Below are 57671 nucleotides of genomic sequence, written 5' to 3' on the forward strand. Positions count from 1 at the left end.
TTTGTTATTTCGGCGAACCCATTTGTTATTTCGGCGAACCCATTTGTTATTTCGGCGAACCCATTTGTTATTTCGGCGAACCCATTTGTTATTTCAGCGAACCCATTTGTTATTTCAGCGTGTCCATAACCGTTTTTGGGCTTTGATTGATAAATCTGGGAGAAATTGTTTCCAAAATAGCACCTACGACTTTAGAGTGTTGAAATACAGCAGATTGCAACAGGCATGAGGTACAGATCATCGTAGGGGCACTGTTGTGCCCCTACCCGTGTACTTCATTTACCTGCAATACGCTGTAACTCAAATAGGTATTTATCTGAAGGCGAGGTATGACAACAAACTTTAGTCGGCGCGAATTTATCTTGTTTGGTTCAGCAGGGTTTACTGCAAGCTTACTGCTGCAAGCTTGCAGTAATAAGCCGACAACACCAACAGCAATAACAACGGGTGGTGCTGAAGGGTTTAAAATAGCGATCGCTCTCCCTGGAATGATTACCGACAAAGGCTGGAATCAATCTGGTTATGAAGGAATCAATTTAGCAAAACAAAAGCTAGGTACAGAAACCGCCTATGTAGAAAAAGTAGCACAAGCAGATCAAACAGAAGTATTAACAGATTTTGCTCGTAAAGGCTACAATCTCATCTTCGCGCACGGCGGACAATTTGATGCCGCACTTGAACAAGTCGCCTCACAGTTCCCCAACACATTTTTTGTAGGTGTGAATGGTAATCTCAAGGGGGAAAATATTGCTTCTTTACGAATAGATCACCTACAAGCTAGTTATTTGTGTGGGATTATCGGTGCTTCTATCACTAAATCTAATAAATTAGCTTATATTGCTGGAGAGAAGTTTCCCGCTACCGAGGGAGAACTGCGGGGATTTGAATTAGGGGCAAAATCTGTTAAACCAAATATCCAAATTACTTCTACTTTTACGGGCGATTGGAATGATGTTGCCAAAGCCAAGGAAGCGACTCTGGCATTAATTTCTTCTGGTGCTGATGTTATCTATCAATGGTTAGATAATGCCTCAGCCGCAGTTTTACAAACAGCAGGTGAAAAAGGAGTATATGCTTTTGGTAACACAAATGATCAATTAGACGTTGCACCAAAAGCTGTCTTAACTAGCGCTGTCAAACGCTTAGATTTAGCTATAGTTTACATAGCAGAACTAGCTAAACAAAAAGAAATTAAAGGACAAATATATACAATTGGGCTAGAAAGAACAGATATCTTATTTTTAGGAAAATTCGGGGCAATCATACCGGAAGCAGTTAAGCAAAAGGTATTGAATGTAAAACAAGAGATTGTTAATAAAAAAATCGTTTTTGAAGACTGTAAAGAGGCTGGTAAAAATACACGCTGCGCGAAGAAAACGACAACATAGGTTTAGTATACAGATATATAGAACCCCACCCCCAACCCCCTCCCCGCTTGCGAGGAGGGGGCTATGATGTGCATCATGTGATTATGAAACGCTATACACACTCTACGTATACTGTTCCCTGCTGTATCAGTTTTGTGAACATGAACTATTTACGCTTGCAAAATATTACCAAATTCTTTGGTTCTTTTATCGCTAACGACAATATTAATCTCTCTGTTGCATCTGGAAGCATTCATGGAATACTAGGCGAAAATGGTGCAGGTAAGAGTACTTTAATGAATATTATTAGTGGACTCTATCAACCTGATGCTGGTGAGATTTACCTGCAAGAACAACCTATAAAAATTACCTCACCAAAGGAAGCAATTAAATTAGGCATTGGCATGATTTACCAACACTTCATGCTTGTACCAAAATTGACTGTCACAGAAAATATAATCTTAGGAACTGAGAAAACTTGGCGGCTAAATCTACGAGATAAACAGCAAGAAATTGCTGCCTTATCCCAAGCTTATGGATTAGAAATTGACCCCACTGCCAAAGTAGAAAATTTATCTGTTGGGGCACAACAACGGGTAGAAATTCTCAAAGTTCTTTACCGTCGAGCAAAATTGTTGATTCTTGATGAACCTACAGCAGTTTTGACACCGCCAGAAGTAGAATCATTAATTACTATTTTGCGCCAATTGGCAGCCGCAGGCAACACAATTATTTTTATCAGTCATAAATTAGAAGAGGTAATAAATCTCTGTGATTCAGTAACAGTTTTACGCCAGGGAAAGGTAGTAGGAACAACATCAACTGAAGCAGCAACACCTCAGCAATTAGCAACATTAATGGTAGGACGGGAAGTAGCTTTCCAGTTAAATAAGAATCCTATATTACCAGGAAAAATCATCCTGTCGGTGCAAAATTTGCAAGTTGCTGATGAAAGAAATATTCCTGTTGTAAATAATGTATCTTTTGAACTGCGGGCGGGAGAAATTTTAGGAATTGCTGGTGTGGATGGGAATGGACAGCGAGAATTAGCTGATGCCATCGCTCTTTTGCGGACTATTAAGCAGGGTAAAATTGAGTTTACGCCCAAACAAAATTCCTTAGTGGGCTACATCCCAGAAGATAGGCAGACAATGGGATTGGTGTTGCAATTTAGCATCGCCCAAAACTTGATTTTAAAAGCTTTTAAATATTTGCCATTTTGTCGTCGTTTTTTGTTACAACAAGAAGCGATCGCTAATCATGCCCAAACTGCTATGCAAGAGTTTGACATTCGGGCGAATGGGAAAGATATCTTGGTAAGTCAGCTTTCGGGAGGAAATCAACAAAAAGTGGTGTTAGCGCGAGAACTGGCGCAAAAACCAGCTTTAATTATTGCCATGCAACCCACGAGGGGGTTAGATGTAGTGGCGACAGCAGCCGTCCATTCTCGAATATTAACAGAACGCGATCGCGGTGCGGCAATTTTGTATATTTCTACTGAGTTAGAAGAAGTGATGACAATGAGCGATCGCATTGCCGTAATCTATAGAGGTGAGTTTGTGGCTATTTTGGATGCAGCCACGGCGAAGGTGGAAGAAATTGGTTTGTTGATGGCTGTGGGAAGAAATAGAGGATAAAATGCCGAGTCTTTATATCATCGGTGGTGCAAATGGTTCAGGAAAAACTACTGTTTCAATGAGTTTGTTACCGAATTTTTTAGACTGCTTTGAGTACGTAAATGCAGATGCTATTGCTGCTGGACTATCTCCATTGAACCCCGATTCAATGGCTATGGAAGCAGGCAGATTAATGATTATGCGACTGCGGACGTTATCTAATTCAGGTAGTGATTTTGCTTTTGAAACTACGCTAGCAGCTAGAAGTTTTGCATCTTTTATTATTGGTTGTAGAGCAAAAGGCTACACAATTAATTTGATATACTTTTGGTTACAAAGCCTTGACTTAGCAGTAGAACGAGTAGCAGCAAGGGTTGCTAGTGGTGGACACTCGATTCCAAAAGATGTTATTCGTAGACGCTACCAACAGGGGCGAATAAATTTGATTTCTTTATACTTACCTTTGTGCGATGGTTGGATGATCTATGATAACTCTAGATCATCTCCCCTTTTCGTTGCTGAACGCATTATTCATCAACAGCCTATTATTTATATAAATGAGACTTGGAACCAAATTATAGAGGTATTAAATGACTGAAGAAGAGATGAAAAAGTTACATTGTAAAATTGATGCTGGAGTCAAAGCAGCAATTGCAGCAGCAATAGAACGACATCGTAAACTTGGTCAATCGATTAGTATTATGCAAGATGGGAAAATTGTAACTTTAACTGCTGATGAAATTACAGCTATTCAGGCAAAGAACATCTGATGGGAATTACATTAAATCTCAAATAGGTATCTCCCTATGTATTGGAAAAAATCAAAAAACATCCTGACTTGGCAGGATTATTTTTAGATGCAAAATACTTAGAAGATTCACTATTTTGGCAAGAGTTTACAATAATGGAACGTGATGAGATTGATTGGTTCCATGAGGCAATTAATTTTGTACAAGAGAGACTAGATAAATTCCAAAAAGATAAAACTGAAGAATTTGAAAAAATCAAGTACGATATTCCTTTGATTATTAATGAAGGTAAAAGTGAATATTTAGACTTAGATAAAATGTGGCAACCAATAATTTTTTTACTTACGGGATATGACTTTTACGATCAAGCATTATATTTATCTAAATTAGTCGTTAGTCAAAATCCAGAAGATAATCTTCCTTTAATTAGGGCTGTAATAGGCAGTAATGGAATCGAACATGATGAACGTGACTATCCATTGTTATACTTTAGTGATGATGAAGTCAAAAAAATAGCCAATGCTTTATCCAGTTTTTCTATTGAGACTATTAGAAAAAGATTACAATTTAGAGGTTTAGAAGAAGATAGCTATCATCATTTATATGAATACGCATATAATCCACTTGTGAGATATTACCAAGATGCCGCTGAGAAAGGAAATGCAATGTTTCTCCACTTCGGTTAGATAAATATTGGCAATCATCGCATCATGATCGCAACTAATCGCATGAAATTCCTGTTACCAATCCTATCACCGCTAATTGCGATCGTCTCTGCCCTCATCGTCGGTGCTATCCTCATGTTAATTGCTGGGGCAAATCCCATCACCGCATACAGCATCTTATTTCAAGAATCTCTCTCTACCTACTTTGGATTTGGTAACACCCTCACAAAAATGACACCGCTATTATTCACCAGTTTAGGCGTGTTAATGGCGTTGCGGGCTGGGCAATTTAATATCGGTGGGGAAGGACAAATTTATCTGGGTGCGTTGGGAAGTACTTTAATTGGGTTATACGTGCAAGGATTACCTGCGGTGATTCATATCCCCTTAGCACTTTTGGCAGGATTTTTCTTTGGTGCAGTTTGGGGTGGGATTCCTGGTTATCTCAAAGCAATGCGCGGAGTGAATGAGGTAATTACTACCTTGTTGCTAAACTATATCGCCGTGAATTTAATTAGCTACCTCGTCCAAAATCCATTAATGGCAGCAGGTGCGCCTAGTCCTTATTCGCCATTAATTGCCAAAACAGCCCGATTGCCGATTATATTACCACAAAGCCTCGCCCATGCGGGGATTTTATTCGGTTTAATTGCCGCCGGGATTTTATGGGTATTGTTAGTGCGATCGCCTCTAGGTTATCAAATTACCGCAGTAGGATTTAACCCAATTGCCGCCCGTTATGCCCACATATCTGTTGAACGTACCATTATGCTAGTGATGGCTGCTGCGGGTGGTTTAGCTGGGTTAGCTGGGAGTTGTGAAGTGATGGGGTTGAAATATCGGCTATTTGAACAAGTTTCACCAGGTTATGGATTTGATGCCATTGCGATCGCTTTTTTAAGTCGTGGTAGTGTTGTCGGTGTAGTCTTCACCTCTTTGTTTTTTGCAGCGCTTCGCAGTGGTGCGAATGTAATGCAACGTAGTGCAGGTGTGCCGGGAACTGTGGTTTACGCGATTCAGGGTTTTATGGTGTTATTTATTGCTATCAGTTTCGCCGTGGAGAGAGAAATAAGAGTAAAAACGCAAAGAAACGCAAAGGTTTAACGCAGAGAAAACTCTGCGAAACTTTGCGCTTCTCTCTGCGAATCTCTGCGTTTAAAAATTCATTTTGACGGTTAGAGAGACGCGATAAATCGCCGTCTCTACAAGGAATTTATGCATCAATTATTTATTGACAGACTACTATGAATAATCTCAACTTCTTCTCTGACTACTTGGTAGCTACTTTGCGTCTAGCTGTCCCCTTGGGATTTGCTGCCCTTGGAGGATTGTACTCGGAACGATCAGGGGTGTTAAATATCGCCTTAGAAGGGATGTTACTTACTGGCGCTTTTACTAGTGCTGCTGCCACTTTCTCCACTGGTAATCCCTGGCTGGGTATCCTCGCATCCTTGATTGCTGGGGGATTAGTCGGACTACTCCATGCTTTTTTGTGTGTAACTTTACGTGTCGATCAATTGGTGTCTGGGCTAGCAATTAATCTTGTCGCAGCTGGGCTAACATCGTTTTTGGCCCGGTTAGTGTTTAATGGCAGTAGTACACAGCAGTTACCTGGAATCGGGACAATTATTATTCCTGGTTTAGCCAATATTCCCCTGATGGGGGCGCTACTATTTCAGTCAGATATTTTAGTATATTTACTATTTATATTAGTTATCTTAACTACATATATTTTATTTAAAACTAGCTTTGGGCTGACATTGCGGGCTGTGGGAGAATCTCCTAAAGCTGCTGCCACGGCTGGAATATCAGTACCATTTGTCCGTTATATCGCAGTGGTGATTAGTGGTTGTCTTGCGAGTTTAGGAGGTGCTTATTTAACTTTAGTACAGGTAAGATTTTTTGCCGAGGGGATGAGTGCTGGTAAAGGATTTATTGCGATCGCAGCATTAATTTTTGGCAGATGGCATCCTATAGGTAGTGCTTTGGCTTGTTTGCTATTTGGGGCTACAGAAGCTTTACAACTGCGAATTCAGGCATTAGGGGCAAATATCCCTTACCAATTTTTAGTAATGCTACCTTATGCGATCGCTTTATTGGCATTAGTCGGTAAGTTTGGGAAATCTACACCCCCGAAAGCTTTAGGTACTCCCTACTTTGGAGAAAATGAATAAAATTAGGTAAGTAAAAATTTAACTTAATCTTATCCTTTTGTTGATTTGTTCTTAGTTGTGCTGAGACTTTTCATCCAATATATTCTACTTAATCAGTATTAAATCTTCTATAAAAATCCAATTCCATTTTTGAAAAGCTTGACTAATATTAACTTTGAGCGTTCTAAATCAGAACCTCAGTATACTTAACAAGATTCATACCGGATTCTTAAGAATTCTATGTGATATTGTCAAAGTAGATTTCAATATTTCAGCCTGACTGTTTGGTATCGTACTCACTAAAGCAGGATAAACTCTATGTATCGATTCCAGATCAATGCATACACGCAAACTGGTGAATCCATCGGTCTGGTCGGTTCTACTCCAGAGTTGGGACTGTGGGATATCAAAAAATGTGTCCACCTGCGAACAAGTGGCGATCGCTATCCTTCATGGTGGACAGATACAGATATTGAAATTCAAGAGTCAGGCGATGTCTCACGACAAGCCACTTCGTGTCTACGCCAGAGAGTTGAATACAAGTATGTACGTTTCGATGCCAACGGTAACGTCCAATGGGAGAGTTTACTAGATACAAATCGGTGGATACCGATTGATTCTCAGGATGATTCAAACACGATTATTGTGGATGATGGTGCATTCGGTTATTTACAATCTTACCCCTTTGGATACATTGAAAAATCGGCTGTGAAGATGCCCGTGGAACAAGGGGCTGAGAGACTCAAAATCGCCGTCATTGGCAGTTCCGTCGCATTAGGTCATAAAGCCTGGTTTTTGAAAGGTTGGATCTGGTTGTTGGCACAGGCTTTAGAGCAAAAATATGGGCATCAACTAGTGAATGTGTCAGAGGTGGGGGCGAATGTTAGCAAAACGATCGCTAGATTCCCTTCAGTTGTCACCCCAGAACAACCGGATATCGTGATTATTGCTTTATCTCTGGGCAACGAGGGATTAGCCTACTGTTCACCTCACGAACGGCGGGCAGTACAACGGCGGTTTGAAAGTGGCTTGCAGCAGTTAGTAAAAATGACACGGGACATCGGCGCAATTCCGATTCTGGGGGGGGTGTATCCCAATGGCGATTATTCTCTGGAGCATTACCGGCTGCTCCAAGATACACACAAGCGGATGCTAAGTTGGGACGTAACTGTACTAGATTGGTTGGTAGCCGTGGATGATGGACAAGGACGATGGAAAGCGGGGACATCCTTCGATCCGGCTCACCCAAACACTCTCGGTCATCGCCTCATGTATGAGCAGATCGACCAGCACCTATTCGATATCGACAAAAACGAACTGACAAAAGAAAAACACCGTTTCCAGCAACCGAATGAGTTTCCCGTCTACTTTGACAATGCTGGCTTTCATATCTCTGTGTGTATCGAAGAGAAGCGTTTACGGATCGTTAATTCATCACAATATGGTTACACGATCGCTCCTTATTGGCAGGAATTGCAAACTGCATTACAAAGTCGCGCAGGATTGATACCAGGTATTTACGTTGCTAAAAATACTCAGCCTGGAATACTCCCTTTCTTTGCCGTACAAGAAGATGGTGCGATCGCAACCACAGTAAATATCCCCCCTGGTGCTGACTTAGAATATAGCGCTGGCTTCAATCTCTTTTTGCCGAACAACTCACAAGTTTTATTCTATGACGGGCATCTAGGGATTTTGCAAGCAAACGAACGGCAGATATGGGCGATCAACGAATCAGATAACGAGTACAACATCCAGCCAATGTGGACAGAGGTTTGCAACGCACTTAAAGCCATGCCATCAGGTGTTTACGAAGATCCGCTACATCCCGACATTCCCTTTCGGACAATGATGATTGGCAAAGATGGGCTAGAAAGTCGGGTGAAAGCAGCACCTAAGTCTGCAATGTTTTTTCAATACAAATGTAAGTTATCAGATATTAGCCGTGTCGCCATTCTTCCTCTTGGCGATCGCTGTGCCGTCCGCATGATGCTGTATAAAATGGAATACGATGGCCCAGCCTTTCCCTTTGATCTAACACGTACAACTAATATTGCAGATGTTGCGGATGCCATTGAAAATGGTTTTTATGATATGTGGAATCCTGCCTTTCTGCACTATAGCCCCGATGCAGGTAGAATTTACCATAGTAAGTGGTCAGGTTTATCTTTTGCCCATGAAGTCGAGGAGACTGACGATCCGATAAACGATATGTTTCCCGTTCATGAACGGATGCGCGTTCGATATACGGCACGTTCTGAAAGGTTTTGGTACGCATTGCAGCACTGTGACAAAGTGCTTTTTGTTCGTACAGGAATTAGCGATCGCGGTGGCGTAATCGATCTGGTCGAAAAGCTAGAAAAAAAATGTCAGGGGAAGCCATTTCATCTCTTGCTACTTTCTCCCCAAAACGATGATGAGTTTTTAGACCTTCCCAATGTGCTGCACTACAATGTGGAGTTTAACCCCGATCGCATGTATGACGATTTGGGACACTGGATGTATTGCACAGAAGTGATGCGAGGAATTCTAGAATCTCTTGGGGTGTCTAGTAAAAACCTCTTTTGGTGTCCGCCGAAAACACCCAAAGGGGTAAGAAATTAGTTAAGTGTGATGCTGATTCCAAAATCAGTTTTGTTACTACTAAACTCAAATGTCCCTGAATATGAGCATCAGAAAAACATAAATAAATACTAATATCTTTATAGTTATATATAAATTAATAGTTAAATAATCTTAGGAGAAATAAAAATACCTGGATCTAAATCGGCAGTGGTACTTGCTCGATAGACTGATGCAGATCCTCTCTAAACCTAGAAGAAATAGCTGCAGCTAATTAAGTTTGTCATTGGGCATTGGGCATTGGGCATTGGGCATTAGTTATTTATTCTTTCTCCCTCATCTCCCTCATCCCCCTCATTCTCCCTCATCCCCTTCATCCCCCTCATTCTCCCTCATCCCTTCACTCATTCATTGGAAAGCAACTCAATGGTTTTTCTATTACCTGGTGTCAAGTTTGATCTGGATCTGATTCAAAAGTACGACACTCGCGCACCTAGATATACTAGCTACCCGCCTGCTACAGAGTTAAGCGAAACATTTACTGAAACTGATTTTAAGGCCGCGATCGCAGCATCAAATCAACGCCAAACTCCACTTTCTTTGTATTTCCACATTCCCTTTTGCCAAAGTGCTTGCTACTTCTGCGGCTGTAACACAGTAATTTCCAACAACAAAAATATTGCTAAACCTTACGTGGAGTCTTTGGTTCAAGACATCAAAAACACCGCAGCTTTAATCGATTCCAACAGAAAAGTGTTGCAAATCCATTGGGGAGGCGGTACTCCTAATTACTTGGAGCATCACCAAGTAGAATTTTTATGGAAAAACATCAATCGCTATTTCAACATCGATCCAGAGGCAGAAATTTCAATTGAGATTAATCCCCGCTATATCGATAAAAACTACATCTTCTTTTTGAGAGAGATTGGGTTTAATCGCATTAGTTTCGGCATTCAGGATTTTAATCCCCAAGTTCAAGTAGCTGTGAATCGTGTTCAGCCAGAAGAAATGCTCTTTGATGTCATGAGTTGGGTTAAAGAAGCTAAATTTGAAAGTGTGAATGTAGACCTAATTTATGGTTTACCATATCAAACCCGTGAGACATTTCAAGAAACGGTGAAAAAAACAATTGAATTAGATCCTGACCGAATTGTTGTTTTTAACTTTGCCTATGTTCCGTGGCTCAAACCCACACAAAAAAATATTCCTCAAGAGGCGCTACCACCAGCCGAGGAAAAGTTAGATATTCTGAAAATGACCATTGAAGAATTGACCAATAACCAATATTTATTTATTGGGATGGATCACTTTGCTAAAACTAATGACGAACTAGCGATCGCTCAACGCAATGGCACTCTAAAACGCAATTTTCAGGGCTACACTACCCACGCAGAGACAGAGTTATTGGGCTTTGGTTCTACATCCATCAGTATGCTAGAAGATGCTTATGCTCAAAATCACAAGGAATTAAAGGATTATTATCAGACAATTGCATCAGGTAATTTACCTATTAGCAAAGGTGTCAAGCTGACTCAAAATGATATTATCAGGAGGGATGTAATTATGGGGATTATGTCTCACTTTCAATTGCATAAGCAAGATATTGAAAACAAATATCAGATCAAATTTGATGAATATTTTTCTGAGGAACTAGAAGCGTTAAAACCACTAGAAGCTGATGGTCTGGTCAGTTTATCAAAAAATGAGATCCAGATTACAGACATCGGTAGATTACTAGTCAGAAATATTGCGGTTATATTTGATACTCACACTAAAATGCGAGAGACAAAATTCTCCCGTGCTATTTAAAACAGTCGTTGATTCTGCCTAACCCTGTTGAGCTATAAGCTTACTTAATCATACAAGTTACATCATAGCCCCCTCCTCGCTTGCGGGGAGAGGGTTGGGGGTGGGGTTCAGTACCTCACTCAACTGAGAACCGCTATAATTAATTTTTCAGCATTACAGCATTAATTTAATTTTTAAATAAAAAGGATCAAAAATAAATTTTATTAAATCTTGCTCAACTTGATAACTAAATATTTTTCCGACATCTTCAAAAAGTTAGATAGCATAATCACACCTTCAGATAGATATAGCTGAATTAAGATTAAAAACCTCTACCAAAAATCGGAAAATGTGTTAACTTCAAAGTTTCACAAAAACCTAGAGATTAACTAATTTATGATTTATTTTGTTGCCAAAAAATCATTGAGAATTTTTATGCTATAAAGGCTAAATCACTAAATGCAAACTTCCATTCAAATTTTGATGTAAACTCTTTTGTCTAACTTTTGGATTTATCATTTACCCCATCTGGTAGAAAGAATCTGGAATCAGAGTTGATAACTTAGAGACAAGTGAGATTGTTGAAGTAGTTATTCGCAGTAAGCAACACTGAAATGACTACTATATTTTATTGGTCTTGTACTATACCAGGTTGAAAAGCTATCAAATATCAAATTAGCTCTCTCTGAAAAATACTAAAAAGACCAATAATCCACTTTTCTAACATCATAATTTTTGGAAGTGTAAATCTATGTTTTTTCACAAAAAAGAGCCTATTCATGCAGTTAACGTTAGTGAAGCAAACCCTCGTTTTGCTCAGTTACTTCTAGAGCAGTTTGGCGGTGCGACTGGAGAACTTAGTGCTGCATTGCAATATTGGGTTCAATCATTCCATGTAGAAAATGCTGGAATTAAAGACATGCTCCAAGACATTGCAATCGAGGAATTCAGCCATTTAGAAATGGTTGGTAAACTCATTGAAGCTCATACTAAAAATGTGGATCAAACCGAGGCTTATAAGAGTACTCTATTTGCAGTTCGAGGAATTGGGCCTCATTTTCTAGATAGCCAGGGTGTTGCTTGGACTGCAAGCTACTTGAACGAGGGTGGAGATGTCGTGCGCGATTTAAGAGCTAATGTTGCAGCAGAAGCTGGCGCTCGTCAGACTTACGAATCATTGATAAAATTAGCAACTGACAAAGGAACCGAAGAGACTTTAGTCCATCTCTTAACACGAGAAATTTCTCATACCCAGATGTTTATGAAAGCTCTAGATTCGCTGGGTAAATTGACAGATCCATTCTTTGGTAATGTTAAGCCAGATGAAACTGTTGCTCTCTACTACAACCTATCGACAAATGGTGATGGCAAAGATGAGCGTGGCCCTTGGAATTCTGAGCCAGATTTCAAATACATTGCTAATCCCCTAAAAAGTCACTCTTAATTCTATCTAGACTTCCGCAATTCCTTTGTTTGCAACCTGACTTTTCACGGTATCTGGAAAACCTCTCTCTAAATCTCTCTCCTTTTAGGAGAGAGACTTTAAATTTTCCCCCTTCCCTCTCTTCTCTACGAGAGGCTTCGCCAACGAGACGCTACGCGAACGTAGGGAAGGGGGTTAGGGGGTTAGGTTTTTCTACATAATGTGAAAAGTCAGGTTTGCAACAACGAAGTTTGCTAATTAGTGCAAACCACATCTATCGTAGGGGCAATTCATGAATTTCCCCTACGATACATTATTCTGTGTGGCTAGTCTTAACCATCCATAAAATCACGAAATTGTGGGGGGATCGAGTTTTATCCGACTCGTCTTTGGACGACAGGGGCTTCCCCAACAAACCTGTCCAGAAGGCATATTAGTCAAAACAGTACTACGAGCGCCAATCACAGCATTAGCCCCAATTTGCACTCCTGGCCCAACGAAACAATCTGCTGCTATCCATGCACCATTGTTAATGGTGATACTCGCTGTTTTTAACCCAAAAGCAGGATCTTGGATATCGTGACTACCAGTACACAGATAACTTTTTTGAGAAACTACGCAGTGTTCACCGATGTGGATCTGATCGAGGCTGTATAAAACTACGTTATCTCCAATCCAACTGTAGTTGCCAATGGTAACTTTCCAAGGATAGGTAAAGCGGGCGGTGGGTCGAATTAATACACCTTTGCCGATATTAGCGCCAAATAGCCGTAGCAAGGCACAACGCAGAACATTTACCGGTTGAGGAGTGAGGGGAAATGCGATCGCTTGTACAAGCCACCATAACAAAACATACCAGCTTGGCCGCCCCCGATCAAACCAAGATTGGTCATATTTGCGTAAATCTACGAAAGGTTGGTCATTTGTCATTTGTCATTTGTCATTGGGCATTGGGCATTGGGCATTGGGCATTTGTACTGAGCGAAGTTGAAGCATTGGGCATTGGGCATTGTTATTCTGCTCCCTCATCACCCCACCTCCCTCATCTCCCTCATCTCCCTTATCTCCCCATCTCCCTCCTTCGGGATAGTTGCAGTATTTAAGTGACCACCACAGCTGCGTAATTCGTAAAGTTTAACGCCAATTTGATATTCATATTGACTCAGCAAGCGTGCATAAATATATCCAGCTTTGCCATCCAAAAAACCGCGTTGAATTATATAAAATAAAACAAACCGTAAAAAAGGTTTAAATGGCAGGTGTACCCACACTTTTTTCAAAAAGCGCTTGCGTTGCACTGCATCACCAAAGAGATTTGCGCCGATGGTGCCGCTATCATCTTTACCTGTGAGAGTATTAAAATAAACGCTGGCTTCCCAGTTGGAATAACGGTTATGACGTTCTAACCAGTGATAAAGGTCGCGGAAGTCCTCATGGAGCATATCATTTTTGAGATACCCAACTTTGCCCTGCAAAATCACATGTTCGTGAACTTCGTTGTCGCCAGTGTTGGGAATATCTTCTGTATGTAGGTTTTCGTAGCGGCCTTTTTTATGCTGAAATAAACGGAGATTCCAATCGGGATATTTCCCACCATAACGAATCCATTTTCCTAAGAAAAATACGCGGCGGTTGAGATAATAACCTGTATATTCCTCATTTTTAATTGCTTGGTCAATTTCTTCCCACAGTTCTGGGGTAATGCGTTCGTCGCAATCGACAATTAGCACCCATTCGTTACGGAAAGGGAGATTCTCTAAAGACCAATTTTTCTTTTTCGGCCAGCGTCCATTGAAGTTGAATTGCACGACATTTACACCGTGACTTTTGGCAATTTCAATGCTGTTGTCGGTACTTTGAGAGTCTACTACAAATATTTCATCTGCTCTGCTGACGCTAGCGAGGCAGGCTGGCAAGTTTGCTTGTTCGTTTTTTGCTGGAATTAGTACTGAAACTGGTATTTTAGATGACATATCACTATAAATTATGTTATTGGTTATTTCTTATTTGATGTGAATAAAAGACCTTGAATAGCAGCATTTAAATAGCCAATCTGACCGTAAGCATATACAAGTTTGTCAAACCGTTCTGCTGGATCGGAAAAATATTGCAATGCTTTATACAAGCCACGCACAAACCGTTCGCTACCTCGCTGCAATTGAGCGATTCCAGCTTTACCAGCGAGTTGTTCTCGATAACATTCACTGATACCCTGCCACCAGCCTCGGTTTAAAAACCAGGTGCGTTGTAGACGTTCTGGGGCAACATTGTGAGCAACTAGCGCTTCGGGAAGATAAGCGACTTGCCAACCACGCTGTAGGGCAAATTCGGTCATTTGCAGTTCTTCATTAGATAATAGATTTTTCCCCACTCGACCGAGATGAGGATCGAAACCGCCAATTTCTTCTAGGAAACTGCGGCGGATGGAGTAATTTAAGCCTCTGGGTGTTAAGCCAGGTTGCTCGATGTAGATGTTACTATCACCCAAGTCGTATGCACCCAAATTTGCAGCTAGTCCTGGAGATAGCCACCGTGGTTGTTCGATTCCTGGGGGCCATAAGAGAGTGACTTTGCCACCTGCGATCGCTAGTTTAGAATTATTGTCATAGGCAAAATATAAAACTTGTAGCCAACCCTGGCTAGCAACAGCATCGTCATCCAAATAAGCAAGAATGTCACCACTAGCTACTTTTGCGCCTGTGTTTCGGGCGACAGATAAACCGATAGTGGGTTCAAATACATACTTCAGGCGCGGATTGTGGGCCCTTTGTTCTACAACCTCACGGGTGCGATCGCTAGATCCATTATCAACTACCACGATTTCAAAGTCAGCAGCTAAATCCTGCGCTAAAAGACTATCAATTGCAGCCCCTAAATAGGTATCTCGATTGTGGGTACAGATAATGGCAGAGATTTGGATGTCTGGCATAGATTTTATTTTGGATTTGAGATTTGGGATTTTAGATAAAAATCTTAAATCCAACGCATACCTGCTGAGAGTTAATCTAAACCAAAAATTACCGACCCACCAACCGAGTTTCTTCGGAAATAATCTTTAAAACTTTACGTTTGTTGAATATGACTGTGTAAAACTACAAGTGTTTGAGCCAGTTGACTCAGGCGGGTTTCTAAAGATTGCTTGCGCCCCAACAGTTGACGTAACTTTTGGTAACGTGCGATCGCCATACTAACATTAGGAACTTGATCCGCCGGACATGGGCGCGACCAGACTTTACCAGCATCGTCTACACCACAGAGGCGGTAGCCATTAATCGATGATTTATAAGATACTTTCCCACCAGTGGCGCAAATTTCTTCTACGTAGTTCATTAGGCGGTCAACTTCTGCATGGCGCAATGTTGCGGTTCCTCCCGCTTCTGGTTCGCTGGGATTGGATTCTAACCAGCCATTGACAATTGGCCCTTCTAAGTAAATATCCTGAATTTGCTTCAAAATATTTTGCAATTCTATTTGCCAACCGGCGACAGTTTCCTGAATTTCTTGCAATAGATTCATCGCCAATGCTGGATTTGCTCCGTGGCGATGGTTACTAAAGTTCGGAGTTTTCAACTTAGGTAGGCTGGGTGTTTTGCCGCCATCCTCTTGTGTTTGAAAGGTTTGCACAGAGTCATGGTGAGGAAAGAAATTTTGCTCAGGAGGATAATTACTCTCAATATCTACACCCAAATCAACTGTTTGTTCTTCCTGAGAGGATGTAGTTTGTGTATTTTCTGCGGATTCGTTGGCTCCGACACTGATTCTAAAGGAAAAAGGCCGTTTTGTTGTCGAATCTCCTGCTTCTGCGGCAGTGGCAGTGCCGCGATTCCCCAAATCGTGTAGAGTTGCTTCTATGCGTTTTAAGCCTGCGTTCATAAAGACATCCTAAATTTTGCTGTCCCCAATGGTGTTAAGTAATTAAAAATGGGGTTGTTGGGATTTTCGGCTTTTGCCAGTTGTGACACCAATCTAATTCTTAATTCGTAAGGGTTTTTACCTGGTGCATGATGACCGTAGTCCTGTTTGCGGTGGGGTTTCAATCCTAACTGGAAACAGAATTATGAATTATAAATTTTGAATGGTGCTGGTGCTAATTTTATCCCTTAAAAGTTATTTGAAACCAAAAATCTTACCGATAAAGTAAAAACTGTAGTGATAAATTTCAACTAGCTACTTATTTTGGGACTGACGCAAAAAGTCAGTAAAATCCTTGATTTACCGTAGGGGCAATTCATGAATTGCCCCTACGGTGTATAGTTTTGCGTAAGTCCTATTATTGTTAAAATACTCAGGAAACAACTTTGGGTAAAGTCATTTTAGTTACAGGGCCAGCACGATCTGGTAAAAGTGAATGGGCGGAAACTCTGGCTATGCACTCAGGGAAAGCAGTCGTTTACGTAGCAACAGCCACCGATAACCTAGACGATCGAGAATGGCATCAACGCATTTTAGAACACCAACAACGCCGTCCCCAAGACTGGGTAACTCTATCAGTACCTGTAGAACTGTCTGCTACCCTCGCCGATGCCAAACCCTATACCTGCCTTTTAGTTGATTCTTTAGGAACTTGGGTTGCTAATCTCTTAGAGGAGGACGAATCTAGCTGGAAAAATATCGTTGCGGAGTTATTAGAGACGGTGGATCTGGTTGCTGCTGATATCGTGTTTGTAGCAGAAGAGGTGGGTTGGGGTGTAGTACCAGCTTATCCCCTTGGGAGGATGTTCCGCGATCGCTTGGGTTCTTTAGTGCGCCAGCTAGCTGCACTTAGCGAAACTGTTTATTTAGTTACTGCTGGTCATGTTCTCAATCTCAGTGTCCTTGGTTCACCATTACCAAACAGAGATGATCCTGGAGTATTCAGGAATCAAGATTCTTAACTATTAATTTAAATTAATCCAAAATCCAAAATCTAAAATCTAAAATTATCTTATGGCAACCAAACAAGAAGTTAGAGAATACCTTGCCTACTGGTTTCAGTTAGGTAAGAAAGTGATTACGAACAACGGTAAGACAAGCATTTTGCCGCTATCGGTGCTAAATGGCGATCGCTATAGTGAAGAATTTGAGGAGTGCTGGCAAAAAATTATTTCGCCGGAATCAGGTGATTGTTACCTAGAGGGTACGCAAGAAACCATTGCCGAACTGTTGACACCAGCCTGGGATATGATTCCTTGTGGTCGTTGCAGTATGCCAGTAGCCGCGCGAAACATCGGGATGCCAGCATTGTTATGCCCCTGCAATGATTTACCTAACTGGCCTAATACCGAATTACCAGCACCGCGAGAGGCAATTAAAACTCAAGATCAACTCAAAAGAATTTGCGATCGGCTTGTAGATAATATTGCTTAAACAAAGAATCAATTCCCCTAGTAACGTAGATTAAATAAAATGCAAAACTTCATCCTCTCTCTAGCTTCCCTCTCCTTTATAAGGAGAGGGATTGAGGGTGAGGTAAGTGAGTGACATAAACTGTATGTTATTTAATTCTTGTTCATTAGTTCACTTTGCTGGTTGAGAACTTGGTGATGGACAAGTTTTATTAGCAAAATCACACTGATAAATATATGGTTCTTGCCAACTCAAGGGAATTTCTAATAAATCTCGCGTTCCTGTCATACCTTGTCCAATAAATAGCAACAAAGCAATGCAGTTTAAAATTGTATGGACGATCCGCCAACGATTAGATTTATCTTGATAAATATCTTGAACAATCGCTAATGAAAAAATCATTAGCAGTGCTGCCGTAATACCAATATAATAATGTGACCAGTACCACTCATTGGTACGGCGAAATACTCCATCTTGACAGCCTAATATTACTAAACCTGCACCAGCTAAAGTTGCAAAAACTGCCCGCCACACTCGTTGCCTTGCCCGATAAAGAAATACTAAAGAGGCGATGGTAGCAGCCAATATTAATAAGATAAAAACAACTTGAAAAGGTGTTTTATTCAATAATTGATTTTTGATAATATTTTTGCCAATAGGATAGCTTAATCCAATTAAAGTTAACGCAACAACTGCACTTGTTAGCCATTCACCCAATTGCTTATGTTCTCCACCAACCACTGGGGGAATTTTGCTTTTACTCCCGGCTAAGATTTGCAATCGGCGTTGGCGTGTTTGCCAGGCAAAATTAACCACTGTCCCGATAAGCGGAAACACAAATATAATTGCGATCGCTGGATGTAAAAGACCAAGAAAATCTATTATTTGCATACAACACCTTTAAATTAATCTCAAATGACAATTTAAAGCATCCTAGTATCACTTAAATTAATTTTAGATAAGAATCTGTTGAATGTTTATTTTTGTTATTTTTATCTGAGTTTCAGAAAGCTAACAAGGTGTACGACGTATTAAGCGACTTCCAACCTACGACCCTTTTTTTCTAACCTGACATTCAGTTGCTAGATAATTTCGTCTTGCGGAGAATATCACGTTGGCGTACAGTGCGGGGTTTAGCTAGTTTCCAAACCGAATAATATTTGTCACTATAAACAATATCTGTCTTCAAATTATACTTTTTTTCTATTATTTCGCGCCAAGTATCTGAAGGATTGAATAAAAAAACATCAGCAAACCTATCAGGAATTTTGGGGATTTTTTGATTTTGAACCAGCAGAAATTGTACCTTTGGCTTCAAAAGATAGCTCAGAGAAAAAATATTTCCATAATTATTACCCAAAGCATCACTAATCAAAAGTGGGCGAGTAGTTTGATTGATGATTTGGGCAACTTGGGGATTACCATCGCTGATACCCTTATTCCACCAAGTTTCTGCTTGGGAATTAACTTTAGAAGAAATTAAACCACAAATAATTACCAATGCCACGATCGCATACCAAATACTCCGGCGTGACATGCTCCCATTAGATATTTGGGTAGCTAGTAAGTAAGCAACAGCTAATTGAATCCCTAAGTAAGATGGTATTAAATATGGATCGGTAGATGATTCTATACTGCCAGCCATTAAGTCTGGTATTCTTAGAGGCAGTACTGGCACTACAATTAATATAATGATAAACAACCAAACTTTATAGTTAGTTGTTTGGCAAAGGAAATAAATTGAATATGCTATAAAAGTTAAAGAAATTATTTTAATTAAATAGCTAAAACTATTTTCTAATCTAATGTCTATATCAAAAAAAATACGGCTTAATTGCATAAAGAAAAATTCCAATACAGGCATGAAAGATGACTGCGTTGTTGTCTTATCTGCTGAAATCAAAAATTGGAAAAAGTCACCTATTACAGCCGTTAGCCAAGGCATGAAGGCTAAAAAACCTACCAGTGATGCTAGCAAATAAGTTCTGACAGTTTGGGATAACTGGAATCTGGCAGCAGTAATCACGTAAATTCCGTGAGCAACTGCTATAAATCCACTCCAAAGAAATGTATAAAGACTAATTGCCAAAGTTACTGCATAAATGCTCCAGGTAGCGAATAAATCTGGTCTTTGTTGTTTTTTTATTAGCTCATCTTCTAGCCGCATTGCTCGCAACAGAGAGGCGCTAGATAGTAATATGGTGACTAACCAGAGAATATATTCTTGTGCTTCTTGGGCGTATACTAGTTGAATTGGAGAAATTGCCATAAGTGCGATGGCTACGCCCGCCGCAGGCATCGCTACACCAGAAACTGATAGCGGCACATTAAATAATTCTCGGCATAGCCAATAGACGCAAGGAAAAACCAGCAAACTGATTAAAGCAGATAAACTTCTGATTGCTGTCACCGAATTACCGAAAATTTCCAACCACAATCTAGCTATTACATAATAAAGCGGTGGATGCAAAGAATCTTTCTTAGCCAAAGTCATGATTGTATCATTTAAGCTTTTTTGATTTACACCTTGAAACTGAGCAAAACTTTCTTTGCCAATGACACTACCATTAAATAGTTTATTTTGTGCTTCAGTTCTCGTATAACCCGAAATACGTAATAAGGTATAAGTTTCATCATGAGAGAAAATCTTGGTATCAAGGTTAAAAAAGCGAAACAATATACCCATTGTCAATAAGAAAATAATTAAAAATCGCAACCAACTCGGAGCAAGTTTGAGATGGTGCATAAGTATTTTTCCCAATATTTTGTCTGAAATAATCCAGTGCCACAGCTACGCCCATCATGATAATTCGTCATTACGAACTACGTTCGCGGAGCGTGCCGGAGGCTCTATTACGAATTAGTAATTATATCTAAGTCTGTTCATTACACAATCTTAAGAGGCATTAGGATTAAAGATAATTTTTACAATATTTGATAATGCCATCTTGCAAAGTCTTTAGTATTAGATATGGTTAAAAAATCAATAGTCTTGAAGTGTCGGTCGATAGCGGGAATACTGCATATTTTAGCTCCAATATTCAAGTATGCCTGCAAAATTTTAGGAATTTCAACATTATATGAATCTGGACAACTTTGAGGCAGTTCTAGACAAGATTGTGAATTTGGATAAACCAAAATACTTGGATGCATCAAACCATGTTGCTGAAAATAATCATAAGTGCAAGTAGCTTTAGAAGGACATTGTGTTAGTAATGATGCACAGCCAAAAAAATATTGATTTTTACTCCAGATAAGATAATTTGCTAGCCCTTTCCATAATAGTAAAAGTGCCTGACTGTTGCGGTATTCTTTAGCTATACATGCCCGCCCAACTTCAACTGATGCCTGAAGCACAGAATTGGGAATTGCATTAAGATTAAATATATCGGCAGCATCAAAGCCTAATCTTTGAGAAGCCATTGTATAGGTTTGCATCCGATAAGTTCCAATGGTTTTACCCGTTTGTTTGGAAATCATGATTAAATGATGACAAACCGCATCAAACTTATCTATATCCATCTGGGTAAAGTTAGAAGCAGAAAATCCTAAGCCTAGTTCTAAATTAAAAACTTCAAAGCGCAACCGAAAAATTGATTTTAATTCTTCTTCGGTTGAAGCCAGCCATAGGGTATATTTTTCAGTTTGAAGGACGGGAAAATCTTCAATAGAGGGAGGAGGATTCAGTGAGTAATTGATGTTGCGTCCAGAAACTTCCATCTATCTTCCTACTTAGATTTGCGAAAATATCCTACTAGGATTTAGGCACTATACAAATAGCTCACATTATGCATTAATGTGTCGAACTGTGATTGAGACACTTTTTGATAAAATAACCTCTAAAGAACTTTCTTACTCTTTCGGATTAGAGGTAGAATACTTTTATTATGGGCATTAATTCCTAAAAAATCTGACAATAAGATACAAAATTTTCCTTTGATATAGGCTATAGATGCAATTTAAATAGGACTTATGCAGAACTACACGTGATAGGGGTAATTCATGAATTACCCCTACCGGAGAATCTACGTTTGGACTATTTTTTGGGTAAGTCCTGTTAAAGAAGAGGATAAGAGGAAAGCCCCTAGATGAATCCAGGGGCTTGGATAGTTTTGATTGTGATAGCTGCGGTATTCTCGTTGCGATCGCCACTGGAAAGGGCGGGAAGCAATCTGCGGTAGATGCACTCTAAAATACTTAATTAATTACGGTGATTATTGTTGTAGTGAACCCTTGTACCTGCCCACAGCAACTTCTCCCGCAACGTCTGATAGTAAGAATTGTTCTCGCGCAAAATAATAAATTTAGCCCGACACTCTGCCATCCGCACATCAACGCGGTGTCCTGGCCAAATTGAAGTCCCTAACACCCCATCTGTCCACAACTTGGTACTCAAGTCATAATCCCCCAAAGGCCAAATACTCACCACAGAACCAGGGGGTAAAACGAGGGGACGACTAGAAAGGCTCATTGCACAAATGGGAGTGATGGTAAGCGCCTCCATACCATCGTGCATAATCGGCCCATTAGCAGAAACGGTGTAACCAGTAGAACCTGTGGGAGTGGAAATAATCAATCCATCCCCAACATACTGATCGACTACCTCACCGTCAATTTCCATTTCTAGAATTGAGGTAATCATTCGGTCAGCAGAGGCGGGTTTGACACAAAATTCATTCAAAGCCAGGTAACGCTCACTCACTGGTTCCAAATTAGACCCGTGACCCTCATATACCGCAGCTTGTAACATCATCCGTCGTTGGATAGCATAGCGATCCTCAAACAGTCGATCCCAAACTTTCTCTGTATCCTGAAACTCTTCCACCGACTCAGTTAAAAACCCCAGATGGCCTCCCACATTCACTCCCAGAATCGGGATGCCGGCTGGGGCTAAATGTCTGGCACCAGTTAAAACAGTGCCATCGCCACCGAGTACCAAGGCGAGATCGATTGGTTGAGCCGCCGAAGCCAAAAAGACAGGATAGGGGTTGTCTTTCGGCCCACTAGGCCCCATCAACACCTGGCACTCGCGGCTTTCTAGTTGTTTAGCACAGATTTCTGCCCATTCTTTACTTCGGGCATCCCGCGCTTTATAAGCAATGATTACCTGCTTGAGTTGCACGCACAATTACCACTTCAGGAGATTAAACTGCTCCATATCGACGGTATCGCGGTTGCGATAAATGGCCAGCACGATCGCTAAACCCACCGCCGCCTCGGCCGCGGCCACGGTAATCACAAATACTGTGAAAACCTGACCCTTAATTAATGTTGAGTCGAGGAAGTTGGAAAATGCCATTAAATTCAGATTAACAGCGTTGAGAAGTAATTCAATTGACATCAGCACCCGCACGGCGTTACGGCTGGTAATTAAACCGTAGATGCCGATGCAGAATAAAGCTGCTGCTAGTAATAAAAAGTACTGGAGTTGCATGAATCTGAGTATCCCTCCTGAAAAAACTGGCTTTTTGTCTGCGAATGAAGTCGCAAATATTACTCTTTTGTTTCGCTGGTTGTTGATACCAGTTCTCTGGGGCGTTCTTGCAAAGTCAAAACAGTTTGCCCCGATTCGGATGGTGTCAATAGGTCTGGCAAATACTCACGACGTGCCAAAATAATTGCTCCTACCATCGCTATCAGCAGCAAAATGGAAGCCAGTTCAAAAGGTAGTAAAAAGTCAGTGAAAAAATGTTCTCCAATCACAACTATAGAGCTTTCACCACCCACTACGGGAGCAGTTGAGTAAGCCCAAGGAGTAGCCAGCACCATCGTACTTAAAAGACCAAACAATCCTACGCTGACTAGACCTGTTAGTAATTTCCGCACCCAAGAGTTAGGAAATGCGACAAAATCCTCCCGCTTGTTCACCAACATAATGGCAAACAAAATCAGTACGTTAACCGCCCCAACGTAAATTAGTATTTGTGCAGCTGCAACAAAATCACCATTTAGCAATAGGTAGATTCCTGCCATGCTGATGAACACACCCCCCAGCAAAAAGGCAGAATAGACGATGTTGGAGAACAGCACCACACCAATGGCCGACCCAATCATCATCACGCCCAGTATGCCAAGGGATACTAACTGTACTCCTTCTGCTAGATTCACTGTTTTTTGTCCTTAGTCAATCAATTTTGGATTTTAGATTGCCGATTTTAGATTTTTCTTTGAATCCAAAATCTAAAATCTAAAATTTGCATGGTCATTAGTCATTGGTCATTATTAGTCAAATGACAAATGATATTTATTTTTCTGTTTGTTCTACCAAGTCTTCTGGACGCGCACCTGCACGTGGCGCATCTGCGGGTACTCCGTGGGGTTCGAGGACACCTTTGGGTAGATAAACTAGTTCGCGCAGTGGTGTAACCATTGGATCATCTGTTACCTTATAGGGCAGACGACCTAGTGCTACGCTGTCATAATTCAATTCATGGCGATCGTAAGTGGCAAGCTCATACTCTTCTGTCATGGATAGACAGTTAGTGGGGCAAAATTCCACACAATTACCGCAAAAGATACAAACTCCAAAGTCAATGCTGTAGTGGTTGAGTTTTTTCTTTTTGCTGGCTTTGTCGTATTCCCAATCGACTACAGGTAGGTTAATTGGACAAACGCGAACGCAAACTTCGCAGGCGATGCACTTATCAAATTCAAAGTGAATTCTACCGCGAAACCGTTCGCCAGGAATCAGCTTCTCATAAGGGTATTGTACAGTAATCGGTCGCCGCCGCATGTGGTCGAAGGTAACAGAAAGCCCCTGACCAATGTAACGCGCAGCTTGTATCGTTTCTTTGGCGTAATCACCAACTTGTTTTAGGAACTTGAGCATTTTGTGTCTCTCTCTTTTGAATTTTGGATTTTGAATTTTAGATTTTAGATTCAATCCAAAATCTAAAATCTAAAATCTAAAATTGATTTACCCGCCAAAAGCGAAGGGAAAGGCTAGTTTCAGGGCGGCGGTTAATAGAAGATTAACCAAGCCAACTGGTAACAAAAACTTCCATCCTAAATCTAACAGTTGGTCAATCCGTACCCGTGGCACTGTCCAGCGCAACAGGATGGCGACAAACACTAGTAAATAGGCTTTGAAGACGGTCATTGTGATTCCCAAAGAAGCAGTTACTATCTGAAAGACGGGATTTAGTTCACTGACTCCCAGCCAACCAGCGATGAGGTTGAGGGGAATAGGAAAGTCCCAACCGCCCAGGTAAAGAATTGCTACTAGTAAGGAAGAAAGGATCAAGTTAACGTAAGAACCCAGGTAGAACAGACCGAATTTCATGCCTGAATATTCAGTTTGATAACCTGCGACGATTTCTTCTTCCGCTTCGGGTAAGTCAAAGGGTAAGCGTTCGCATTCCGCGAGGGCGGCTATCCAAAAGATTAGAAAACCGATTGGTTGTCGCCAAATGTTCCAGCCTAGAATGCCGTAGCCAGATTGCTGATTGACAATATCAACGGTGTCGAGGCTATTAGACATCATAGCGATCGCTAATACCGCTAAGGACAAAGGAATTTCATAACTAATAGATTGCGCTGCTGCCCGCAAGCCCCCTAAAAGGGAGTATTTGTTATTAGATGCGTAGCCAGCCATCAGCAAGCCAATGGGTTGAATACTTGACAAGGCAATCCACAAGAATACGCCCATGCCGACATTGCTAATAACGATATGCTGCCCAAAGGGAACAATCAGGAACGACAGAAACACCGGAATTACAACAATAATTGGCCCGAGGGTAAACAGCCAGGGGTCAGATTTGGCTGGTACTATATCTTCTTTAAATACCAACTTCAAACCATCAGCTACAGGCACTAGCAACCCAAAAGGCCCCTGGTATTCTGGCCCAATTCGCTGCTGTGCGGAGGCAGAAATTTTCCGTTCTAGCCAAGTAGCAACTAATACCCCCACTGTTGCCCCAATCAGCATCAGTATCATGGGCAGGGGCATCCAAAGCAATTTGGCTGTTCCTGCTGGTAAACCTAAATCCCGGAGGGATTCAATAAAAGTTCCTTGGAGGTCAATTCCTGAGTTCATGTTTCCGCTCTTTAAGACATCGAGTCATGGTGAGTTACAACTATTAGTTAAGTTAATACCTGTAAATTCACGCATTTTTAATTTTTGCCCAGATGATGCTTGATAGAAGATTTGTCGCTAATTCCCATGCCTAGTATATCCTTGGATGGTTTTAGCCCTCTGAAGCGATATGAGAACTTCTACTTATGGTTGGCATTGGGATTGGCAATTGAGGGGATGGGGCAGGGGGAGATGAGGGAGATGAGGGAGTGAGGGAGATGAATTAATAACCAATACCCAATTCCCAATGCCCCATGCCCCATGCCCCATGCCCCATCCCCAATTACCGTTTTTCAATTGGGGTATAAGTAACTTCGTGCAAACCGTTGTAAACCTGGGTAGGGCGGAAAATCCGGTTTTCTGCTAGTTGTTCTTTCCAGTGGGCTAGCCAACCGGCAACGCGAGCGATCGCAAATATTGGCGTAAACAAGTCTGTAGGAATCCCCATCTTCCTGTACACCAAACCAGAGTAAAAGTCAATATTGGGATAAATTCCTTTGCTACCGAGTTTTTCTCCTACCACTCGTTCCATCTCTAGGGCAATGTCATAGAACTTGTCATGCCCAAACTTTTCAAACAGTTGCTCTGCTAAATCTTGTAAAATTATGGCTCGTGGGTCTTTTACTTTATACACACGATGTCCAAAGCCCATAATCTTAGATTTAGTTTCTAGACAATGCTCGATGTAGGGACGGACATTTTCTACAGAGCCAATTTTTTCCAACATCTGAATTACTTCTTCATTGGCTCCACCATGCAGGGGCCCTCCCAAAGTTCCCACAGCGCTAGCAACCACAGCATAAGGATCGGTCAAGGTGGAAGCTGTCACCCTGGCACTGAAGGTAGAAGCATTCATTGTATGCTCAACCTGAAGTATCAAGCAGATATCAAAAATCCGCGCCATTAAAGGATCGGGTTCTCGCTCATCGAGCATGTATAGAAAGTTGGACGAATAATCTAAGTCATCACGGGGACGTACCGGATCATTACCTTTTCGCATCAGTTGGAACGCCGCCACCATCGTCGGAATGGTTGCTATCAGGCGCACTACTGAATCTCGAATGTAGGCAGGATTATGTAAATCCCGGAGTGAATAAAACAAGCCTAAAGCCGCAGCAGAGGCTTGTAAGGCATCCATTGGGTGGCCGCTTTCTGGAAAGCATTTCATCATGTCCCGAATGCGGTATTTTATCCGCCGGTGGTAACGAACTTCATGTTCAAATGCTTCCAGTTCTTCGTTTCTTGGCAGTTCACCCCAAATCAAGAGATAAGCAGTTTCCAGGAATGTACTTTTTTCTGCTAGTTCCTCAATTCGGATGCCACGATATTCTAGTATTCCTTTTTGCCCATCAACATAGCTGATACTTGATTGAGCGGCGGGAATGCCTTCTAAACCAGGCTTGTATTCGCACACCATCATGGCACCACCATTTGCTTTTTGAAATATCTGATCAAGCTAACTTACCAGAAATTTATTGTCGCCATAACAGTAGCCGTTCTAACAACAATCGAAAATGTTGACAAACTGTTATAGCAGGTACTTGGGTGGTGTCAACCAAAACATCTGACTACGACCCAGAGGAGAACCTGTTTCTGGTAGTTTTATCCCAATCATACCTGCTTTTTTCAAGACTAAGCTTGCTTTGACTTCTCCCCACAGAAGAATTTCTGCCCAATTGGTCAAATTAGGTTCGTGTCCAACCAGCGCCAGTTGGGTATTTTCGGAATAATTTCTTGGTTCTAACCAGTCTTTGAGCCAACTAGAGATTTCACCATCGGGGGCGAGGTGGCTAGATTCCTCTAACTTAGGGCTTAGTTTTTCTTCTATAAGGATTTCAGCCGTTTGGCGGGCCCGCACTAAGGGGCTGGTGAGAATTAAATCAAAGCTTAAACTCAATTTAACAAGTTTCTGAGCAACTTTCTCAGTTTTTTGCCTTCCTTCTTTGGTTAGGCTGCGTTCCTCATCCTTGATGTCTAATCCCTGTTCTTCGGCGATGCCATGACGAATTAAGTATAGTTCCATACTTTGTATTATGAGTGAGCGGTTAGGTTACTCTTAGGCAATGTTAGAACGCTATCCACCACTTAGCAATCTGTCATACTCTGGATGTGACCCAATCCAAAACCAGACAAAATTATCATCTTCTTTTACAGCAAGCGCCCGATAATATATACCAATACGCACTGACCAAAACTGACCGACTTTTTTGAAATGCAATGATGGATATTTGGGATCTTTCCGAATAAACTCGTAACATCGATCAGCAAGCTCTTGGATATCAATTGGTAACTGGCGATAGTAATACCAAAAATCTGGGGTTGCTCAATGTTTCACAGATCGGTACAACGCCCTTCTTGGAAATGTTTGAGTGCTTTCTCTGCCAATGCATCTAACCGACCAGCAGAGCTTTAATTGCTCATCTTCTGGTGCTGCAATAACATGACCAGCAGCAATAAAGCCACTAGGTTCATTGCCAATATTTCCGCTTCTCTGAAAGTAAGCTCTATCTCCAACCTGTATAAATCTAGAATTCCAGCAACTCCAAGATGTTTCGTAGTTAGTATTGTCCTGACCAAATTTCTGATTTTATCAAGGCAGGAAGTTCTCTATTTTTAACAATTCCTTTTGCACTGTAATATTCTGCTTCACCGTTGCAAAGAAAAATTATAGTTTCCATCAGAAATAAAATTGACTAATCATGATTATCATGATGCTAGCCATTTATCATACTAAATATAAGCCGTATATTTACTCAATTTATAGGATGGCGTAACGATCGTTATAGGGGAAATAAGCTTACGGTTATTGGTCAGCGTTAGGATAAAAGTCTAAATCTAAAATCTCATCAACAGAAAAGGGAGAGGCGATCGCAAAGTTATCTTCTGATAAACTTGTTTCCACCATTGCCTCGCGCCGCGCTCTTTGATAGGTAGTATTTATCCACTCGGCATCATTTAAAAAACGTCGTAAGCTGGGACTTTCTTGCAGCAATTCGTCTATATTCAGTCGCTCACGGGTAATGGTCACTTGCCAACTGTGACTGCGACGTTCTGGTTGATACTTCCACTTCAGCAAATGCGATAATACCAACCGCAACGCACTTTGCAACGCCCGTTGTTGACTCTTACCCAAGTCCACCACTTCCTCAATTAAGTTTTCTAAATCTAGGGTGTCCCACTGGTGCGATCGCAAAAGCTCTGCTGTCTGCTCTACCCAAGCATAAAAATCTTGCTCATACAGAGTTTGTAACATTTGCAGTTCTATAATTTTCATAGAATTCTTCTTTTACAAATAATATTAGGCACAAACTACATTCTCAATCTGTTCAACCTCTGTGTAAAGATAAAAATTCCCGACTTTTATAAAAAGTCGGGAAATATGTTTATCACGAATGATTTAGGGATGCTATCTAAGCAAATACTTTGACTGCTGCATGAGTTAGGAGTTCTCCCCATCTCCTTAATCTCCCTTTACTCCGACTGAATCGGGTTGTCTCTAGGGTTAACTAACCTCAGCAGTTTTTGCTTAATTTGAGCGTCGAATACTTCCCATTTCATTTTCGCATAAGCGGAATTTTCGTTACTGCCAGATAAGAAGCCCATCGGAATTTCAAAGCCGCCTGCGCTTGTCCTTCCACCACCGAAAAAGCGCCCGGCACTATCTTGTCCAAAGGCTTCTTTGATGAATTCATCAGGATCAAGGGTCAGTTTGCTAGTTCTCAAGGAACCGATGACTATTTCTAGTTCATCGTCTTCATCGTGAACAATACCGTAAACTACTGCGGTGTGGACGTTTTCTTCGGTAACGAGAAAATCAGCCGCTTGGGGGATGGCATCGCGGTCTTCGTAGCGTAAGTAACCGACACCAGCAATGGAAAAGTTATTTTGGACGATGCGATTTTTTAGCGATCGCTCGATCACATCCATTACCCGCTTAGAGCGGTTCGCCTGTAAAATAGCATTCAGCAGTTGAGCGTCATAAAATCGGCTTAAATATGCAGCTGCCATAAAGTCTTCTTCTTGGGCTTGCATTAACCGATTTGTATCCGATCGCAAACCGTGCATCAAGGCAGTAGCACATTTGACGTGTTGATTTATGCTGCTATCTAATGCCAATAACCCTGTTTGCAGGTATTGCGTAAAAATTGTTGCCGTTGCCCTTGCATAAGGGCGGATATCCTCAAACTCTGAATGCAGATCGCCTTGGATACTGTGATGGTCGATAAGTACCACTAAGGGAATTTTAGCCTGCTGCACTGCTGATAGTAGCTGTGATGTGGTTCCCTGGTTATCAATTAATACAAAACCTTGATAAGATGACAAATCTTTGGTCTTCAAGGTTTGCGTTGTCCAGCGTTGAATAGGTAAGTTAGTCAGTCTCACCAAGGCAATATTTTCTTGATGGCTCAATGCGCCAGCATAAATAATTTCGCATTTGATATCATATTGCTGGGCAATCAACTGGTAAGCCCATGCACAAGAAAGGGCATCAGGGTCAGGAAAATCTTGCAGAATTATCAGTTGGCGATCGTGTCGATGTGCCAAAAGGGTTTTTTGCAGTTCTTCTGACTTTTGTTGTGCCAGAGAATTACCACGGTGACTGAGAAATATAGCCCCCTCACCTACCGATGGCGGTAATGATGGACTTTTAAATGCAACTTCCACTGGCGTTTTCTCGATTTCAGGTTCCTCTGGGTTTGGCTCTGCTGTGGTCAATGACAAACTCTCAAACTGAGTAACGGGAGAATTCAAATACATAGGGAACTTTTTTAAAGTGTGAGGCTCCTTTAATTCAGAAATACTAAGATCAGCAATTCACTGAATTTAGCCACATTATTTTGATCTTCGCAAAAATATGAAGACATTGCACTATATATCTAAGTATATTTTTTGTCAGTCACAGGGCTTGACATCAATTAAATACCACTAGAGGGTGGATGAGTGCTAAAAACAAGGAAGTTTTATATATCGGGCTGTATCTGTCAGCATAAATCTATTTGAGGAGCTTTTTTTCTTCCTTAAATTGAATTCACAGTATTTTTATCTGACTTAGGGTATACTTTTTATCTTGGACTTTAGGGTTAGTCTTTGATATTTAAAATATTCTTATGCTCAATAATCTCATTATTGTGACTATTGAGCAATTAACAATTATTTTTCATTAACAACGCCTGTTGATATCCCCTAGTACTTACGCACTATACAAAAGATTTATGTTGTATATTAGTGTAAGTACGTCACTTCAGCTTCTTATTAATCATTTTTTAATAGGAACTAGACCTGCGCGGTAGGGGCAATTCATGAATTGCCCCTATGACAGATGTGGTTTTTTAAATCACTCATATTTACGTTAATCAATTGCACCTGTCTACGAGACGCGATCGCTTCGTAGCAAATCATATAGCCGCCAATTTCTCAGCACTCCGTGACTAAAGTTATTGGCTCTGTCACAAAGCAAGAAGGCATTTCTTCTTTATCCTGCGATCCTCTATAATTTTTGCTCAAAGACCTATGACATACTTTTGCCATTCTGTATGCAGTCCACTCTTAAGATGTTTGCTGACCTCGAAATAGAGGCTGCTATAAGGTTGGCGGGGAGGATGACGTAAAGGCATGTGAGCTTCATGGGGAGTTCGACTACCTTTTTTAACGTTGCAACGGACACAAGCTGTCACAATGTTCTCCCAGGTATCACCCCCGCTGCGCGATCGCGGCATTACATGGTCTAGAGTCAACTCATCTCCTGTGTAACCACAGTATTGACAGGCATGACCATCACGGTGCAAGATATTTCGGCGAGTCAGAGGAATTTCTTTATAAGGAACACGCACGTAATGACGCAACCGAATTACAGTCGGCAATGGAAAATCCGAGTACAAGAATTTACCGTTGTGTTCTACGCGTTCTGCTTTGCCTTTAATTAACAGAACCACAGCACGCCGCCAACTCGTTATATTGAGAGGTTCGTAAGATGCGTTTAAGACTAAAACCTTCCCCATTTATCTGCGCTCAGGGTGTTAGCTTTACATAAATGTTAACACAAATACACCCTGCTAGGGAGATGAGAATAAATTATACTTTCGACAGAATTCGGCAATTAAGTTATGAGTTAGGAGTTAGGAGTGAATATTTAGGAGTTTGGAAGTAAAACTTCTCACCTGATGCAAAGAGTTTTACGTAGACTAATACAAATAACACAGCAAAAAGCCGAGCTATAAGATTTACTTCTAGCTCCTAACTCATAAATAAATATTAACTTTTAATTTACTCCTGTAATATCTTGTATCAATTTTAATATGAAGGTTAAACTTCCTATTTAATCTGATCTCGCTTTTAGGAGCGTGTATAGATAGATAGCTTGAAAGTTTAGCCGTGGTGGGATAGGAGTCAATATAAATGTTAAGTCGCAAACAAATCCCTGGTGTAGTTCCTAATCAGCAGTGCGATACCTACGCGTGGTTTTCGCAACGAGCTTGGGTAGAAATTGATTTAGGGGCGTTGTCGCATAACGTACAGCAATTGGTGCAGTTTTTATCGCCGCGTACCCAGTTGATGGCAGTAGTAAAAGCTGATGCCTATGGACATGGAGCGGTAACAGTGGCCCAAACTGTAATTCAATCGGGAGCTAGTTGGCTGGGAGTCGCTACAGTTCCTGAAGCTATTCAATTGCGAGAAGGCGGGATTGAAGCACCCATTTTGATTTTAGGAGCAACTCATACATCAGAGCAGATTCATGCGATCGCACATTGGAATCTTCAACCCACACTCTGTAGTCCTAAACAAGCTTTGGTGTTTTCTGATACTCTAGAATCCATGAATCATGGTTCCCCAGTGCCCGTACACATCAAATTAGATACGGGAATGTCTAGGTTAGGAACTAATTGGCAGCAAGCTGGTGAATTTGTGCAATTAGTGCAGCGCTTACCACATCTATCTATTGCCAGTATTTATTCTCATTTGGCAACAGCAGATGATCCTGATACTACGGTCATGGAAGAACAGCATAGACGATTTGAGGAAGCGATCGCTCAAATTAAAGCAATGGGAATCGAAGTGCCTTGCTTGCACTTGGCAAATTCTGCGGCTGCACTCACAAATCCGGCATTGCACTACGACATTGTGCGAGTCGGGTTAGCTGTTTACGGACTCTACCCAGCAACCCATTTACAAAATGCGATCGATCTCAAGCCCGTTTTGCAACTTAAAGCACGAGTTACCCAAGTTAAAACAATTGCCAAAGGAACTGCCGTTAGCTACGGGCATAAATTTATTGCCCCGCGTGAACTTCGCCTCGCTGTCGTAGGAATTGGTTATGCTGACGGCGTTCCTCGTAGTCTTTCTAACAAAATGCAGGTGTTAATTCGCGGTCAGAGGGTATCGCAAATTGGGACAATTACAATGGATCAGTTGATGCTGGATGTGAGTGCCATACCCAATATTCAAGAAGGAGAAGTAGTCACTTTGCTAGGGGAAGAGGGAAAAGAACAGATTTCAGCAGACGATTGGGCAGAACAATTAAATACTATCTCCTGGGAAATTCTCTGTGGCTTTAAGCATCGTCTACCTCGTGTTGCAGTTATTTAATGGGGAATGGGGCATTGGGCATTGGGCATTGGGCATTGGGCATTGGGCATTGGGCATTATTATTCTGCTGGTTTGCCCTATTCCCAAAAATAATTTCTTATGGTAAGATATTAAACTGATGCGGATATGGCGAAATTGGCAGACGCGCTAGATTTAGGTTCTAGTTCCGAAAGGAGTGAAGGTTCAAGTCCTTTTATCCGCACTTTTGATTTTGCGATCGCCCATTTATTGGGTGATATAAAACCTGAAGACAATCATCTCTCATGGGAATTGCTGCGATGTCTACTCATTGACGTTTTTTCTTATGAGTGATGTAAAAATAACTTAAACAATAATTAAGCAGGAATTCTGGGCTTAATTAGGTAGTTCCATTCACCACGAAAAGAGTTCGGCATTCGCTCTTTTTCTTCAATCTGTGGTGCTATATTTAGTCATTGTAGTGTACCCTGTGAATTGGCTGCTGCACTTAGATGGATCTTGAAGCGGGACATTATGTAAAACCGTGTCCTATTTGTGGTAATAAGACACGGTTTCATAAAAGTATTTAATTATAATATTACGAAAATCAAAGTAAGATTTGATTTATACCAAATTAATCCATTTACTGAGATTTGTTTCCTGGTTGATTAACTTTCTCTGTTGTCGGAAAGATTTGGCGATCGCAGTTTGTCTTTTCTTGAGTTAGTGCGATCGCACTAAAGAAAATGGCACTTCCCACAGCCAAGGCTACCATAGGACGTTTGAGCAAGACAAAATCTCTGATAATCCTGGCTAAAGGTCGGCTTTGACGACGTAGCGAGGAAGCAATCATTAATTGTCTCCAAGTAAACGGATCCCGCACATAATGACCGCTTTGGCAAACTACTAGCCTTTCCTGGCAATAGGGACAGCAAAATAAGCCCATGCGCGTTTTAATTGGTTTGGGTGTGGCATTTCTTTGGCAAATTGGGCAAGTAACATAATGATTATCAAAGGTGTGTATATTCATTTACCTCGTCCGCCTAGTCCATTTACTCGCTCTATAAGAATAGCTATATTGAATTGAGATCAATACTTAGCAGACTTCCAAGTATGGTCTGAGAACAGCCATAAATCATATATATATTGTATTACTACCAAAGATGGATCAATGGTCGCAACACGAGTATAGCTAGATTTAGGCAAGGATGACTCCTAGTTAATGCTTGCAGGTGCGTCCACCTAGCCGACAAAAACTTGGTTGTCTCTGTCAAAAATAGTGTTAGCCCTAACTTGCACTCCACTAACGATCTTTAAACCCTCAGATAACAATTGTCTCCTATTTAACCATTCTCCCCACAAAAATTTTGCACAATGACATCTTTTGCTAAAGCTTTGTAAATCAAGCAAATAAAGTCTACTTGTCTCGTTGCTAAATAATGGCTCACAATGATAAGTAACAGATAAAAATTTAAATTTTTTCTTACATTTACCCCGCCTCTCAATGACTCTCCTGCCTCCCACTCAACTGAGGAAGGTAACGGAACAACCTGCATTTCCTACACCTTCTACTCATTTAACTGACCTAATTAATCGTTTTCAACCATCCCCAGAAACACTTGTCCTGTTTTTAGCCATGCTCATTGGCGGTGGTACGGGTATGGGTGTAGTCACCTTTCACTATTTAATCCAGTTGATTCACAAATTGATGCTGGAAAATTTAATGGGTCAAATTGGTGTCTGGGGTGCTTGGACTTTAGCCTGCGTTCCCACTCTTGGCGGGTTAATCGTTGGCTTGATGCGCTGGCGCACTCAAGACTTTGGCCCTGGACTTTCATCTCTCATCGCCGCCTCTCAGGGAACAGAGATTAAGCGTCCACTACGACCGGTAACGAAAATGCTGGCTGCATCTGTTTCTTTGGGGAGTGGTGCTTCCTTGGGGCCAGAGGGGCCAAGTGTGGAAATTGGCGCAAATTTTGGGATGTTGTTTTCTGAAATCCTGAATGTATCTCAAGAACGACAACGTTTGCTTTTAGGTGCTGGCGCGGCGGCTGGACTTGCGGCTGGATTTAATGCTCCCATTGCTGGAGTATTTTTTGCCCTAGAGGTGGTTATGGGAGCGACATCTTTCGCTACTTCTGGTGTGAGTGTGGTGCTGTTAGCGGCGGTGGTAGCAGCATTAATTGCCCAAATTGGTTTGGGCGCACAACCTGCTTTTGATTTACCCGCTTACCAAGTCCGCAGTCCTTTAGAATTACCTCTTTATCTGGGTTTGGGTTTAGGGGCAAGCCTTGTTTCTCTGGCTTATACGCAATCAATTCGTTTAGCAAAAGCCTGCTTTGCTGGAAAGGTTCCAGGTTTTGCCTTTTTGGGACGCATTCCTGAGCCGATTCATCCAATTATTGGCGGTGTGATAATTGGCGCAGTTGCTTTGCATTTCCCGCAAATCTTGGGCGTGGGTTATGAAACTGTAGAAGCGATGCTTCAGGATGTGGAGTTTCCCCTTTCCCTGTTGGTGGTGCTGTTGGTGGTGAAGCTACTGATGACTGCAATTAGCGCGGGTAGTGGTTTCATTGGTGGTTTGTTTGCACCAGCTATGTTTTTAGGTGCTTCTTTTGGTTCAGCTTACGCCAAAATTTTGGCCGTGACATTCCCAGCTATTTGCGATCAAATGGCGGCTCCCCCAGCTTACGCAATGGTGGGAATGGCAGCAGTACTAGCTGCTAGTGTCAGAGCGCCGTTAACGGCTATTTTAATGCTGTTTGAATTAACCCGCGACTATCGGATTGTTTTACCGTTGATGGCAGCTGTGGGTTTGAGTGTTTGGTTAGTGGAAAGGATTAAACCGACTTTTAACTCTAACTCTAATTTACAACAAATTGGTCTTTCAGAATTGAAAGATGAACAAGCGGAAATTGTGCAGCACATTTTGGTAGAAGATGCCATGCACCCTTATCCAAAAAAGTTATCTGCAACTCTTGGAGTTTTAGATGCAGCTGTGGAAATGATCCGCGATCGCTCGCGGAGTGCTTTAGTAATTGATGCAGCCGAGCAATTAGTTGGTATACTTTCTCTGGAAGATATTAACCGTGCCCTTGCTCTTTGGCAAACTTACCCAAGTTCGGTAACTGAAATTCCAGATAATTTATCCAGTCAAACCCTGATAGATATTTGTACCACTGAAATCCTCTATGCATGGCAGGATGAACTATTATCTGAAGCTTTAGACCGGATGAGTCTTAGAGGTTTAAATCAATTACCAGTGGTAGCACGAGATAAACCCGATTGCATTTTGGGTTTACTAGAAAGAGAGCAAATTGCCTTAACCTGCAATTTAGCCGTTACGCGCAAAGCGCTTCGTCACTATTTACCAGTACTACCCACCACAGATATAGTTATTAGTCATTAGTCATTGGTTTTCACAAAGGACAAATGACAATTGACTAATGACCATCTATATTTATTAAGCTGTGGCTTCTATAGTTTCATCACCTTCCCGATCTTCTGGATCTACCTGTCTCAGACGAATGTGCTTTTTGCCTAAAGTGATGATGAACTCATCTCCTGGTTGCAGATTCATCTGTTTTGTATAAGCTGAACCTATAAGTAAGTTACCATTCGATTGCACACTAATTCTATAGCTAGCACTACGTCCACCACGCCCATTAGCGCTGGGTGTACTGTCCAACTGAATGCCTTCAGCATCAATTAGGGCATTTAAGAACTTCATCATATTGACGCGCTCTATACCGTTTTTGGTAACGGTATAGTAGCCGCACTTCTTGGCTTTGTCTTCTTTGCTCTCGCTCTCTAGCTCTTTGACTTTTTTGAGCAGTTCATCACCGAGTAGGGGTTCAATTTTTTTCAGTTTAGGCATCAACTTAGGTCGAAAATGAATGTTTGAAGTGTTGGAATCGATTTTATTTTAGCTGAGGTTGAGCTAATAGGAACATAATCCTTTAGTTTTTATCTCAACCTAGCCAAGTATATTACACTCAGATGCACAATTGTTATGCCATTAACAATATTGTCAAGACAATCTATTTTAGAAAATGCTGGCAATGCTGATAACTATATATATAGTTTGTAAATCACTGCTAAGATACATGTTTAAGTTTTCTAAACTAACGCTCAAAAGCTTATTTATTTGCTGAGGATGATAACTGAGTTACAGAATGATAAGTAAAACTGATCCTTAGTTATTGGTCATTAGTTATTTACAAAGGAAAAATGACAAAAGACAAACAACAAAACTTGCCAAAATGAAACTAACTACCAAAGGACACTATAGTGTCAAGGCGTTGCTAGATTTAAGTTTACAGCCAAAATATGGGCCTGTATCTGTGAGAGCGATCGCTAAACGCCAAGATATCCCTGCTCCTTACCTCGAAAAATTACTAATAGAAATGCGTCGTGCGTCAATAGTTAAATCAATTCGAGGTAGCATTGGCGGATACCAATTGGCAAGAGAGCCTGCACAAATATCTATAGGACAAATTTTAGAAGCAGTTGGCGAGACTAGCCATTTACCCCATCACACCCCAGCGCCTACACAAGCTGAAGATTGGGTAACATTTAGCCTTTGGCAGAGACTCAACCAAAAGCTCAAGGAAGCTTTGTACAGTATTACTCTGGCAGACCTTTATTACGATGCTCGTAGCTGGCAAGCTTCCCTTGGGGAAGAAGCTAGTTTTGTGGTTTAGTCAAGAGTGGAGCCGGAGACGCTCCGCCTCCGGTCAATAGTCTAAATATTGCTCCTTAACTCTTGACTCGTGATTCATGACCAATAGCATCTATATCTTAATAATTGCTGCATTTTTAGATTACTTAATTGGCGATCCTTGGGATTGGCCTCATCCAGTGCAGATTATGGGTTGGGTAATTTCTCGCCTAAGCAAATTTTTTCTCCAAGTGTGTAAAAATCCTCTCACACAACGCCTAGCCGGAATTGTACTAGGTATTATCCTAATAATTGGTAGCGGTCTTGTTGGTTTTTTGATTATTCAAAGTGCTAAATTGATTCATCCTTTGTTGGGAATTGCAATAGATACTATTCTTTTAGCTAGTTGCTTTGCTGGTAGAAGTTTACGAGCAGCAGCAGTGGCTGTTTTACAACCTTTAACAACCGGAGATTTAGAGAAAACTCGGAAGATTTTAAGTAATTACGTTGGTCGAGATACCCAAAACCTCTCACAAGCAGAAATTTTACGAGCCGTTTTAGAAACGGTTGCAGAAAATGCCACCGATGGAGTGATGGCTCCACTTTTTTTTGCAATTGTTGGTGTCTTTGTGCCAATTGTGGGGCCAACTCCCTTAGCTTTAGCATACAAAGCCAGCAGTACCCTTGATTCGATGGTGGGATACCGAGAAGCACCCTATACTTATTTGGGATGGTTCTGTGCGCGGTTGGAAGATTATTTGACTTGGCTTCCTTGTCGGTTAACAGTTGTAACTCTGGCGCTGTTATCAGGTAAACCGAAAGATGTTTGGCGAATTTGTCGTCGAGATGCAATTAACGATCCTAGTCCCAACTCTGGCTGGAGTGAGTGCGTCTATGCTGCTTTTTTGGGCGTACAGATGGGGGGTACAAATTGGTATCGTGGGGTAGCTAAGTACAAACCACTGCTAGGAGATGCAATTTATCCCATTACTGTAACTTCTATTCACAATGCTTTGCAGCTAACTCGATCTTGTTTTTTGCTATGGTTAGGCATAGCGATCGCAATATTCTTAATACTCCCAAACAATTAATGATAAATGTAGAGTTAGCAATTAAGAATCGCGTCTCCCACTTTTTGTACAGACAAAGATTTTTCGCGTCTCTCCTAACTCCTATCGGATAATTCCCTATGTCTGCCAAAGTAGTTGAAATTCTCTCATCCGAAGAAATCCGTCGTACCTTAACTCGCCTAGCTTCTCAAATTGTGGAAAGGACACGTGATTTGTCTCAACTCGTGCTTCTTGGTATTTATACCAGGGGTGCATTACTCGCCGAATTGTTGGCGCGTCAGATTGAGACGTTGGAAGGTGTTGCTGTGTCAGTTGGCGCTTTAGACATTACATTTTATAGAGATGACCTTGACAAAATTGGATTGCGGACTCCAACAAAAAGCGAAATTCCTTTTGATCTGACAGGGAAAACGGTTGTACTCGTGGATGATGTGATTTTCAAAGGACGGACAATTCGTGCTGCTTTGAACGCTGTCAATGACTACGGTAGACCAGAAGTGATTCGTTTAGCTGTATTAGTAGATAGAGGCCATCGAGAATTACCAATCCACCCAGATTTTACTGGCAAAAAGTTGCCTACTGCTAAAGAAGAAGTTGTGAAAGTTTATCTACAAAATTCCGATGGACGAGATGCAGTAGAGTTGATTGGAGATTAAGAGACGCGATTAATCGCGTCTTTTTGATGAGAGAATTATTGCAGTAGCGATCGCCATCTAAAAAAGATCGCAGAAGAACAGGGTATAGCGGTTCTCAGTTGAGTGAGGTACAAGAACCCCACCCCCAACCCCCTCCCCGCCAGCGAGGAGGGGGCTATGACGTACCTTCATGTGATTAGGAAAAGCTATAAATGCCTTTCCTCTAATACTTAATAAGCAGACTCACAGAAAATTATGAATGTGAGACTCAAATATCGGATTATGTATTCCTAACTAATTACCGATATCTTCATTCCAAAGTTCCGGGTTAGTTTCAATAAACTCACTCATCATTTGTTCGCATTCATCAAGATTAAGATCGATTACTTCCACACCGTGAGATACCATAAATTCTTTAGCACCAGGAAAAGTTTTGGATTCTCCGACGATGACCTTTTTAATGCCAAATTGTACCACTGCCCCAGCGCACAGGTAACACGGCATTAAGGTTGAATAGAGTATAGTACCTCTGTAGCTGCCAACTCTCCCAGCATTCCGAAGACAATCGATTTCGGCATGAGTGATAGGATCGCCGTCTTGCACACGTTTATTGTGTCCTCTGCCGAGAACTTTACCATCCTTGACGAGAACCGAACCAATGGGAATTCCACCTTCTTGTCTGCCTTGTTTTGCTTCTTGAATTGCAGTTTCCATAAACTTATCCATATTAATTATCCTTTTATGTCAAAACAACTTGTATTAATGGATCACGATGGTGGTGTAGATGATTATCTAGCAACTATGCTGCTGTTGACGATGGATAATATTGAACTCCTCGGTGTTGTTGTCACACCAGCAGATTGTTATGTCCAACCAGCTGTTAGCGCCACACGTAAAATTATAGATTTGATGGGATTTTCTCATATCTCGGTTGCAGAAAGTACTGTACGGGGTATCAATCCATTTCCTACTCTCTATCGCCGTGATTCGTTTATTGTTGACCATCTTCCCATTCTCAATCAAAGGGAAACCATAACTACGCCTCTGGTTGAAAAAACAGGTCAAGATTTCACGATCGAGGTGTTACGTAACGCATCAAGCCCGGTAACATTGATGGTAACTGGGCCGTTGACCACTGTAGCAGCAGCTTTGGATAAAGCACCTGATATTGAAGCCAAGATTCACAAAATTGTTTGGATGGGAGGTGCTTTGAATGTCCCCGGCAATGTGGAAAAAAGTTTAGAACCTGGACAAGATGGTTCCGCCGAATGGAATGTTTATTGGGACTCGGTTTCGGCGGCGCGGGTGTGGAAAACGAAAATTGAAATTATTATGTGTCCTTTGGATTTAACTAACAATGTTCCAGTTACATCAGAGTTAGTGCAAAAAATGGGGCGACAACGCGACTATCCCATCTCTGATTTAGCCGGACAATGTTATGCACTAGTTATCCCCCAAGATTATTATTTTTGGGATGTGTTGGCAACGGCTTATCTAGGACACCCAGAATTTTATCAATTGCGCCAATGGGAAACAGAAATTGTCACCACTGGAGTGAGTCAGGGGCGTACTAAAGTAGTTCCTGGTGGTCGGAAAATTTATGCAATGGATCAGGTTGACAAAGACGCTTTTTATGCTTACATCTTACAACAATGGGCATGTTAAATTTATTAATTAGTCAATAGTATAATCTGCGCTATTTAGACGATCGCAGTTATATCTGCCTTTAATCTCTTGATTGAAAAATCTGCCAACTGAGTCAGAGGTATGTAAATCTTCCCAAGTATCCTCGTCTACGCCTAAGTATTGATAAACAGATCCACTTTGAAACTCAACTTGCAAAATTTGCTCGTTGCGATCGTAGCCCACAGCGATCGCCATTGATGAGCTAACTGGTAACATAGCAATTGGTTCTTCCTCAAAGGGTAGTGCAGTCGTTTCAGCAATGGCCTCGTTCAGTTCTTGCAATCCTTCATAAGCTTGTATCGGTGCCGGAATTTCCAAAAACTCTAGTTCGTCACCTCGATCGAGCAACAACTGCAAATATCCATCAGAGTGAGCGATCGCTACTAAACTGCTCAAGTCTACCTTAGATAGCTTCATTAATTTTGCTCTCCTGTTGGCGTAATCGGGAGTGTTAAAGTTTTATGCAACACTTAAGTGCCTTAATAGTACAAATATACTGTTGAGGCACTTTGATGTCAAGTTTTTTTGCCAAGAGAGAATTTTAAGTAGTCGGACACAATTAAATTCATTGGTGGAGATAGGGAACAGTTTAGATGCTATTCAAGCCTTATTTAGCGCTATATTAGCAGCATCACGAAGTTTCGTTGAAGGGTACGATCTATTCAAAACTATCAAAAAATCTACAGTGTCGAAAAGAGTAAGCGTTTCGTTGCCAGACTTAACTCATGAAAAATTACAAAGATGGGCAGATATTGAGGGCACAAGCCTTGCCGATTTAGCAGCTTATTTGCTACGCCGTGACGTAGAACAAGCTGAAAAAGAAGGTAAGCTTAACTACCCTAATGAGAAAAAATAGTGTGTAAAAGCGTTTCCCTTACCTTAATTTCAAAACTCACGGGAGAAATATATGACTCAAGCCCTACAAAGAAAACTAATTACATTCAGTGAATTTGTTGCCAGATACCCAGACAACACAGGTAAACGTTATGAACTACATGATGGAGTAGTGGTCGAGATGTCGCAACCTACTGGAGATCATGAAGAGATTACAGGATTTTTAGCTACAAAACTTCCAGTCGAATATGACCGGCTTAAACTTCCCTACTTCATTCCAAAAACTGCACTAGTCAAACCACCTGAAAATGAATCGGGTTATTCACCAGATATATTAATTATCAATCGCTCCAATCTGGTAAATGAACCTCTCTGGAAAAAGGAATCCACGGTCACTTTAGGCGCATCAATTCCTTTAGTTATTGAAGTAGTTACTACTAATTGGCGCACCGACTATTACACTAAACGCGGTATGTATGAAAAAATTGGTATTCAGGAGTATTGGATTGTAGATTACTTAGCTCTGGCCGGTAAATCATTCATTGGTAATACTAAACAACCAACAATATCGATCTACTCACTGGTAGAAAGCGAATACCAAATTAGCCAGTTCCGTGGGAGCGATTGCATTCTCTCACCCACTTTCCCAGAATTTAATTTCACCGCACAACAGATTTTTAATGCCGGGAATATTTAAACAATGTTTTTTTATTTCCAAAAATGCCTCAAATCCTTATTCAGAAAGCCTTCCTAACTTAATAGTGCAACCAAAACTCTTGTAGAGACATAAAATTTTACGTCTCTACATCAACGATTCATGGCTGTGTCAAAAACGCATCAGAATTTATCCAGAGACAACAGCAGGATTCATCTTATCAAAATGGGATCTCTCTGTTTGCAAATAACGATAAAGACGATTCAGGGCGTTGATATGAGCATAAGCTGCGGCTACCACGATATCAGTATCAGATGCTTGTCCAGAGAATATCCGCTCTTGATGTTTCAAGCGAACTGTGACGGTTCCCAGTGCATCAATTCCGCCAGTCACAGATTGGACAGAAAACTCAATCAGTTGATTGGGAATCTGCACCAATCGATTGATTACTTGATACACCGCATCCACTGGGCCAGTGCCGACACTCGCATCCGTGAGGATTTTGCCATCGGGTGTAACAATTGTAATGGTTGCAGTTGGGCAAGTGCAGTCACCGCAGATTACCTGGACGTGTTCAATTTGGAAGCTACTTTCTACTTGAATCTGCGTTTCATCTCGAACGATCGCTTCTAAGTCCCAATCTGAGATTTCTTTTTTCTTATCGGCGACTTCTTTGAACCGATTGAAAGCTTTATTCAAATCCGCCTCGTTCAATTCAAACCCCAATTCCTTGAGTCTGGTACGGAAAGCATTTCTTCCAGAGTGTTTGCCTAAAACAATGCGATTTTCTGGCAAACCGATCGCAGCAGCTTCCATAATTTCATAGGTTTCGCGGTGCTTGATAATCCCATCTTGGTGAATTCCAGACTCATGGGCAAAAGCGTTTGCTCCCACGATCGCTTTATTGGGCTGAATCAGCATCCCGGTTAATTGGGAAACCAAGGATGAGGTTTTGTAAATCTCCTGAGTCTTAATATTAGTCAAGGGTGTATCAGCATCAACTGAACGACCAAAATAAGGGTTGAAAAATGGTTTGCGAACCTGCAACGCCATCACAATTTCTTCCAATGCAGCATTCCCGGCTCGTTCCCCAATGCCATTAATAGTACACTCCACCTGACGTACACCGTATTCAATTGCTGCCAAAGCGTTAGCTGTCGCTAAACCCAAATCATTTTGAGTGTGGATGGAAAGAATCACCCCATCAATATTAGGAACATTTTCTCGAATTCCTTGAATCAGAGTTCCGATTTCTTTAGGTGTGCAGTAACCAACGGTATCAGGAATGTTGATTGTAGTTGCACCTGCTGCGATCGCCATCTCTAAAACTTCATAAAGAAACTCTGGTTCAGTGCGGCTAGCATCCATTGGTGAAAATTCTACATCGTCTACAAAGGATTTGGCATAAGCAACCATTTCTGATGCGATCGCCAATACTTCACTGCGAGACTTTTTCAATTGATATTTAAGGTGAATATCAGAAGTAGAAATCATCGTGTGGATTCTCGGACGAGCTGCGCCTTTCAAGGCTTCGGCGGCGGCGTGAATATCTTGGCGAATGGCTCTAGCTAAACTGCAAATGATTGGCCCGCCAGGTATTCCAACTTGTTCAGCAATGGTTTTAACAGCTTGAAAATCTCCCGGACTAGCAACGGCAAAACCGGCTTCAATCACATCGACACCAAGGAGAGCGAGTTGATGAGCGATCGCTAATTTCTCTTCTACATTGAGGGTTGCGCCCGGTGACTGTTCGCCATCCCGTAGCGTGGTGTCGAAGATGATAACTTGGTTTGGTTGAGATGCGATGCTCATAACTGTCTCCCGTGGTATTGAGGGATATTTAAAAAACTTACTTTGGATATTGTATACAATCTTTTGGATTTTGTATACAATATTCAATATGAACTTAAATGACTTAGCAGCCAATGTGCTGCAACAACAACGCAGTACGCCAGATTTAATTGCCGATGCTTTGCGGGAAGCGATTCTGCGGGGCATTTTTCAGGAAGGACAATCTTTGAGACAGGATGAAATCGCCACTCAATTTGGCGTTAGTCGCATTCCCGTGCGCGAAGCCCTGAAGCAGCTAGAAGCAGAAGGATTAGTGACACTGCATCTAAATCGTGGTGCGATTGTGTCGGTGTTGACAGCACAAGAGGCGCAAGAAATTTTTGAAATTCGCAGCGCTTTGGAAGTAAAAGCGATGCAATTGGCAATACCCAAGTTCAGGGAAACAGATATAGAAAAAGCGGCTGTGATTCTGGAAGCGACAGATAAAGCAACTGATGCAGGTGTGTTGGCAAAACTCAACTGGGAATTTCATGCAACGCTGTACGCCATTGCTGAACGTCCCCGGTTGCTGGCGATGATTAAAACTTTACATGTGAATTGCGATCGCTATGTTCGCGTACAATTGGTAGAGATGGATTACCAAGAGCGATCGCAAAAAGAACACTATCAACTCTTAGATGCTTGTCAAAAGCAGGATACAAAAGCTGCTGTCAGGTTGCTAAAACGACACATTGACACCGCAGGAGAACAGCTAATTGCATACTTGCAGCAAATTGCTCAGAAACGCTGATTATTAAACGATCTACCAGAACAGACTAAACAAGAAATTTACACTATTCTGTCAGAGAAATAGGTAGCGTCGTCCATGAAAAAACTGATCCGGCGTATTAAGAGATTGTTTCAACGTATCTTCAAGACGTTTGCATCCAATTCTCAGCAGACATCGCCCTTAATAATTTCTCGTCCGCTACACACTTCTATTTCTATTCCCAGCGTTTCTCCCCGATGGGAGTCTGGTTTGGTGCTTGTGTGTTCGCAATGTGCAAACGAGCAATTAGGCTCAACGGCTTCCGAAGACTTAGAGAATTGGTTAAAATCTCGTTTAAAATTTGAGGGATTATGGGGAGAATTTCGTGTGGTTAGCACCAGTTGTTTAGGAGTTTGTCCAAAATCTGGTATTACAGTCGTTTTTGTAAGTAATGGAAGTGGCGGTAATAGTCCTTGCTTAATTGTAAATCCTCACAGCGATCGCGAACTTCTTTATTCATACATCAAACAGAATAAAAAGTAAAAAGTAGAGATTACTTTTTACTTTTTACTTATATGCTGTGAAAGATTAATGATTGAAGCCAGACATTTTTGGTCTTACAAAGGTAGCAGATGGATTACTACTTCGGGCATTAGCATTTGAGGAATCAACTGTCGGTGAACTGAGATTCAAGAAATCGATGAGTTTGAGAGTACGTTTACGAATTTTCCAGCGTCCATTTTTGTTTACGACTTCATCTTCGTAAGTACCATTAGCGACATCAATGCTAGTTTCCGAACGCTTGTGAGTCGCATGGAGATAAGAAGTCATCACTGCTTTATTATTCTCAATTGAAATGTTTATCGTACCCATCAAGTGCTGGGTAGCTGTATAACCATTTCCTTGAAATACTGAATAGACAAAATCTGCCCAAGCATCTGTCCCATAACTTGTTTGAGTTGTCCCATCAGGAAAAATGGCAGTGAGGACTGCATCTTGAGTAAAACAATCCCGATAAATATTTTTTCCTTCTAGTAGATTTCCTCTACCAATGGCATCAGTTCCCAGCGAGTAACAGGATGTTAATTTTTGAATTTCTAATTCTGCGTTAGGTTGAGTTGCACTTGCTAGTTCAAACCTACCTCCAATAAACATCACAAGAGTGACTGCAAGTACAATCAATGCGATCTGATTTAACAAAAACGAGATAGCCTTTGGAACTATTCGCCCACCTTCTCTTCTTTTTTCCACAGTAGAAACACCTTAATTTTTACAATTTACGCATCTTTTTGCTTGCTGCAAACTCAATTTACGAGTGATATTTTAGCTGATAAAAATCGGGCTAAAATTCTTGCCTATTTAGTTACAGCTTACTTTGATATCAGCTAGGAAATGAGAAAGTAGTGCAAGATTTGATGCTTGTAATCAGTTATTATAATAACAGGCAATACATAAAGTTTTAAGTGCTAATTGCGACCAGATGTATGATGATTTGATTAAGTAATAAAGTTACTACTTATATAGTTTTCTTAACAACCAAATAACTTTTGTTTTAGCAGATTTTAAAATAAGTAGGACTTATGCACTATACAAAAAAATCATATTGTGTATCAACGTAAATATGTCATTTCAGGCTTTGACTAATCATTGCTTCGATGGTAAATAGATCCGCGCTGTAGGGGCACAGCACTGCTGTGCCCCTATGACAGACATGTTTTTTCTGTCAATGTGTAAGTCCTAATAAGATGTAATTACTATAGCAATCATGAATCATTTGTGATAAACAAAATGCCCGAATTTTTTGGTAATTCGGGTACGTCATTTCTTAACCACATGAAGTACATCATAGCCCCCTCATCGCTTGCGGAGAAAGGTTCTTGTACCTCACTCAACTGAGAATTGCTATAATGTGTCTCTACTATGAGAGATTATTATCCCAAAATGGGAATAGAAATTATAAATTCTGTTCCTTGTCCCAAGACTGATTCACAAATTAAAGTTCCACCATGATTTTCTACTATAATTTGGCGACTAATAGATAATCCTAATCCCGTACCTTTTCCGACGCATTTAGTAGTAAATAGATTTTCAAAGATACAAGCTTTAACTTCTTCTGGCATTCCTTTAGCATTATCTTGAATCTTAATTGACAGATTATTATCTTTCTCTACCTTCGTTAAGATAGTAATAATATTAGGATAGTTTTCTTGAATTTCCATAAAACTACGACTACTATTTGCATCTTCCAAAGCATCAATTGCATTTGCAATAATATTCATAAACACTTGATTCAATTGTCCTAAATAGCATTTCACTAATGGAATATTTCCATACTCCTTAATGACTTGAATTGCCGGACGATTATGGTCAGCCTTCAGACGATGCTGTAAAATCAACAAAGTACTATCAATACCTTCATGGATATTGGCTAATACTTTGGAGGTAGTATCGGCGCGTGAAAAAGTACGGAGAGAAGTACTAATGTTACGAATGCGCTGTGTTCCTACCGTCATACTATCAATCATTTTGGGTAAATCTTCTAGCAGGAAATCTATATCTATTTCTTCAGCTTTTTCTTCAATCTCAACACCAGGATTCGGAAATTTTTCTCGGTAGAGTTGGAGATAGTTTATTAAATCATTAACAGTATCTTTTGCTTGGGCAATACTACCTGTAATAAAACCAACTGGGTTGTTGATTTCGTGTGCTACACCTGCAACTAAATTGCCTAAAGAAGACATTTTTTCGCTTTGAATAAGTTGTAGTTGTGTCTCTTGTAAATCTTTTATTGACTGTTCTAATTCTCTAGATTTGTCTTGTTCTCTTGTGTACAAACCGGCATTTTGGATGGCAATAGCCATTTGAGAAACTAAGACTTTTAATACCTCTACTCTTTCTGGAACAAAAGCACCTGAAGACAACTGATTTTCTAAATAAATAATCCCTGTAAGCTGTGATTGATAAATTATGGGCAAGCAAAAGATTGATTTTGTTTTAGATTCCTGAATATAAATATCCAGGTTAAACGGTTCTGTAGTTGTTGCATCATTCAATACAAGATATTGCTGAGTGCGAAAAACGTAATTAATCACAGAGAGCGGTAAATCCTGATAGGTTTCAACAGGAATAGAGCTTAAAACTGTCACTACATTATCGGCAGAATTTCCAGAAGCTTCGATATATAGTTGATTATCTTTGAGTAGGAGTAGTACTACTTTTTGGGCGGCAGCGTTTTCTAGTAAAATTTTGATTAGCTTGCCCAACAAGCTTTCCAAAACAATTTCGTTGGTAATCGCTTGCGAAAACTTGATGAATGTATTAAAGTCTAAAAAATCGCTTAAACTACTATTACTACTTGTGGTAGTGGTAAAGTGAATTGTGTCTATTTTGGAAGTAGTAGTTTCTATAGTAGTAGTTTGTCCTACTAGAAAAACATACTTTGATTCTAAGTACTTAACTTTAGCGATCGCACCCCAACGAATATAGGCATAATAGGCTTTAGTTATATAAGTTTGATGAATTAACTCTTTACCTAGAGACTGATAAAATTTTCCTGCTAACTCATAGCCTAAAGCTTCTTCTTGGAGAAAACCATTCTCTTGAGATTTGGCAATAGAATTTTCATAGTAGTCCATCGCTTCCAGCTTTTGACCTAAAACCCGATACCGTTCTGCCTCCACGAGATAAAATCTATGTAAGTGATTAGTGGGAGCATGAGTAGCCCAGAGTTCCATTTTTTGCTGATTATCTTGGACTTTTTCTAGAATAGCTTGCTTCTCAGACTCTTTAGCAGTATGATATATTGCCAAGTGTGCTAAAGAATCGTAAAAATAGAACATTGGGACAACAAACAATCCTGTAACACCACCTAAAGATTTCTCTGCGATCGCAGCATGTTCTATAGCCTTAAAATACTCCCCAAATATGTAAGAGAGCATTAGTTTATTGACAAATAAATGATTAATTGTGTAAAGATCATTTACTTGCTGATGAATTGGCAGCATACTTTCTTCGTCGTAGGCTTCTCCAATTAAACAATCTACATTTTCGTAATTACCTTTCAAATTCAAAACTGTTTGTAAATATACTAAATTCCAAGTTAAAGCTACTTGCTGCTTAATCTTTTTCAGCGATTCACAATAAGCTATTAGTTCTTTTTCTAAAACCCAAAGTTCCTTACCCAACCAAAATGAATGATAGGGATAAATATAACCACAATAGCCAGCATATTCTAAATCTCCGGTTTCTAGACCACTAGCATATCCAGACATTGATGATGTTAATGTTTCCCTAATATGCTCTTTCCAGTGCATAACATGGGCGCTAACAACCGTCAGAATTTTAGCCTTGAGTTCTTCAGCATTAAATTGCGACACCAAACTAGAAGCTAATTTACCAAATTCATAGCCAGAATTAATTTCTCCTAGAACTCCACAAAGAAGTAGCCCATAAAGACTATAACCATAGGAAGATACAGCCGTATTGCCATAGTTTAAAGACAAATTAACCATTTTACAGACAATAATCGGCATCATTGCAGGAGCAGTTTGAAAAGCCGCAGGAAGAACTCCCATTAATATCCTCATGGCTGCAATCTTGTTAAGATCGGACATTAATGGTAAGTTAATCAAATCTGCAATAGCTTTCCCTTTCAAAGAAACAGCAATTTCATCCATCCCCTGCTGAATATCAGTTGATGTCGGTTCATCTGGAAAATTTATTCCTAATAATTTTAGAATTGATACTGCTATCTGAATTGCTTCCAGTTGCTTGCTTTGAATGATAGAAGCGATAATCTGTACTTCATAGACTTTCACTTTATCTAAAAGGATTTTGGCTTGTTGCTGCACCACCTCAGCCCATTGCTGCATCTGTTCAAAATTACCGCTCAGATACGCTGCTTCTGCGGCTCTTTCATATAAGCTTATAGTTAATGTATATTCAGTTTGCCAAGCATCTATACTTAAAAGTTCTATCCCATTTGTGAAATAATTAAGTGCAGCTTCATAAGCTGTAGAAGCTTTAGCTTTTTGCCCTGCAATTAAATTTAATCGTGCCAATTCAGTTTTTTCAGATTGCTCGATTAGATTAACAATACCTACATTCAACTGATTAACGATATCAAAAATATTAGCTTCTATTTCCTCCTTTGGGATATTTTGTAGAAGCAATTTCCCAATTTTCAGGTGAGTAGATTTCTTTAGTTCTTGTGGAATCAACGAATATGCTGCTTGTTGTACTCTGTCATGCAAGAACTTGTAACCCACTCGTGAAGTGTCAAAGTTTAAATTAACCGCTTCTTCTTGATTAAAAACTAAAGGAATCCGGTAAGCTTCACTTAAAGGTAGAATTAATCCTGCTTGCAAAGCTGAGTGTAAATCATTGGCTGTCAAAGAAGCTGATTTTTCATTGACTATTGATAAAACATCCAAATTAAATCTATCGCCCACACAAGCTGCTAATTTTAAAATATCTTGGGTACACTTTGGCAGTTTTTCAACTCGACTTGCAACTAGTTCAACTACATTTTTTTCGGTAATTCCAATTGCTTGAATATCTTCCAGATTCCATTGCCATTGAGTATTTATGAAGTCAAATGTTATAAGTTGTTCTTGATGTAGCGCCAGAATAATTTGTGTGATAAAAAAAGGATTTCCACCTGTTTTATTAGAAATTAATTCAGCTAGTTGGATAATTTTATTGCCAAAGTTGCTGGATTCTTCATTATTAATATCTGTTTGTTGTAAAGCTTCTGTAACTAGCTGAGTCACATTATCTAAATCTAAAGGTTGTAATACAATATTATTAACAACTATCCCGACATTTTTAATATCTTCTATTCTTTGAATTAAAGGATGTGCTGCACTAACTTCATTATCTCTATATGCACCAATAAATAATAGATGTTTGGTGTCAGTGTCAGTTATAAGGAGTTGGATTAAATTTAATGTAGCTGAATCTGCCCATTGCAAATCATCTAAAAATATGACTAAAGGGTGTTCTTTTTTGGTAAAAACTTGGATAAATTCTTTAAAAACTCGATTGAAGCGATTTTGTGATTCTGTTGCACCAATTTGTGCAACTTCTGGCTGTGTACCAATGATTAATTCTACCTCTGGAATGACATCAGTAATAACTTTTCCATTTGTTCCTAAAGATGATAGGATTTTTTCACGCCATATTTCTATTTTTTCATTTTTCTCTGTTAGTAAATATCGCATTAAATAAGCAAAAGCTTGAATTAAAGAAGCATAGGGTATATTGCGTTTTAATTGGTCAAATTTACCAGAAATAAAGTAACCTTGTCTGCGAGTAATGGGTTTATTAACTTCGTTAACTAGAACTGATTTGCCAATGCCGGAATAACCAGAAACTAGCATAATTTCACTAGTTCCAGATGTAACACGTTCAAATGCAGCTAATAGTTCATTAACTTGGTTTTCACGACCATATAATTTTTGAGGTATCAATAACTGGCTTAATATATCTAAACGACCTGGAATAAAATCAGTAATTGTACCCTTAGTTTTTAACTGATTAAGACATAACTCTAAATCTGCTAATAATCCTGTAGCGCTTTGATATCTATCTTCCGCATTTTTTGCCATTAACTTCAGCACAATTTCTGAGATGGCGTTAGGAATTTTTGGATTTAATAACTGTGGATTTATCGGTTGAACAGCAATGTGGCTATAAACTAGTTGTAAGGGATCTTGACTTAAAAATGGTGTTTTCTCAGTGAGTATTTCATATAAAGTCACACCGAGAGAATAAAAGTCAGTGCGATAATCAAGAATACGATTCATTCTCCCTGTTTGTTCGGGAGACATATAGGCAAGTGTGCCTTCAACACAGTTAGGGTTATTAAATTGGGGATTTTCCTTATTGAGGCGGGAGGCTATACCAAAGTCAGTGAGTTTAACAATACCTGTCTGGGAGTTAATGATGATGTTACTAGGTTTAATATCTTTATGAATAATTTGATTTTTATGTAAATAATCTAGAGCTTGAGTCAGTTGAATAGCAATATTTAAGTTGTTAATTAAATCAAATTCTTCTCTTTGTGGAATTTCGGCTAAAGATTGGCCACCAAAGTCTTCTAACAATAGCCCAACACGATTATCAAAGGTTTCTAAACTAATGGCTTTGACTATATTGGGATGGTCTAAACTCTGCTGAATTTGATACTCATTTTTCAGACGAGTAAAGGCTTCGAGGGTAGGATATTCATTTTTAAGCAACTTGAGAATAACTCTTTGTTGCGTCTTTGGCATTTGTGTTTGATAAATAATTGTTTGGATTCCTTCGTGGAGAGTCGAGTTGATTTGGTATCCAGTGGGATTTGGCATAGATTTTTGACTATATTAAAAATTAGTATTACCCCCTGTCTCGTATTGAAAGGGGTTCTAATTTAATTATTCCCAGTGGTAGAAAATTATTAACATTGTGGTTCAGTATCCTAAATCCACTGAAATATATAGATAATTCGTAGGGTAGCACAGCTAGCTGTGCTACCCTCTTTTAAATTAAAATCGATTGTATCCCTTACGCTAACCGCAGATAAGAACACTTTTGTAAAAATCCAGATGCCTTATTATCGGCATCTAGATTATGAGTATGTGCTGGCGTAGGTCGAATAATGCCATCAAATAGGTCATCCAATCCGTAGGGAGTGAAAAATTGCCATTGGCCTTGTGCATCTAGTCGAACTCCCACAGCAGTAGCGGTGTGCAGCCACTCTGCGAGCGCATCTTCTGTGCTAGTGTAGGTTCTACTACCAAGCCGCCAACGAGCAAAACTAGCTTGATTTTTGACATCAAACTCGTCATCAGGAAATTGTTCGGTGAGAGTCGTCTTTGCTGCTAGTTCCTGAGAACGATTTCCCTCTATATCAAAGAATGCAATATCAAAATCTTTAATAACTAACCCGCAGTCATTGCCAAAAATCGAAGACCAAACGGTGTTTCGGACTGCACCACCGGCTAACCACCAGTCAGGTAGATTTAGTTTAGCGATCGCAGGTAATACTGTATCAATAGGTGTATCAGCTAAAATCATCTGTAGACGGGTGTTACTATTCATATCAAACTCCTGGGATTGTCAACTAGAGAAGCTAACACCCTCAGTTGTGAGTTTAACTGATGACTGTAGCAAAGGATAGAATAACAAAGTTATACTGATAAATTACTTTAATGAACATATTAAATTATTTAAAATAGTAATATTAAACTCAAATTATAAGTTCGGTTTGTATATCATATAATTTTACATACTTGTCTGTAAATCATGTTAAATAAAGCTAGCACAGAATCAATATTTTTATATAAAATCTTACTGGACATATTCAATTATCTGATTTAGCTAAAATTAAATTCTAAACAGAATTTCGGTTCATTCTCAAAAGTTTTAACAGTTATTTCTAGACAAGGTTGATGAAAAACGATACACCACAAGAATTAAAGCAAGATCAAGAAATTGGGCGCTTGATTGATGAGGTAATGTCATCATCTCTGACTGATGAACAGTACCGCAAAAAGATGCAGCGACGCAAAGAAGTGCAAGACAAGCGGATAGCAGAAGCTGTACCAGAAAAAGGGTTAATTATTGTAAATACTGGTAACGGTAAAGGTAAAACTACTGCGGCTTTGGGGATGGTGTTACGATCGCTAGGTCACGGGTATAAAGTAGCGATCGTTCAATTCATCAAGGGAAGTTGGGAACCTTCAGAAAAAAGGGTTTTCAGTTCTTGGGAAGACCAAATAGAATTTCACGCAATGGGTGAAGGCTTCACTTGGGAAACTCAAGACCGCGATCGCGATCTTGACAAAGCTAGCGCCGCCTGGGAAAAATCATTAGAATATATTCGCAACCCAGATTTTCATCTGGTATTGTTAGACGAAATTAATATTGCCCTCAAAATGGCTTACTTACCATTAGAGGACGTTTTGGCGGGTTTGGCGCAAAAACCAGCTAACAAGCACGTTATTCTCACAGGCAGAGGCGCACCGGCTGGTTTAATTGAGCGGGCTGACCTCGTAACCGAAATGACCTTAATTAAGCACCCTTTCCGCGATCAAGGCGTTAAAGCGCAACCAGGAATTGAGTATTAACTTCAAGATTATTTGCACATTTGCAACGTGCTGCGATCGCTAGCTGTGATGGAATTTAGCTGATAAAAGTCTTGCAGAGCCAGCGAGTAAGGATAACTGCTAAACTCATCTTCACTAACTTGAGGTAGTTTACCATTTGCAGCTACCTGATTCGACTTCGGAGTACTGGCTTCATTTGATGTACTATTAACCGTCATTGCCAGTTCTCCTGACTTGTTGAGCGTACCTTGAAAACAATTAAATTCTGATTGGGGCATATACAATGCACCAGTTATCTTATCTTGCCGCTTTTGAAATATGATGTAACCTTGACCAAGCTGGTTTGATTTTGGCGATTGACCATAGAGATAAACCCCATCTTTTACAGGAAAATTCACTTTTGGTAAACCTTCTGCGCTTTTTGTTGCTCCTTGAGAATCTGGAACCAGCGCTGTGGTTGTCGGGAGTGTTTTTCCGTTCTTATGCATAAAAATCCCTCTCTCCCCAGCAGAGGCTCTCTCTTGACTTCTTTCTTCTCTAACTCTTCTTAACTGAGACAAAAGGGAGTTTTCGGGGATTTTGGTTTTCTGAATCTGAGCCGATGATGATGGAGAATCTGTAACCGATACTACTTGAGTCTGCTTGCCTATAAAGCCCAGACCGAGAAGTAAGCCTAAGCCCGCTAGGGAAATTCCCCACTGGCGGGGAGATAAGAACTGATAAAGGTTGTTAAGCACCCTACTTCTCCTGTTAAAAAATCAACTAAGTTCTCTAGAACTTACTTAAACTATAACTAAGTCCTAATTGTTAAAGACTTAGTTCACGATTTATATTACTATTGTCCAAAAAATAAAACTGTCAAAAACTAAAGTTTTTATTTTTTAATGAATAAAAAATACTGATATTATTTTATCGGATACATTGACGTAGAAATATAGCCCTTGTCAGCATAAAAAAATCGCCTCCTAGAATTTAGGAGGCGGATCGCCAGGGTAGTGTAGAGACGCAGGATTTCGCGTCTCCACACTTAACTAGCAACGTATTCTTGGACGTTGGCGCGACGGCGACGTAGATGAGCTAAAGCCTGATGCTCTAGTTGACGGACACGTTCGCGGCTGAGACTTAATCTCTCACCCACTTTCGCCAATGACATTTCATTGCCATCTTCTAAACCGAAGCGTAGGGCTAAAACTTCTCGCTGTTGCGGGGTTAGTTCTGCTAGTAGGTTGTTTAAATCTTGGCGTAAGAATTCCTGGTTGGTGTAATACTCTGGTGATGGGCCACTATCTTCGAGCATTTCTTGCAACTCAGTATCCTGATTCTCGCCAACTTTAACATCCAAAGACACTGGTTGACGCGCCATGTTCAGGTACTCGCGGATCTGAGCAGGTTCTAGTTCCAGTTCTTTGGCAATTTCCGCTGGAGTAGGCGATCGCCCCAAGGTTTGAGTCAATTCGCGCTGCACTTTCTTGATTTTGTTCAATTTTTCGGTAATGTGGATCGGCAACCGGATAGTACGTCCTTGTTGTGCGATCGCGCGGGTAATAGCTTGGCGAATCCACCAGTAAGCATAAGTCGAGAATTTATAACCCCTCATTGGGTCAAATTTCTCCACACCCCGCTCTAATCCTAGTGTTCCTTCCTGGATTAAATCCAGAAATTCCATATTTCGCTTTTGGTATTTTTTCGCAATAGCAACAACCAAGCGCAAATTCGCTTCGATCATTTTTTGCTTTGCCCGCTTACCTTGCGCTACCGTTTGCTGTACCTCAGTTTCTGATAATTGAACCACGTCAGTCCACTCTGACATATCCGGTTCGCGGTGCAGTTTCTTCGCCAAAACCTCTTTGGCATCGATGAGCGTCATCATTTGTTGAACCTGCTTCCCAAAGACAATCTCTTGTTCGCGGGTTAGCAGTGGTACACGACCAATTTCTCGCAGATAGGTTCGCACCATATCAGCTGTGAATCTGGTGTTGAGGTTTTCCGTTTGGGTATTGACAGTAGGCATTGGTGCGTTGTCCTCTACTCCGTAGATAAAATGTATATTTTCTTACTAAAATAGCCTTATAAAGGTAGTAAATGTATCAGGAAATACCCGGTAGCTACTAAAAACAATTATTAATTGATATAGCCGTTCTTAAGACGGTAAGCCCCTGAGATAGGTTCCCCTACCTTCCCTAAATTTTTCAATCTCTTATAAGCACACGGGTTATTTTTGAGAATTATTTTTTAGGTAGTTGATGACAGCAACTAATAAATCCGAAGTCGTTATGAGTTCCACTTACTTTATATTAGGATAAATCAGGCAGATAGTAAAGTATCTTAAGATAAAGCTTTAGATTATAATTCAAAATTGCTCGTTTAGAAAAAAAATTTAAGCTTCCTTGAAATTACTGACTATATCTATAGTGACCCCAAAAACCCCTCTTCTGTTGCCAAAACTTAGCCGGATAACCGAACTTATTTTCCTGTAAGGATGGAGGGATGTTACGAATTGGGAATTGGATATTGGAAATTGGGGAGTGGGGAGAGAATCAGTAGTTAAACGAAATTAAGATATGAAACTCTTATCCAGACTAGAAACTAAGGTTCAGTAAATAATTCTCTGCGATTACTTAAACCAATGACAAATGACAAATGACAAATGACAAATAACTATTTAAAATCCCAAGTCAGCTTTGGCTAGTTCAGCAGCCGCGAATACTTCTGCGTCAGGTTTTTCTTCCCAGGCTGGCTCACCAATTTCTTCGTAAAAAGTTGCGTCGTAAGGACGTGTACGTACTACTACTGGCATGGGAACGGCATGACCTAAAATTAAAGCTTGTTGCTTAGAGTCTAACTTTGCCAAAACCGATCGCAGTCCGCTACCACCAGATACACCTGTAAAAATTGCATCAATATCTTTTTCGTCATTAAGCAAAGCGGTAATCCGAGTTCCAATCTGGGACATAATTTCATTATCTATGCCTGATGGACGTTGATCAACTACCAAAAGTGTGACGAAATACTTACGCAGTTCACGGGCAATAGTGCCAAAGATAGTACTTTGTACCACTCCTGGATCTAGGAAACGGTGCGCTTCTTCAATGGTAATCATCAACGGCGTGGGGCGATCGCAAGGATTTTTGCTTTGCAGAAATTTATCTGCTTTTTTGACGTAATGCTCGTGGATACGTCGGGTGATCATATTCGTCACCAACATATAAGAGAGCATATTCGACTGGGAACCGAATTCT

General features: G+C 40.5%; 54 protein-coding genes and 1 tRNA gene (1 of these 55 running past the window's edge). 25 read left to right on the forward strand and 30 right to left on the reverse strand.

Going from position 1 to position 57671, the window contains the following annotated elements:
• The 11 genes from V7K98_RS24340 to V7K98_RS24390 form a co-directional block, all read left to right on the forward strand.
• Nucleotides 1-229, forward strand: a 229-nt coding sequence (locus tag V7K98_RS24340) for a hypothetical protein (RefSeq protein ID WP_335026560.1), incomplete at its 5' end; no start/stop codon positions are given.
• 100 nt (nucleotides 230-329) lie between these two features.
• Nucleotides 330-1388, forward strand: a complete 1059-nt coding sequence (locus V7K98_RS24345) for a BMP family protein (RefSeq protein WP_335026562.1) — start codon at nucleotides 330-332, stop codon at nucleotides 1386-1388.
• A 140-nt stretch (nucleotides 1389-1528) separates the two neighbouring features.
• Entirely contained in the window at nucleotides 1529-3004 is a 1476-nt protein-coding gene (locus V7K98_RS24350) for an ABC transporter ATP-binding protein (RefSeq protein ID WP_335026564.1), read from the forward strand.
• A gap of 1 nt (nucleotide 3005) precedes the next feature.
• Complete coding sequence (locus tag V7K98_RS24355; protein ID WP_335026566.1) at nucleotides 3006-3581, forward strand: zeta toxin family protein; 576 nt, start codon at nucleotides 3006-3008, stop codon at nucleotides 3579-3581.
• Nucleotides 3574-3753 carry a hypothetical protein gene (locus V7K98_RS24360; protein ID WP_335026568.1) on the forward strand — a complete coding sequence of 60 codons (180 nt, stop codon included), beginning with the start codon at nucleotides 3574-3576 and terminating at the stop codon, nucleotides 3751-3753. The genes V7K98_RS24355 and V7K98_RS24360 overlap by 8 nt, the downstream gene beginning before the upstream one ends.
• Nucleotides 3754-3794: 41 nt before the next feature.
• Nucleotides 3795-4418, forward strand: coding sequence for a DUF1877 family protein (locus V7K98_RS24365; RefSeq protein ID WP_335026570.1), 624 nt, complete (start codon nucleotides 3795-3797; stop codon nucleotides 4416-4418).
• Between the two features lie 24 nt (nucleotides 4419-4442).
• Complete coding sequence (locus V7K98_RS24370) at nucleotides 4443-5501, forward strand: ABC transporter permease (RefSeq protein ID WP_335026572.1); 1059 nt, start codon at nucleotides 4443-4445, stop codon at nucleotides 5499-5501.
• Between the two features lie 140 nt (nucleotides 5502-5641).
• A complete protein-coding gene (locus V7K98_RS24375; RefSeq protein WP_335026574.1) occupies nucleotides 5642-6571 on the forward strand; it encodes an ABC transporter permease in 930 nt (309 codons plus the stop codon).
• A gap of 297 nt (nucleotides 6572-6868) precedes the next feature.
• The gene (locus V7K98_RS24380) at nucleotides 6869-9154 is read left to right on the forward strand and encodes a DUF1796 family putative cysteine peptidase (RefSeq protein ID WP_335026576.1); all 2286 of its coding nucleotides are present in this window, start codon (nucleotides 6869-6871) and stop codon (nucleotides 9152-9154) included.
• A gap of 384 nt (nucleotides 9155-9538) precedes the next feature.
• The gene (hemN, locus tag V7K98_RS24385) at nucleotides 9539-10921 is read left to right on the forward strand and encodes an oxygen-independent coproporphyrinogen III oxidase (RefSeq protein WP_335026578.1); all 1383 of its coding nucleotides are present in this window, start codon (nucleotides 9539-9541) and stop codon (nucleotides 10919-10921) included.
• A gap of 730 nt (nucleotides 10922-11651) precedes the next feature.
• On the forward strand, nucleotides 11652-12344 hold the full coding sequence (locus V7K98_RS24390; protein WP_335026580.1) for a manganese catalase family protein: 693 nt from the start codon (nucleotides 11652-11654) through the stop codon (nucleotides 12342-12344).
• Between the two features lie 327 nt (nucleotides 12345-12671).
• On the opposite strand, the gene hpsU is transcribed toward V7K98_RS24390, so the two are convergent.
• The 4 genes from hpsU to V7K98_RS24410 form a co-directional block, all read right to left on the reverse strand.
• Nucleotides 12672-13253, reverse strand: a complete 582-nt coding sequence (gene hpsU / locus V7K98_RS24395; protein ID WP_335026582.1) for a hormogonium polysaccharide biosynthesis acetyltransferase HpsU — start codon at nucleotides 13251-13253, stop codon at nucleotides 12672-12674.
• 98 nt (nucleotides 13254-13351) lie between these two features.
• A complete protein-coding gene (locus V7K98_RS24400) occupies nucleotides 13352-14296 on the reverse strand; it encodes a glycosyltransferase family 2 protein (RefSeq protein WP_335026584.1) in 945 nt (314 codons plus the stop codon).
• Nucleotides 14297-14319: 23 nt separating this feature from the next.
• Entirely contained in the window at nucleotides 14320-15252 is a 933-nt protein-coding gene (locus V7K98_RS24405) for a glycosyltransferase family 2 protein (protein WP_335026586.1), read from the reverse strand.
• A 134-nt stretch (nucleotides 15253-15386) separates the two neighbouring features.
• On the reverse strand, nucleotides 15387-16196 hold the full coding sequence (locus V7K98_RS24410; RefSeq protein WP_335026588.1) for a hypothetical protein: 810 nt from the start codon (nucleotides 16194-16196) through the stop codon (nucleotides 15387-15389).
• 425 nt (nucleotides 16197-16621) lie between these two features.
• Here V7K98_RS24410 and cobU point away from each other — a divergent pair, with 425 nt between their 5' ends.
• Together cobU and V7K98_RS24420 are read left to right on the forward strand one after the other, a co-directional pair.
• On the forward strand, nucleotides 16622-17197 hold the full coding sequence (cobU, locus tag V7K98_RS24415; protein WP_335026590.1) for a bifunctional adenosylcobinamide kinase/adenosylcobinamide-phosphate guanylyltransferase: 576 nt from the start codon (nucleotides 16622-16624) through the stop codon (nucleotides 17195-17197).
• Nucleotides 17198-17249: 52 nt separating this feature from the next.
• Complete coding sequence (locus V7K98_RS24420; RefSeq protein WP_335026592.1) at nucleotides 17250-17669, forward strand: hypothetical protein; 420 nt, start codon at nucleotides 17250-17252, stop codon at nucleotides 17667-17669.
• A gap of 150 nt (nucleotides 17670-17819) precedes the next feature.
• On the opposite strand, the gene V7K98_RS24425 is transcribed toward V7K98_RS24420, so the two are convergent.
• The 15 genes from V7K98_RS24425 to V7K98_RS24495 all read right to left on the reverse strand — a co-directional run bounded on the left by V7K98_RS24425 (nucleotide 17820) and on the right by V7K98_RS24495 (nucleotide 31721).
• The gene (locus V7K98_RS24425) at nucleotides 17820-18539 is read right to left on the reverse strand and encodes a DUF4079 domain-containing protein (protein ID WP_335026594.1); all 720 of its coding nucleotides are present in this window, start codon (nucleotides 18537-18539) and stop codon (nucleotides 17820-17822) included.
• 184 nt (nucleotides 18540-18723) lie between these two features.
• Nucleotides 18724-20394, reverse strand: coding sequence for a glycosyltransferase family 39 protein (locus V7K98_RS24430; RefSeq protein WP_335026596.1), 1671 nt, complete (start codon nucleotides 20392-20394; stop codon nucleotides 18724-18726).
• A 179-nt stretch (nucleotides 20395-20573) separates the two neighbouring features.
• Nucleotides 20574-21368 (reverse strand): GNAT family N-acetyltransferase, encoded by a 795-nt coding sequence (locus V7K98_RS24435; RefSeq protein ID WP_335026598.1) that lies wholly within the window; start codon nucleotides 21366-21368, stop codon nucleotides 20574-20576.
• 481 nt (nucleotides 21369-21849) lie between these two features.
• A complete protein-coding gene (locus V7K98_RS24440) occupies nucleotides 21850-22770 on the reverse strand; it encodes an NAD(+) kinase (RefSeq protein ID WP_094346551.1) in 921 nt (306 codons plus the stop codon).
• 6 nt (nucleotides 22771-22776) lie between these two features.
• Complete coding sequence (gene nuoK / locus V7K98_RS24445; RefSeq protein WP_006199065.1) at nucleotides 22777-23082, reverse strand: NADH-quinone oxidoreductase subunit NuoK; 306 nt, start codon at nucleotides 23080-23082, stop codon at nucleotides 22777-22779.
• Between the two features lie 59 nt (nucleotides 23083-23141).
• Nucleotides 23142-23756 (reverse strand): NADH-quinone oxidoreductase subunit J, encoded by a 615-nt coding sequence (locus V7K98_RS24450; RefSeq protein ID WP_335026600.1) that lies wholly within the window; start codon nucleotides 23754-23756, stop codon nucleotides 23142-23144.
• Nucleotides 23757-23892: 136 nt separating this feature from the next.
• Nucleotides 23893-24477: an NAD(P)H-quinone oxidoreductase subunit I gene (gene ndhI / locus V7K98_RS24455; protein WP_335026602.1), complete on the reverse strand. Its 585-nt coding sequence runs from the start codon at nucleotides 24475-24477 to the stop codon at nucleotides 23893-23895.
• Between the two features lie 87 nt (nucleotides 24478-24564).
• Nucleotides 24565-25683 (reverse strand): NADH-quinone oxidoreductase subunit NuoH, encoded by a 1119-nt coding sequence (nuoH, locus tag V7K98_RS24460; RefSeq protein ID WP_335026604.1) that lies wholly within the window; start codon nucleotides 25681-25683, stop codon nucleotides 24565-24567.
• A gap of 179 nt (nucleotides 25684-25862) precedes the next feature.
• Nucleotides 25863-25985: a hypothetical protein gene (locus tag V7K98_RS24465; protein ID WP_335026606.1), complete on the reverse strand. Its 123-nt coding sequence runs from the start codon at nucleotides 25983-25985 to the stop codon at nucleotides 25863-25865.
• Nucleotides 25986-26005: 20 nt separating this feature from the next.
• The gene (locus V7K98_RS24470; RefSeq protein ID WP_335026609.1) at nucleotides 26006-27142 is read right to left on the reverse strand and encodes a citrate synthase; all 1137 of its coding nucleotides are present in this window, start codon (nucleotides 27140-27142) and stop codon (nucleotides 26006-26008) included.
• Nucleotides 27143-27250: 108 nt separating this feature from the next.
• Complete coding sequence (gene sixA / locus V7K98_RS24475) at nucleotides 27251-27745, reverse strand: phosphohistidine phosphatase SixA (RefSeq protein ID WP_335026610.1); 495 nt, start codon at nucleotides 27743-27745, stop codon at nucleotides 27251-27253.
• A gap of 51 nt (nucleotides 27746-27796) precedes the next feature.
• Complete coding sequence (locus tag V7K98_RS24480) at nucleotides 27797-28006, reverse strand: ParE family toxin-like protein (protein ID WP_335026829.1); 210 nt, start codon at nucleotides 28004-28006, stop codon at nucleotides 27797-27799.
• A gap of 519 nt (nucleotides 28007-28525) precedes the next feature.
• Nucleotides 28526-28996, reverse strand: coding sequence for a DUF29 domain-containing protein (locus V7K98_RS24485; RefSeq protein WP_335026612.1), 471 nt, complete (start codon nucleotides 28994-28996; stop codon nucleotides 28526-28528).
• Nucleotides 28997-29193: 197 nt separating this feature from the next.
• On the reverse strand, nucleotides 29194-30480 hold the full coding sequence (locus V7K98_RS24490; protein WP_335026614.1) for a DHH family phosphoesterase: 1287 nt from the start codon (nucleotides 30478-30480) through the stop codon (nucleotides 29194-29196).
• Nucleotides 30481-31223: 743 nt separating this feature from the next.
• Complete coding sequence (locus V7K98_RS24495; RefSeq protein ID WP_335026616.1) at nucleotides 31224-31721, reverse strand: HNH endonuclease; 498 nt, start codon at nucleotides 31719-31721, stop codon at nucleotides 31224-31226.
• Between the two features lie 397 nt (nucleotides 31722-32118).
• On the opposite strand from V7K98_RS24495, the gene alr reads away from it, so the two are divergent.
• On the forward strand, nucleotides 32119-33306 hold the full coding sequence (gene alr, locus V7K98_RS24500; RefSeq protein WP_335026618.1) for an alanine racemase: 1188 nt from the start codon (nucleotides 32119-32121) through the stop codon (nucleotides 33304-33306).
• 120 nt (nucleotides 33307-33426) lie between these two features.
• Nucleotides 33427-33508 (forward strand) — tRNA-Leu (locus tag V7K98_RS24505).
• A gap of 399 nt (nucleotides 33509-33907) precedes the next feature.
• Here V7K98_RS24505 and V7K98_RS24510 read toward each other — a convergent pair.
• Nucleotides 33908-34294, reverse strand: coding sequence for a hypothetical protein (locus tag V7K98_RS24510; protein ID WP_335026622.1), 387 nt, complete (start codon nucleotides 34292-34294; stop codon nucleotides 33908-33910).
• A gap of 474 nt (nucleotides 34295-34768) precedes the next feature.
• On the opposite strand from V7K98_RS24510, the gene V7K98_RS24515 reads away from it, so the two are divergent.
• Complete coding sequence (locus tag V7K98_RS24515) at nucleotides 34769-36673, forward strand: chloride channel protein (RefSeq protein WP_335026624.1); 1905 nt, start codon at nucleotides 34769-34771, stop codon at nucleotides 36671-36673.
• A 54-nt stretch (nucleotides 36674-36727) separates the two neighbouring features.
• Here the strand turns inward: V7K98_RS24515 and V7K98_RS24520 are convergent, their stop codons facing one another.
• Nucleotides 36728-37141, reverse strand: coding sequence for an AbrB family transcriptional regulator (locus V7K98_RS24520; RefSeq protein ID WP_335026626.1), 414 nt, complete (start codon nucleotides 37139-37141; stop codon nucleotides 36728-36730).
• 385 nt (nucleotides 37142-37526) lie between these two features.
• Between V7K98_RS24520 and V7K98_RS24525 the strand changes: the two genes are divergently transcribed.
• The 3 genes from V7K98_RS24525 to pyrR all read left to right on the forward strand — a co-directional run bounded on the left by V7K98_RS24525 (nucleotide 37527) and on the right by pyrR (nucleotide 39650).
• Nucleotides 37527-37967 (forward strand): Rrf2 family transcriptional regulator, encoded by a 441-nt coding sequence (locus V7K98_RS24525; RefSeq protein ID WP_335026628.1) that lies wholly within the window; start codon nucleotides 37527-37529, stop codon nucleotides 37965-37967.
• Between the two features lie 76 nt (nucleotides 37968-38043).
• Nucleotides 38044-39015 (forward strand): adenosylcobinamide-phosphate synthase CbiB, encoded by a 972-nt coding sequence (gene cbiB / locus V7K98_RS24530; protein WP_335026630.1) that lies wholly within the window; start codon nucleotides 38044-38046, stop codon nucleotides 39013-39015.
• 98 nt (nucleotides 39016-39113) lie between these two features.
• Nucleotides 39114-39650 (forward strand): bifunctional pyr operon transcriptional regulator/uracil phosphoribosyltransferase PyrR, encoded by a 537-nt coding sequence (gene pyrR, locus V7K98_RS24535; RefSeq protein WP_335026632.1) that lies wholly within the window; start codon nucleotides 39114-39116, stop codon nucleotides 39648-39650.
• Between the two features lie 273 nt (nucleotides 39651-39923).
• On the opposite strand, the gene V7K98_RS24540 is transcribed toward pyrR, so the two are convergent.
• Nucleotides 39924-40355 carry a nucleoside deaminase gene (locus V7K98_RS24540; protein ID WP_334886751.1) on the reverse strand — a complete coding sequence of 144 codons (432 nt, stop codon included), beginning with the start codon at nucleotides 40353-40355 and terminating at the stop codon, nucleotides 39924-39926.
• 15 nt (nucleotides 40356-40370) lie between these two features.
• Here V7K98_RS24540 and V7K98_RS24545 point away from each other — a divergent pair, with 15 nt between their 5' ends.
• Nucleotides 40371-41294 carry a nucleoside hydrolase gene (locus tag V7K98_RS24545; RefSeq protein WP_335026635.1) on the forward strand — a complete coding sequence of 308 codons (924 nt, stop codon included), beginning with the start codon at nucleotides 40371-40373 and terminating at the stop codon, nucleotides 41292-41294.
• 9 nt (nucleotides 41295-41303) lie between these two features.
• Here V7K98_RS24545 and V7K98_RS24550 read toward each other — a convergent pair whose 3' ends face one another.
• Entirely contained in the window at nucleotides 41304-41732 is a 429-nt protein-coding gene (locus V7K98_RS24550) for a KTSC domain-containing protein (RefSeq protein ID WP_335026637.1), read from the reverse strand.
• A gap of 154 nt (nucleotides 41733-41886) precedes the next feature.
• Here V7K98_RS24550 and V7K98_RS24555 point away from each other — a divergent pair, with 154 nt between their 5' ends.
• Together V7K98_RS24555 and V7K98_RS24560 are read left to right on the forward strand one after the other, a co-directional pair.
• Nucleotides 41887-42171 carry a ribbon-helix-helix domain-containing protein gene (locus V7K98_RS24555; RefSeq protein WP_335026639.1) on the forward strand — a complete coding sequence of 95 codons (285 nt, stop codon included), beginning with the start codon at nucleotides 41887-41889 and terminating at the stop codon, nucleotides 42169-42171.
• A 51-nt stretch (nucleotides 42172-42222) separates the two neighbouring features.
• Complete coding sequence (locus tag V7K98_RS24560) at nucleotides 42223-42846, forward strand: Uma2 family endonuclease (RefSeq protein WP_335026641.1); 624 nt, start codon at nucleotides 42223-42225, stop codon at nucleotides 42844-42846.
• 147 nt (nucleotides 42847-42993) lie between these two features.
• Here V7K98_RS24560 and V7K98_RS24565 read toward each other — a convergent pair whose 3' ends face one another.
• Nucleotides 42994-44616, reverse strand: a complete 1623-nt coding sequence (locus V7K98_RS24565) for a 2-isopropylmalate synthase (protein ID WP_442940436.1) — start codon at nucleotides 44614-44616, stop codon at nucleotides 42994-42996.
• An 88-nt stretch (nucleotides 44617-44704) separates the two neighbouring features.
• Here V7K98_RS24565 and V7K98_RS24570 point away from each other — a divergent pair, with 88 nt between their 5' ends.
• Together V7K98_RS24570 and V7K98_RS24575 are read left to right on the forward strand one after the other, a co-directional pair.
• The gene (locus tag V7K98_RS24570) at nucleotides 44705-45385 is read left to right on the forward strand and encodes a GntR family transcriptional regulator (RefSeq protein WP_335026643.1); all 681 of its coding nucleotides are present in this window, start codon (nucleotides 44705-44707) and stop codon (nucleotides 45383-45385) included.
• A gap of 75 nt (nucleotides 45386-45460) precedes the next feature.
• A complete protein-coding gene (locus V7K98_RS24575; protein WP_335026645.1) occupies nucleotides 45461-45886 on the forward strand; it encodes a (2Fe-2S) ferredoxin domain-containing protein in 426 nt (141 codons plus the stop codon).
• Nucleotides 45887-45931: 45 nt separating this feature from the next.
• Here V7K98_RS24575 and V7K98_RS24580 read toward each other — a convergent pair whose 3' ends face one another.
• The 3 genes from V7K98_RS24580 to V7K98_RS24590 all read right to left on the reverse strand — a co-directional run bounded on the left by V7K98_RS24580 (nucleotide 45932) and on the right by V7K98_RS24590 (nucleotide 53425).
• The gene (locus tag V7K98_RS24580) at nucleotides 45932-46594 is read right to left on the reverse strand and encodes a nuclear transport factor 2 family protein (protein WP_335026647.1); all 663 of its coding nucleotides are present in this window, start codon (nucleotides 46592-46594) and stop codon (nucleotides 45932-45934) included.
• A 680-nt stretch (nucleotides 46595-47274) separates the two neighbouring features.
• On the reverse strand, nucleotides 47275-52692 hold the full coding sequence (locus tag V7K98_RS24585; protein ID WP_335026649.1) for a trifunctional serine/threonine-protein kinase/ATP-binding protein/sensor histidine kinase: 5418 nt from the start codon (nucleotides 52690-52692) through the stop codon (nucleotides 47275-47277).
• 196 nt (nucleotides 52693-52888) lie between these two features.
• Entirely contained in the window at nucleotides 52889-53425 is a 537-nt protein-coding gene (locus tag V7K98_RS24590; protein ID WP_335026651.1) for a nucleotidyltransferase family protein, read from the reverse strand.
• 350 nt (nucleotides 53426-53775) lie between these two features.
• On the opposite strand from V7K98_RS24590, the gene cobO reads away from it, so the two are divergent.
• Nucleotides 53776-54453 carry a cob(I)yrinic acid a,c-diamide adenosyltransferase gene (cobO, locus tag V7K98_RS24595; RefSeq protein ID WP_335026653.1) on the forward strand — a complete coding sequence of 226 codons (678 nt, stop codon included), beginning with the start codon at nucleotides 53776-53778 and terminating at the stop codon, nucleotides 54451-54453.
• 8 nt (nucleotides 54454-54461) lie between these two features.
• On the opposite strand, the gene V7K98_RS24600 is transcribed toward cobO, so the two are convergent.
• The 3 genes from V7K98_RS24600 to V7K98_RS24610 all read right to left on the reverse strand — a co-directional run.
• Nucleotides 54462-55169 (reverse strand): hypothetical protein, encoded by a 708-nt coding sequence (locus V7K98_RS24600; protein ID WP_335026655.1) that lies wholly within the window; start codon nucleotides 55167-55169, stop codon nucleotides 54462-54464.
• Between the two features lie 290 nt (nucleotides 55170-55459).
• Entirely contained in the window at nucleotides 55460-56443 is a 984-nt protein-coding gene (locus V7K98_RS24605) for an RNA polymerase sigma factor, RpoD/SigA family (protein WP_335026657.1), read from the reverse strand.
• Between the two features lie 651 nt (nucleotides 56444-57094).
• Nucleotides 57095-57671, reverse strand: partial view of an ATP-binding protein gene (locus tag V7K98_RS24610; RefSeq protein ID WP_335026833.1) — the 3' end only. 1154 nt of this gene lie beyond the right edge of the window; only the last 577 of its 1731 coding nucleotides appear in the window; its start codon lies off the right edge, out of view; its stop codon occupies nucleotides 57095-57097.

The organism is Nostoc sp. (assembly GCF_036917435.1).
In the GTDB taxonomy this organism is placed as follows: Bacteria; Cyanobacteriota; Cyanobacteriia; order Cyanobacteriales; family Nostocaceae; genus Nostoc.

Excerpts from the sequence above, each read along its gene's own strand:
- V7K98_RS24345 (WP_335026562.1), top strand. The coding sequence starts at position 330 with ATGACAACAAACTTTAGTCGGCGCGAATTTATCTTGTTTGGTTCAGCA.
- V7K98_RS24350 (WP_335026564.1), top strand. The coding sequence starts at position 1,529 with ATGAACTATTTACGCTTGCAAAATATTACCAAATTCTTTGGTTCTTTT.
- V7K98_RS24355 (WP_335026566.1), top strand. The coding sequence starts at position 3,006 with ATGCCGAGTCTTTATATCATCGGTGGTGCAAATGGTTCAGGAAAAACT.
- V7K98_RS24360 (WP_335026568.1), top strand. The coding sequence starts at position 3,574 with ATGACTGAAGAAGAGATGAAAAAGTTACATTGTAAAATTGATGCTGGA.
- V7K98_RS24370 (WP_335026572.1), top strand. The coding sequence starts at position 4,443 with ATGATCGCAACTAATCGCATGAAATTCCTGTTACCAATCCTATCACCG.
- V7K98_RS24375 (WP_335026574.1), top strand. The coding sequence starts at position 5,642 with ATGAATAATCTCAACTTCTTCTCTGACTACTTGGTAGCTACTTTGCGT.
- V7K98_RS24380 (WP_335026576.1), top strand. The coding sequence starts at position 6,869 with ATGTATCGATTCCAGATCAATGCATACACGCAAACTGGTGAATCCATC.
- hemN (WP_335026578.1), top strand. The coding sequence starts at position 9,539 with ATGGTTTTTCTATTACCTGGTGTCAAGTTTGATCTGGATCTGATTCAA.
- V7K98_RS24390 (WP_335026580.1), top strand. The coding sequence starts at position 11,652 with ATGTTTTTTCACAAAAAAGAGCCTATTCATGCAGTTAACGTTAGTGAA.
- hpsU (WP_335026582.1), bottom strand. The coding sequence starts at position 13,253 with ATGACAAATGACCAACCTTTCGTAGATTTACGCAAATATGACCAATCT.
- V7K98_RS24400 (WP_335026584.1), bottom strand. The coding sequence starts at position 14,296 with ATGTCATCTAAAATACCAGTTTCAGTACTAATTCCAGCAAAAAACGAA.
- V7K98_RS24405 (WP_335026586.1), bottom strand. The coding sequence starts at position 15,252 with ATGCCAGACATCCAAATCTCTGCCATTATCTGTACCCACAATCGAGAT.
- V7K98_RS24410 (WP_335026588.1), bottom strand. The coding sequence starts at position 16,196 with ATGAACGCAGGCTTAAAACGCATAGAAGCAACTCTACACGATTTGGGG.
- V7K98_RS24420 (WP_335026592.1), top strand. The coding sequence starts at position 17,250 with ATGGCAACCAAACAAGAAGTTAGAGAATACCTTGCCTACTGGTTTCAG.
- V7K98_RS24425 (WP_335026594.1), bottom strand. The coding sequence starts at position 18,539 with ATGCAAATAATAGATTTTCTTGGTCTTTTACATCCAGCGATCGCAATT.
- V7K98_RS24430 (WP_335026596.1), bottom strand. The coding sequence starts at position 20,394 with ATGCACCATCTCAAACTTGCTCCGAGTTGGTTGCGATTTTTAATTATT.
- V7K98_RS24435 (WP_335026598.1), bottom strand. The coding sequence starts at position 21,368 with ATGGAAGTTTCTGGACGCAACATCAATTACTCACTGAATCCTCCTCCC.
- nuoK (WP_006199065.1), bottom strand. The coding sequence starts at position 23,082 with ATGCAACTCCAGTACTTTTTATTACTAGCAGCAGCTTTATTCTGCATC.
- ndhI (WP_335026602.1), bottom strand. The coding sequence starts at position 24,477 with ATGCTCAAGTTCCTAAAACAAGTTGGTGATTACGCCAAAGAAACGATA.
- nuoH (WP_335026604.1), bottom strand. The coding sequence starts at position 25,683 with ATGAACTCAGGAATTGACCTCCAAGGAACTTTTATTGAATCCCTCCGG.
- V7K98_RS24465 (WP_335026606.1), bottom strand. The coding sequence starts at position 25,985 with ATGGGGCATGGGGCATTGGGAATTGGGTATTGGTTATTAATTCATCTC.
- V7K98_RS24470 (WP_335026609.1), bottom strand. The coding sequence starts at position 27,142 with ATGATGGTGTGCGAATACAAGCCTGGTTTAGAAGGCATTCCCGCCGCT.
- sixA (WP_335026610.1), bottom strand. The coding sequence starts at position 27,745 with ATGGAACTATACTTAATTCGTCATGGCATCGCCGAAGAACAGGGATTA.
- V7K98_RS24485 (WP_335026612.1), bottom strand. The coding sequence starts at position 28,996 with ATGAAAATTATAGAACTGCAAATGTTACAAACTCTGTATGAGCAAGAT.
- V7K98_RS24490 (WP_335026614.1), bottom strand. The coding sequence starts at position 30,480 with ATGTATTTGAATTCTCCCGTTACTCAGTTTGAGAGTTTGTCATTGACC.
- V7K98_RS24495 (WP_335026616.1), bottom strand. The coding sequence starts at position 31,721 with ATGGGGAAGGTTTTAGTCTTAAACGCATCTTACGAACCTCTCAATATA.
- alr (WP_335026618.1), top strand. The coding sequence starts at position 32,119 with ATGTTAAGTCGCAAACAAATCCCTGGTGTAGTTCCTAATCAGCAGTGC.
- V7K98_RS24510 (WP_335026622.1), bottom strand. The coding sequence starts at position 34,294 with ATGAATATACACACCTTTGATAATCATTATGTTACTTGCCCAATTTGC.
- V7K98_RS24515 (WP_335026624.1), top strand. The coding sequence starts at position 34,769 with ATGACTCTCCTGCCTCCCACTCAACTGAGGAAGGTAACGGAACAACCT.
- V7K98_RS24520 (WP_335026626.1), bottom strand. The coding sequence starts at position 37,141 with ATGCCTAAACTGAAAAAAATTGAACCCCTACTCGGTGATGAACTGCTC.
- V7K98_RS24525 (WP_335026628.1), top strand. The coding sequence starts at position 37,527 with ATGAAACTAACTACCAAAGGACACTATAGTGTCAAGGCGTTGCTAGAT.
- cbiB (WP_335026630.1), top strand. The coding sequence starts at position 38,044 with ATGACCAATAGCATCTATATCTTAATAATTGCTGCATTTTTAGATTAC.
- pyrR (WP_335026632.1), top strand. The coding sequence starts at position 39,114 with ATGTCTGCCAAAGTAGTTGAAATTCTCTCATCCGAAGAAATCCGTCGT.
- V7K98_RS24540 (WP_334886751.1), bottom strand. The coding sequence starts at position 40,355 with ATGGATAAGTTTATGGAAACTGCAATTCAAGAAGCAAAACAAGGCAGA.
- V7K98_RS24545 (WP_335026635.1), top strand. The coding sequence starts at position 40,371 with ATGTCAAAACAACTTGTATTAATGGATCACGATGGTGGTGTAGATGAT.
- V7K98_RS24550 (WP_335026637.1), bottom strand. The coding sequence starts at position 41,732 with ATGAAGCTATCTAAGGTAGACTTGAGCAGTTTAGTAGCGATCGCTCAC.
- V7K98_RS24560 (WP_335026641.1), top strand. The coding sequence starts at position 42,223 with ATGACTCAAGCCCTACAAAGAAAACTAATTACATTCAGTGAATTTGTT.
- V7K98_RS24565 (WP_442940436.1), bottom strand. The coding sequence starts at position 44,616 with ATGAGCATCGCATCTCAACCAAACCAAGTTATCATCTTCGACACCACG.
- V7K98_RS24570 (WP_335026643.1), top strand. The coding sequence starts at position 44,705 with ATGAACTTAAATGACTTAGCAGCCAATGTGCTGCAACAACAACGCAGT.
- V7K98_RS24575 (WP_335026645.1), top strand. The coding sequence starts at position 45,461 with ATGAAAAAACTGATCCGGCGTATTAAGAGATTGTTTCAACGTATCTTC.
- V7K98_RS24585 (WP_335026649.1), bottom strand. The coding sequence starts at position 52,692 with ATGCCAAATCCCACTGGATACCAAATCAACTCGACTCTCCACGAAGGA.
- V7K98_RS24590 (WP_335026651.1), bottom strand. The coding sequence starts at position 53,425 with ATGAATAGTAACACCCGTCTACAGATGATTTTAGCTGATACACCTATT.
- cobO (WP_335026653.1), top strand. The coding sequence starts at position 53,776 with ATGAAAAACGATACACCACAAGAATTAAAGCAAGATCAAGAAATTGGG.
- V7K98_RS24605 (WP_335026657.1), bottom strand. The coding sequence starts at position 56,443 with ATGCCTACTGTCAATACCCAAACGGAAAACCTCAACACCAGATTCACA.